We start from the raw sequence: 56,909 nt of genomic DNA, 5'->3' as shown, positions 1-56,909 counted from the left end.
ACCTGGACGTGGAGTGCCTGCGCTTCGCCCTGAGCGGCGCCGAGCCCGTACGCCCCCAGACGCTGGACGCGGTCGCCCGCCGCCTGGCCCCCATCGGCTTCCGCCCCGACATCTGGGCACCCAGTTACGGCCTGGCCGAAGCCACCCTCCTGGTCACCGGCACGCCATGCGGCCGCGGACCCACCGTGGAGCACTTCGACCGCGAGGCCCTGGAGGGCGGCCGCGCCGAGCCCTCCCCCGACGGCGCCGCCCTCGTCGGCTGCGGGCAACCCGTGGGCTGCGACGTCCGTATCGTCGACGCCACCACGTCCTGCCCGCTGCCCGACGGGCACGTCGGTGAGATCTGGGTCCGCGGCGACAGCGTCGCCGACGGCTACCTGGGCGAGACGGAGGCCACCGCCGCGCACTTCGCCGCCCGCACGACCGACGGCCAGGGCCCCTTCCTGCGCACCGGCGACCTCGGCTTCCTCCGACACGGCGAGCTGTACGTCACCGGCCGCGCCAAGGACCTCATCATCGTCAACGGCCGCAACATCCACCCCCAGGACCTGGAACGCCTCAGCGAGTCCGCCGACCCCGCCACCGGCCCCTGCGCCGCCTTCGCCCTGCCCGACGCCTCCGGCACCGAACGCGTCGTCCTGGTCCAGGAGATCCGCCCCCTGCACCTCGACGGCCGCACCCCCGCCGCCCTCGCCGACGTCATCAAACAGCGCCTGGCCCGTGAACTGCGGCTGCACGCCGACGTCGTCATCGTCGGCCCGATGAGCGTGCCCCGCACCACCAGCGGCAAGGTCCAGCGCGCACGCACCCGCGAGGCACTCCGCTCCGCCCGCCTCACACCCCTGCACTCCGACCTGCCCACCCCGGTATGACCGGGCCGCCGCGATGTCACCCGGTGGCGTAGGCCTTCTCCAGTTCGGTGAGGGCCTCGTGCCAGAGCTGCGGCAGCACTTCGGGGTCGGGGGTGGTGCGGTCGCTGGTGAAGCAGACCGTGGCCTGTCCCTCGTACGTGGTCAGGGCCACGGTGAGGGGGTGGCCGAACAGCAGCGGCGGCAGGCTGACGGCCTGGCACACACGGTCACCGTTGACGGCCATCCCCGCGCCGAGCTGGACGTTGGTGGTCAGCAGCGCGGTGCTGCGCGGGCTGAGCAGACAGCGCGTGGCGAAGCCCGCGATACGGGGCAGGGTCCGCAGGGCCGCCCGCTGCTGGGGGACGAGGGCGCCGCGCGGGTCCGTACTCGGGCGCATCAGGTCGAGCCGCCGGCGGGGGTCGGGCTCCGCGCAGTGCAGCTCGGCCCGCAGGGCCACCAGGTGGTTGCCGAGGGTGGCCGGCTCGTGGCCCGGCGGGCGGCTCTCGGCCGGGACGAAGGCGTGGAGCGGCCGGGTGGCGCGGCCCGTCCAGTCCTGGGGCGTCCAGGCGCGCAGGGCACCGGCGGTGACGGCCAGGTAGACCTGGTTGAGGGAGGCGGTGGCCGCGCGGGCGAGCGCGTCGAGCCTGCTGGTGTCGCAGACGGCGAAGTGCAGCGTCCGGGTGCGGTCCGCCGCGTGGCGCGCCGGGGTCCAGCGGGCGGTCGGCCGCAGCAGGGGCGGCAGGGTCCGGGCGGCCCAGCGGGCGGCGGTGACCAGGTCGAGGGTCGGCTCGGCCTCCGGCGGTACGGTCAGCGGGAGGTGGAGGCCGGGGATGACGACGGCGCTCAGTCCCGCGAGCGCGCCGGAGGCGTCCTGCAGGGCGTGGTGGACCCGGGCGGCGAAGGCGTAGCGGTCGGGGGCCCAGCCGGTGACGAGCCATACGCCCCAGTTGTCGGCGCCTTCGGGGAAGGGCGCGTCGAGCAGGGCCCGGGCGATCCGCTCCAGTGGCGCGGGGCCCGGGGGTACGCGCAGTGCGTGGATGTGCCGGTGCAGGTCCTGGTCGTGGGCGGGCTCCCAGACCCGTCGGTTGTCGGCGCAGACGCGGTAGTTCCAGGCGGGGACCCGCCGGACGCCGTCGGCCATCAGGTCCTGGATGGTGGCGAGGCTCGGCGCGGGCCCTTCCAGGATGCCCAGGACGCCCATGTAGCCGCCGTGGTGCGGGACGGCGTGCGCGGCACGGTGCAGGTGCCGGTCGACAGGTGAGGGTGTGGGTACGGGGGTGGGGGGACTGCTGCTCATGGCGGGCGGATCCTGTTCGTCCGGGTGGGTGCGGTGCCGTCCCCGGGTGTGCGACGGGTGTGCAGCGAGGGGACGGCGTCGGCGGCGCGGCCCCGGGCACGGAGCGGGGGCCCGGGGCCGTGCTCAGCGCGCGGCGTCGTCCTGCGCGGCCTGGCGGAGGACGCGGTGCACCCGCTCGGCGAGGTCGGCGAGGGAGCGGACGGTCGCCAGCTCCATGAGCGGCAGTTCGCAGCCGAGGGTGTGCTGCACGGAGACGGCGAGCTCGGCCATCATCAGGGAGTCAAGGCCGAGGGAGGCGATGTCCTTGGCGCCGTCCAGCCGTTCGGGAGAGGTCTGCAGGACGTCGGCCGTGAGCCGGATCAGTGTCTGGGTGAGGACAGCACGGGCCTCGTCGTCGCTCTTGGCGGCGGCGTAGCGCGCGGTGAACTCGTCCGAGGCGTTCTGCTCCTCCCCCGGGGTGCCCGCGCCGGTCAGGGGGGCGAACCGGGCGGCGGACCGCAGGGTGGCCAGGGAGCGCGCCATGCGCGCCCAGTCGAACCGTCCCACCGCCGTCACCTCCGCCCGCCGTCCGAGCAGGTCGTCCAGGGCGGCCAGGGCCCGGTCCGGGGGCAGCGCGCCCGCGCCCAGGCGGTCGAAGGTCCGCGTCATCCCGGCGCGGAAGAGGTAGCCGGTCTCGTCGATGCCGCCCCACGCCACGGCCAGACCCGCGGCCCCGCGGGCACGGCGGGCGCGTACGAGCGCTTCCTGGAAGAGGTTCCCGGCGGCGTAGGGGGCCTGCCGCTGGTTGCCGATGAGGGCGGAGACCGAGGAGTAGGCCACGAAGTGCTCCACCTCGTGCTCGCGGGTCAGCTCGTCGAGGACCAGGGCGCCGTGCATCTTCGCGGCCAGCACGGCGTGGAAGCGCTCGGCGTCCAGCTCGGCCAGGGGGGCGTCGTCGAGGTGCATGACCGCGTGGACGACGCCGCGTACGGGGCGGCCTGCGTCGCGCGCCTGCCGGAAGACGCGGCTCAGCGCCGCGCGGTCGGTGACGTCGGCGGCGTGCACCTGGGCGGTGGCCCCCAGGGCGGCGAGTTCGCGTACCAGACCGGGGGCGTCGGGGGCCTCGATGCCGCGGCGGCTGACCAGCGCCAGGTGGCGGACGCCCCGGGCGGCCAGGTGGCGGGCGGTGGCGGCGCCGAAGCCGCTCGTACCGCCGGTGACGAGGTAGGTGGCGTCGGCGGCCGGGGCGAGGGCGGGCACCGGCCGTTCCAGGGCGGGGGGTTCGGCGAGGGAGACGACGACCTTGCCCAGGTGCCGGGAGTGCTGGAGGGCGCGGAACGCCTCGTGGACCCGGGCGGCCGGGTACGCCTCGTGGGGCAGGGGGCGGTAGACGCCCTGGGTGACGCGCTCGCCGACCTCGCGGAAGGCGTCGGCCAGCGCGGCGGGCGCGTGCACGGTCAGTTGGTTGACGTCCAGGGCGTGGAAGGAGATGTTGCGGCGGAAGGGCCGCAGCAGCAGGGGCTGGTTGGCGTAGATGTCGCGCTTGCCGAGCTCGACGAACCGCCCGCCCGGCCGCAGGGCCTCCAGGCTGCGGGTGATGGCCTCGCCGGACAGGGAGTTGAGGACCACGTCGACGCCCTGTCCGTCACCGACGTCCCGTACCTGTTCGGCGAAGTCGAGCGTGCGGGAGTCGAACACGTGCGGGACGCCGAGCGCGCGCAGCAGGTCCCGCTTCGCGGGCGTCCCCGCGGTGGCGATGACGTGCGCGCCCAGGTGGCGCGCGTACTGGAGCGCGGCCAGGCCCACGCCGCCCGCTCCGCCGTGCACCAGCACCGTTTCCCCGGGGCGCAGGTGTGCCAGGCGGGACAGGGCGTAGTGGACGGTGAGGAAGACGACCGGCAGGGTGGCCGCCTGTTCGTGGCTCATGCCGTCGGGGACGCGCCCCACCGACTCGGGGCGGGCGCGCACGTGGGAGGCCAGGGAGCGCGGGGCGACGGCGTAGACGCGGTCGCCGGGGGTGTAGCCGGTCACGTCGCGTCCGACGGCGACCACCTCGCCGGCGCACTCCAGACCGAGGGCGGGCCCGCCCGGGAGCGGCACCTCCGCGTCCGGGGGCAGCAGGCCGGTGGCCAGCATGACGTCGCGGTAGTTGAGGGCGGCGGCGTGGACGCGTACGAGCAGTTCCCCGGGGGCGCAGGCGGGCGGCGGCCCGGCGGTCCAGGCCGTGCGGCTGCGCAGCCCTTGGCTACGGAGTTCGAGGGTGTAGGGCTCGTCGTCGGCGGCCTGCGGGCCGGGGGCGGGGCGGCGGTCGGTGAGGCGCGCCACGTAGCGGCCCCGCGGGGTCAGCACGACCTCGTCCTCGTCCGGGCCGGTGCGGGGCGGCGCGGCGTGCAGGAACTCGCGTACCAGCCGGTCGGCGTCGGCGGTGGCGTCCGCGCCGCCGTCCAGCGAGACACGGCGGACGGCCAGGCCGGGGCGTTCGTTGGCGAGGGTGCGCGCCGTGCCCCAGACGGCCGCGGCGGCGGGGTCCAGGGGCCGTTCGGGGGCGGGGAGGGCGCCGGTGGGCCGGGTGATCAGCCAGAGGGCCGGGGGGTCGTCCTGGGAGCGCGCGGACAGGGTCCGGGCCACGGTGCGGAGGATCTGTGCCCGCTGGACGGCCTGCCGGGTGAGCGCCGGGGCGTCGTCCCAGGGGGCGGGGGCGTCCAGGATCAGGACGCAGTGGGAGGGTGCGGGGTCACGCAGCGCGTGCTCCGCTTCGCCGGGCCCGGGCACGGTGGCGGTCTCCACGGCGTCGGCTCCGGCGCGGCGCACGGCGGTCGCGAGCGCAGGAATCAGGGGGTTGGCGGTGGGGCCGGTCTCGCTGAGCAGGAGCCATCGGCCGGACAGCGTCGGCGAGACGGGGCCCGAGGCCGCTCCGGCCGCGGGGGCCGGTGGCGTGGCCGCCTGGGGGCGCTGCTGCCGGCGGGCCAGGAGGACGGTGCCGGGGCCGGTAGCCGTCCCTGCGGCCGTGATGTCGGTGAACCCGGCGTCGCCCAGGGTGGAGCGCAGGGTCTCGCCGTCGTGCGGACGCGCGGGCGAGGGGACGTCGAACAGCCCCTGGAACAGCGCGGTGTGGTGCAGGGGGCCGCGGTCCAGGGCCAGCAGCAGCCCGCCGTCGGCGAGCAGCCGCCCGACCCGGCGCGCGGCCGCGGCGGGCGACGCCGCGCGCTGCAGTGCGCCGGAGTCGACGACGAGGTCGTACGGACCGCCCAGGCCGGGCCCGGACGCCGTGCCATGGGGGGCGCCGGGGCCGTCGTGAGCGCCGAGAGAGTCGGACGCACCGGGGCTGCCGGAGTCGTCGGAAGCACCGCGATCAGCAGGGGCGTCGGAGCCGTCGGAGGCGTCGGGATCGAACGTGCGGTACTCGACCGCGTCATGGGCCGCCAGGCGCGCCTGGGCGCGCGGGAGGCTGTCCGCGTCGCGGGCGGCGCAGACGTACTCGGTCTGCTCGGGCGGCAGGACCGGCAGGAGTTCGGCGCTCAGGTCGCCGGTGCCGACCCCGATCTCCAGTACCCGCAGAGGCGTGTCCGCGGCCCGCTCCGTGACGATCCGGGCGAGCAGGTGCCGGGCGCTGCGGCGCAGGCCGGGGCGGAGCGTGCAGGCCTGGAACCGTTCCCACAGGTGCCGGTCGCCGTCCGCGGTGAACAGGTGCCGCGGCTCCTGCCTGCCGCTCAGTACGGCGGCCAACCGCAGTCCGCAGCGGAGGTGGACGGCGAGGAGCGCGGAGAAGCCGGGGAAGTCGCCGAGCAGCGCCCGGGCGCGCTCGTGCGCGTCGGCGGGCGCGCGGAACTGCCAGCCGGGCGCCTCGGCGCCGGTGGTGGCTGCCAGCAGGCCGTGGTCGACGGCGAGTTGGGCGAGCAGCGGCACGTGGGGCGCGTAGCGCTCGGGCATCCCGGCGGCCCGCAGGTCGTCCAGGCCGAAGCGGGTGGCGTCCGGCAGCAGCCGGGTGAACGCGTGCACGCTCCAGTGCGCCGTGGACTCGCGCAGGCGCTCCAGCAGGCGGGGGTGGTCGTCGTCGGTGAGCACGGCGCGTTCGGCGGCGGTCGCCGCCGCCAGCTCCCGGGGGGAGGGCAGGTCCGCGGCGCTCGGGGTGCCGGGGAGGGCCGCGGGGCGCAGGACGACGGAGCAGTGCCGCGCCTCGCGGGCCGCCAGCATGTCCGACCGGCGCAGTCGGCAGCCACTCAGCTCGACGGCGACCTCGCCGGTGCCGTCGGTGATCAGGGCGTCGAACTGGGCCTCGCGGCCGGTGACGTGGACGGACGTGAGGTGGATGTGCCCTTCGGCGGCCGGCGGCCGCCACACGCGGGCGGCGCCGATCGCGGCGGGCAGGTACAGGTGCTGTTCCCCGGCCCGGGCGACGAGGGCCGCGGCGCTCTGCAGGGCGCCGTCCAGGATCACGGGGTGGGCCTCGAAGCCGTCGCTCGGCAGGGTGAGGCGGTAGTCGGCCAGCGCCTCGCCGTCGTCGGCGCGGACGGCGGTGAGGACGCGGAAGGCGGGCCCGTAGTGGAGGCCGACGGTGGCGAAGGAGGAGTACAGGACGTCGGCGTCGGCGTCCGTCGCGGACAGCCGGGAGCGCACGGCCGCCAGGTCCAGGGGGGCGGGTGCCGGACGGAGCAGCCTGCGGACGCGTCCGCGGGCGTGCAGGTGCCAGGACGAGCCCGCGTCCGGCCGGCTGGCGACACGGACGACGCCGTCCTCCGGTGACAGGGTCGTCTGCACCAGGGTGTCACGCGTGTCGCGTCCGCCCGGCAGGGTGAGGGCCTGCACCACGTGCAGGTCGGTGACCTCGGCGGGGGCGGCGAAGTGGCGTCGGCCGGCGGCGTACGCGGCCTCGACAAAGGCCGCGGCCGGTACGACCACGGCGTCGCCGACGCGGTGGTCGGCCAGCCACGGCAGGTGCGCGGGGTCGACGTACTGGTGCCAGGCGGGCTGGGCGATCTGGACGGGCCGGCCGAGGAGCGGGTGGTGGAGGCTCCGGTCGCCGTTGACCCGCTCCCAGTCGTCCGGTCCCCCGGTCCAGCAGCGCTCCCGCTGCCACGGGTAGGGGGGCAGGGTGGTGACGCGTCCGGGGCGGGGGAAGTGGCTGCCGTCGGTGCGCGCGCCCACCGCGACGGCGGCCGCGGCGGCGGCGCGGACCTCGTCGGGTCCGTCCGCCCGGCGGCGGCAGACGGCGATCGCCGCGGGGGCGGGCCCGGTGTCCTGCCGTCGGCGCCTGAGGTAGGGGGTGAGCACGGCGTGCGGCCCGATCTCCAGGAAGACGGCGGGGCCTTCGTCCAGGAGGGCGCCGACCGCCTGGTCGAACAGGACCGGCTCCCGGACGTTGCACCACCAGTAGGACGCGTCGAGCCGCGGGCCGGCGAGCGGGGCGCCGGTGACGGTGGAGACGAACGGGATGCGGTGGTCGCCGCAGGTCAAGGGGGCCAGTGCGGCGAGGAGTTCGTCTTCCAGCGGGTCCATGGCGCGGCTGTGGAAGGCGTAGTCCAGGTCGAGGCGGCGGAAGAAGACGCCGCGCGTCGTCAGCTCCGCGCCGAGTTGGGCCAGCGCCCGCCGCTCCCCGGCGACGGTGCAGTCGCCCGGGCCGTTCACCCCGGCGATCTCCAGCCGGCCGGTGAACGGGGCCAGCTCCTTGGCCAGGTCGGCGGCGCCGAGGCCCACGGCCGCCATCGTGCCGGTGCCCGCGGTGGCGGCCTGGGCGCGGCTGCGTTCGGCGACGACGAGACAGGCGCCGGGCAGGTCGAGCGCGCCCGCGGCGTGGGCGGCGGCGACCTCGCCGATGCTGTGTCCGACGACGGCCTGCGGGCGGATGCCGTACGAGGCGAGGAGCTCGACGAGCCCGACCTGGACGGCGAACAGCAGCGGCTGGGCCACTTCGGTCAGGTGCAGCCTGGACTGCCCCTCCGGGCGGCGCAGTTCCTCGGCCACCGACCAGCCGAGCCGGGCCCGCAGGTGGCCGTCGGCCTCGTCGACCGCCCGGCGGAAGGCGGGCTCGGCGTCGAGCAGCGCGGTGCCCATGCCCGGCCACTGCGAGCCGTTGCCCGAGAAGGCGAACACGGTGCGGCACGGCGTGGGGGCGGTGCCCGCGGCGCCGGTCGCGGTGCGCAGCGTCGACGCCGGGTCGAGGGCGGCCGCGTGCAGGGCGGCGGCGGCCTGGTCGGGGGTGGCGGCGAGCACGGCGGTGGCGTACTCGTGCCGGTCGCGGCGCTCGGTGGCCGTGTAGGCGACGTCGTAGAACTCGTCCTGGGGCGTGTGCTCCAGGTGCTGCGCCAGGTGTTCGGCCGCCTTGGCCACGGCTTCGGGGGTGCGCGCCGAGACGACGACGGGCAGCCGGCCCGTCGTCGGCGGGGCCGTGGCGTGTGCCGGGGCCTCGGGCGGGGGCGCCAGGACGAGGTGGGCGTTGGCCCCGCCGAAGCCGAACGAGTTGACCCCGACCAGCGGGCGGTCCAGCGCGGGCAGGTCCTCCGCCTCGACCACGGGGCGCAGGCCCAGGGCGCCGAAGTCGATGGCGGTGTTCAGCGGTTCGGCGTGGACCGTCGCCGGGATGCGCCGGTGGCGCAGCACCAGCAGCGCCTTGAGCAGCCCCGGCATGCCCGCCGCGCCCTCCAGGTGGCCCAGGTTGCCCTTCACCGAGCCGATGGGCAGGGCGCCGGTCCGGCGGCGGGTGCCCAGGGCGCGGCCGATGGCGGAGCACTCGATCGGGTCCCCCACCGGTGTGCCGGTGCCGTGGGCCTCCAGGTAGCCGAGGTCGTCGGCGTCGATGCCGGCGCGCTCGTACACCCCGGTGAGCAGGGCCTGTTGGGCCTTGCTGCTGGGCAGGACGAGGCCGGGGGTGTTGCCGTCGTTGTTGACGCCGTGCGCGAGGATGAGGCCGTGGATCCGGTCCCCGTCGGCCAGGGCGTCCGCGAGCCGCTTGAGCAGGACGACACCGGCACCCTCCGAGCGGACGAACCCGTCGGCGTCGGCGGAGAAGGGCCGGCAGCGGCCCGTCGGGGAGAGCATGCCGGCGGCGGAGAAGCCGATGAACGGGTGCGGGCTGAGGAGCACTTGGACGCCGCCCGCGAGCGCGACGCGCGCGTGCCCGCGGTGCAGCACCTCGCAGGCCTGGTGCACGGCCGTCAGGGCGGAGGAGCACGCGGTGTCCACGGTCGTGCTCATGCCGTGCCAGTCGAAGGCGTGGGAGAGGCGGTTGGCCAGGTTGCAGCTCGCCAGGCCGGCCATGGTGTGGGGGCCCGCCTTGTCCGCGACGAGCGCCTGCAGCTGCTCGTAGTCGTGGGAGCTGGCGCCGATCACCACGGCGGTGTCGGAACCCGCCAGCGTCCGCCGTGACGCTCCCGCGTCGTCCACGGCCTCGGCCGCGAGCTCCAGGAGCAGCCGCTGCTGGGGGTCCATGGCGGCGGCCTCACGGGGTGAGATCCCGTCGAAGTAGCTGGTGTCGAAGCCCGCGACGTCGTCGAGGAAGCCGCCGGCCGCGGTGTAGCTCCGGGTGGTCCTGCGCCGCGTGGGATCGGTGAACCGCGCGGCCGGGAAGCGCTCGTCGGGCACGGTCGTCACCAGGTCGAGCCGCAGCTCCAGAGCGCCCCACAGGTCGTCGAGGGTGGCGATGGAGCCCGGCAGGCGGCAGGAGGCCCCGACGACGGCGATGGGATCGTTGGCGACCGGACCGGAGGCGGGCATGGGCGTCCTTAGGGTGGGGGCGTACGGGCGGGGCCGGGAGGCACGCTTCAGTAACGGCGGCGAAGTCTTTCGGTTCCGGCTTGTGCCACAAAATGCCCGCACGTCACCTGGTGACGTGACACTCCCCTTATGGGTGACAGTGCGCGGTGGCGGGTTCGTACCCCAGCGCCGCCCGTACGTAGGCCGTGTCGAGCGGCGGCGGGTCCGTCAGGTCCGGCGCCAGGGTGCGGATTCCGGACCGCTCGTAGGAGCGTCGCTGTACGCCGTACCGCAGGAGGAAGCCGGGCAGGTGGGCGGCGGCCAGGGACTCGATCGCGCTCGGGTCGGTGAGGCGCGGGACCTGTTCGAGCCGCAGGCCCGGGTGCCGGCTCTCGACGGCGTCCAGGATGAGGCGGACGGGAGTGTCCACCGGGTGTACCACGTGGAAGGTGTGTGCGCCGGGTCCGTCCGGTGCCCGCGCGGCAAGGCGCAGCATCGCCCGGACCGCGTACTCGACCTGCACGGCGTTGATCGTGCCCCCGGGCACCATGGGCAGCCGTACGCGCCCGGACACTCCCTCGAACAGGGCGGTGCCCGACCTCTCCGACCGCCGCCCCATCTCGGCGAAGGGGTGCTGGGGCAGCCCTTCCGCGGGGTGGCTGTCCGAGACCAGGACGCTGGGCCGCAGGACGGTCACCGGCCGGTCGTGCCGCCCCGCCCAGGCGCGGACGAGCCGCTCGGACTCGAACTTGGTCTGCTCGTACGGCGTTTCGAAGCCGTACGTGTCATCAAGTTCCGTCTCCGCGATGCACCCGTTCCGGCGACGTCCGGCGACGAAGGCGGTACTGACGTACGTGACGCGGCAGCCCCGGCCGGCGTACTCCGCCAGTTCCAGGACGCGTTCCGTTCCGGCCACGTTGGTCTCCCGCAGGGAGCACAGCGGCGCGGACAGGGAGATGTCGGCCGCGCTGTGCCAGATGGCGGTCGTCCGCCCGGCGAGCCGGCTGTACTGCGCGGGCGGCAGCCCCAGGCGCGGCCGTGAGACGTCTCCTGACAGGCAGTGCAGGCGGGACAGCACCGCGTCGGGCAGCGGCCCGCCGGCGAGGTCGGTGAGGCAGGTGACGACACGTCCGCGCAGCTCGGCGGAGGTGCCGCGCCCCAGCGCCGTGACCTCGTGGCCCTCGTCCGCGAGCAGCGCGTACAGCAGGCGGGAGCCCAGAAAGCCGGTGGCCCCGGTGAGCAGAATGGACATGCGCACCACCATGGCACCGACCCGGTTCTTCCCCGGTGCCGCCACGAGGGGTCCGGGCGGTGGCGTCCGGCAATAGCCCCGCCAGGGTGGCGCCCGTCACCCGGACGGAGTGCGCGGCACCCTCCGCCGCGTCCCTGGCGGCCGCCGCATCCCCCAGCCGGTGGCGGCGGGGGCCCGCCTCCCCTTTCCCGCGGGCCGCGACGCGCCTCTTTCTCTTCCTCGCCGGTGGCCGCCCCTCCCCGTCCGCCCGGTGCGCCGAGGTGTCCGGAAGCCGGACCTCCATGGGACGGACACGGTGATTCCGTGCGTGAAAAATACCCCCGGGGGTACTGATGCTACGGTGGGAGGCAGATACCCCCCGGGGTAATTTTTCGGACAGGAAGGAGCAGGCGCGTGTTCTTCGTCGACACCATCGAGCTGGAAGGGCTCGGCAACCGCAGCTACCTGGCCGGCGGTGAGCACACCGCGGTGGCGGTGGACCCGCCGCGCGACATCGACCAGGTGCTCGCGGCGGCCGCCCGGCGCGGCGTGCGGATCTCCCACGTGGCGGAGACCCACGTCCACAACGACTACGTCACCGGCGGCCTCGACCTCGCGCGCGTCACCGGCGCCCGCTACCTGGTACCGGCGGACGCCAAGGTCTCGTTCGCGCGGGTGCCGGTCGCCGACGGCGACACGGTGGAGGTCGACCCCGGGAGCGAGGTGGCGCTCGTCGCGCTGGCGACCCCCGGCCACACCCCCCACCACACCTCCTACGTGCTGAGGGAGGCAGACCGCCCGGTGGCCGTGTTCACCGGAGGCTCCCTGCTGATCGGCACGGTGGGCCGACCGGACCTGGTCGAGCCGCGGCTGACCCGGCAGCTCGCCCGCGCCCAGTACGCCTCCGCCCACCGCCTGGCCGACGACCTGCCCGACGGGACGGCGGTGCTGCCCACCCACGGCTTCGGCAGCTTCTGCTCCTCGGCCGAGGCCGGGGGCGAGCGCACCACCATCGGCCGCGAGAAGGCCGCCAACCCGGCGCTCACCGTCGACGTGGACACGTTCGTCGCCGACCTGCTGGCCGGTCTCGAGGACGTACCGGCCTACTACGCGCACATGGGCCCGGCCAACGCGGCGGGCCCGGGGCCGGTCGACCTGACCCCGCCCGCGCCCGCGGACGCCGCCGAGATCGCCGCGCGCCTCGCGGCCGGTGAGTGGGTGGTCGACCTGCGCAGCCGCGTCGCGTTCGCCGAGGGGCACGTGGCGGGGTCGTTCAACTTCGAGGCCGACGGCAAGCTCGCCACCTATCTGGCCTGGATGATCCCCTGGGGCAAGCCGGTCACCCTGCTCGCCGAGTCGGCCGAGCAGCTCGCCGCGGCCCAGCGCGAGCTCACCCGGGTGGGCATCGACCGGCCGGCCGCCGCCGCGACCGGCGGGCCCGCGGCCTGGCTGCCCGCGGACGGGAAGCCCGCCTCGTTCCCGCGCTCCACGTTCGCCGGGCTCGCCGCGCAGGACGCCGCCGAGGTGGTGGTCCTCGACGTACGCCGCCGCTCCGAGCGCGCCGGGGGCTGGATCGAGGGTTCGGTGCACATACCCGTCCACGAACTCCACGGCCGCCTCGACGAGGTGCCGCCGGGGACGGTGTGGGTGCACTGCGCCGGCGGCATGCGCGCCGCGATCGCCGCCTCCCTGCTGGACGCCGCCGGCCGGGACGTCGTCGCCGTCGACGACGGCTTCGACGCCGCCACCGCCGCCGGCCTGCCGCTGTGCACCGGCTGACCCGCCCGCACACGCCTGTCCGGCCGCCGCGGTGAGCGCCCTGGTCCTGGCCCTCGTCGCCGGGGCCGTCGTCGGCCTCGCCCTCGGCGCGCTGGGCGGCGGCGGCAGCGTCCTCGCCGTGCCCGCCCTGATCTACCTGCTCGGCTTCGGACCGGCCGCGGCCACCACGGCGAGCCTGTTCATCGTGGCCGCCACCTCCGCCACCGCCCTGTACGCCCACGCGCGGGACGGCCAGGTCGCCTGGACGACCGGGGCGCTGTTCGCCGCCGCCGGTGTCGTCCCCGCGTCCGTCACCGGAGCGGCCGCCGGCCGGGTGCCCGAGGCCGTGCTGACCGTCGCGTTCTGCGCGATCGCCGCGCCGGCCGCCGTACGCATGCTGCGCCCGGCCACCGGGCCGTGTACGGCTCGGCAGGGCGGCAGGGGCGGGCGCCGGTCTCGGTGCGGTGACGGGGTTCCTCGGCGTGGGCGGAGGGTTCCTCGCCGTGCCGGCCCTGGTCGGTGTCCTGGGACTCACCATGCGGCGGGCGGTCGGCACCAGCCTGCTCGTCATCACCGTCAATGCCCTCGCCGCCCTGATCGCCCGTGCGGGCGGTGGCGGCGCACTCGACTGGGCGCTGATCGGGCCGTTCACCGGGGCCGCGGTACTGGGCGCCTGGGACGGCAAGCGCCTCGCGGCCAAGGTCCCGAGCCGCCGCCTGCAGCAGGTGTTCGCCGGCGCCCTGCTGGTGGTGGCCGCGTTCATGCTCGTCGACGTGGTCGTATGAGGGGCGCGACCGGCCCCCCGGCACGGACGGCCCCCCGGCACGGACGGCCCCCTCCGGGCGCGGACGGCTGCCGGGGAGGGCCGCCCGGGTCGGCTGCCCGGGAAGGCTGCCAGGGAGGGCTGCCCGGGTCGGCTGCCTGGGGCGGCCGCCGCTCAGGCCAGGGACAGGAAGAGCTTCTCCAGCCGGGCGCGCATCTCGTCCCGGTCACCGGCCTCCCGCCCGCCCTCGGCCATGCAATGCTGCAGCCCCGTCGCGATGATCGCGAAGCCCGCCCGGTCCAGCGCGCGGGACACCGCCGCGAGCTGCGTGATGACGTCCTCGCAGTCCCGGCCCTCCTCGATCATCCTGATGATCCCCGCGATCTGCCCCTGAGCCCGCCGCAGCCGGTTGAGCACCGACTTCAGCTCGTCGGCCGCCAAGTCCAGTTCCACCATCCACCTCCAGAGATACCCCCAGGGGTATCATACCCGGGTGCGGACCCCCGTTCCCGGGACCGCACGGAAGGAACGCCTCGCACATGAGCACCCCCCCCCCCCCCCCCGCCGCCCTCCCGCCCGCCCAGGCCGCCGCCCACCTCGGCGACTACGTCGTCATCGACGTGCGGACGCCGGGCGAGTACGCCTCCGGCCACCTCCCCGGCGCCCTCAACGTCCCCCTCGACCACCTGCACACCGCGCTGCCGGCACTCAAGGCCGCGGCCGCCCGCCGGGCGCTCCTCGTGGTCTGCGCCTCCGGCAACCGCTCCGCCACCGCCTGCGCCGAACTCGCCGCCGCCGACGTCCCCGCCGCCACCCTCACCGGCGGCACCACCGCCTGGGCCGGTGAAGGCCACGCCCTCCAGCACCCGGAGGGATCCGGGAGCGTCTGGCCCATGGAGCGCCAGGTCCGACTGGCCGCCGGTGCCCTCGTCGTCCTCGGCCTCGCCGCCGGCACCCGCTGGCGCCCCGCCCGCCTGCTGGCCGCGGCCGTCGGCGCCGGCCTGGTCTTCTCCGCCGCCACCGACACCTGCGGCATGGCCGCCGCCCTCGCCCGGCTCCCCCACAACCGGCCCCGCGCCGCCGACCTCGAGGCCACTCTGCGCGCCCTGCAGGGCTGACGCGGGCCTGCGGGGCGCCCGGGGCCCGTCCGGCGGGCCGCCCTTGGAGGAACGTCTGAGCGGTCGCGTGCTGTCTGTTCACGAGTGGTGAACGTCAATAAGCTGAGCGGCCTTGCGCGTTCAGGGGAGGTCTCGTGAACGGTCTCCGTACAGTTGTCGTTTGTTTTGTGATCGCGTGTGCCGCCGCGCTGTCGCCGACCGCCGGGGCGGCACCGGCCGCGGCCGGCTCGCCCGCCGCGGCCGCGGCGCCGCGCTGGTCGGCGCTGCCGGTGCCGGCGGCGGCCGCGCCGATGTACCTGTCCGACCTCGCCGCCCGGGGGCCGCGCGAGGCGTGGGCCACCGTGCACGAGAGCGCCGCCGACGGACTGCGGGCGGCGCTGTACCGGTGGGACGGCACGGCGTGGAGCCGGGACACCACCTTCCCCGGCGCCGATGACCCGGGCTGGCTCGGCAAGGTGCAGTTCGTCGGCGAGGAGGTGTGGATCTTCCACAGGACCCCGCAGGGGACGGGCGAGATCCTGCGCCGGTCGGCGGACGGGTGGAGCACCGTGCCGCTGCCGCGGACCCTGAGGACCTATCAGGACTTCGCCGCCGTACCGGGTGCCGCGTGGGTGGTCGGTGAGGACGACACCGGGCTGAAGGTGCTGCACTACGACGGTTCCCGCTGGACCGAGCAGTCCACCCCGGACGGGGTGCTCTACCTGATGGGTGTCACCGCGCGTTCCGCCGACGACGCCTGGGCCTGGACGAGCAGCAGCAACGGGATCTCCGTCCTGCGCTGGGACGGCGAGGCGTGGCGCGACGCGAAGGTGCCGCTGCCGTCGAACGGCAACGTGCACACGATCCTGCTGGAACCGTCCGGCAGGGCCGCGCTCGGCGGCAGCCAGTACACCGACGGGGTGGCCCGCACCTACCTGATGACCTGGAACGGGCGCGCCTGGCGCACCGTCTTCCCGCCCCTGGGCGACACCTACACCGAGGGCATGGTGCGCGGCCCGGACGGCGCGCTGTGGCTGCCGGTGCGCAGCGACCGCGCGTTCCAGTCGAAGTACGCGCGGGTGAGCGGCTCCCGCACCACCTTCTCCTACGGACCGGAGCGTACGAACGCGATCGACGTCAAGCCCAGGGAGCTGACCAGGGCCGGGAGTTCGCTGCTGTCCTTCGGGACCGTCGAGGTCTACGGCTCCCCGCCGAACCTGATGAGCGAGCGGAGAGGAGGCTGACCACATGGCACGACGACCTGGAGCACGACGGCCCGCACCACGGCGGTCCGGCCCACGCCGGCCTGCGGCACGGAGGAGGCCTGCGGCACGAAGACCTGGGGCGCGCCGGCTCCTGGTGGTGGCCCTCGCGGTCGCCCTGGCCGTCCTGACCCCCATGAGCCCGGCCGCGGCGGACACGTCGTCCTGGCAGCACGTCCCGGTCCCGGCCGGGCTGCGTCCGCAGACCGGGCTGAACGAGGCCGTGGCGACGGGGCCGGACCGGGCGTGGGCGGTGGGCGCCGACGCCGTCGGCCGCGAGGCCCCGGGCTTCCCGCTGGTGCTGCGCTGGGACGGGACCGCGTGGCACCGCCAGAGCCTGCCCGGGGTGCGCTGGCAGGGCGACTTGCTGTCCGTCGCCGCGACCTCGCCGAGCGCGGTCTGGGCGGTCGGCCGGGACGCGGCGGGCGGCGCCCGGCTGCTCCGCTTCGACGGCACCGCCTGGTCCGAGAGCCGGCCGCCGGCCGGTGTCGCGCTGACCAGGGTCGTCGCCGGCGGGGGCGAGACCTGGCTGATCGGCACGCGGGACGGCGCGCAGGTGCTGCTGCGCCGGGACGGGCGCGGCTGGCAGGACATGCCGGTGCCGCCGGGTGTCGTGTACGGGCTGCACGTGAAGGCGGCCGACGACGTCTGGGCCGCGGGCTCCGCCAACTCGGCGGCGGCCGTGTCGCACTGGGACGGCAAGGAGTGGCAGCAGACGATCGTGGACGGCTTCCCGCGGGCGGCGGTGGGCAGCGTGCTCGCGGTCTCGCCGACGGAGGTGTGGGCGGGCGGCTCGGCCGGGTTCATCGGCGGTCCGCCGGGCCGGCCGATCCCGCCCCTGCTGGTCCGCTTCGACGGCAAGGAGTGGAGCCGGGTCGCCCTGCCCACCAACTTCGGCGGCGTCACCTCGCTGGCGCCGAACGCCTCCGGCGGCCTCGGCTGGGTCGCGATCGCCAACTCGCTGAAGTGGGGCCCGCCGGGCAGCTCTCCGCCGCTGGTCCCCGGACCGGACTTCGCCGCCTGGAACGGGCAGTCGTTCGCCGAGTACAGCGAACCGGCGGTGGCCGGAGAGGGCGACTCCTCGCTGTTCCGCCTGGCGCCCGTGCCGGGTACGTCGACGGTGTGGTCGGTCGGCCGCGCCGCCGGGCCCGGGGGCACCTTCGCCCCGCGAATTCTGCGGTTCGGCTGAGGCCGCGCGGTCCGGCCGAGGCGACGAACGGGGCTCCGTCCGCAGGGACCGGGGCCCCGTTCCGCGTGGGACGCGCCCGGCGCCGACGGTACCGCGCCTCCGTACGCGGGGGCCCGGAGAACGCGCGGCCGAGCCCTTGTCAGGCTCCCCCGGCGGCGCTTGTCTGGACCAGGGACACCCTGCTGGACAACGCAACGGAAGGAGCGCGCGATGCGCCACGGCGACATCGCCTCCGGCCCGGACACCGTCGGGGTCGCAGTGGTGAACTACAAGATGCCCCGGCTCCACACCAGGGCCGAGGTGCTGGACAACGCGCGGAACATCGCCGGGATGGTGAAGGGCGTCAAGACCGGCCTGCCCGGCCTGGACCTCGTCGTCTTCCCCGAGTACTCCACCCACGGCATCATGTACGACCCGGCCGAGATGCTGGACACCGCCTGCACCGTGCCGGGCGAGGAGACGGACGTCCTCGCCGGGGCCTGCCGTGAGGCGGGGGTCTGGGGGGTCTTCTCGCTGACCGGCGAGCGGCACGAGGACCACCCGCACAAGCCGCCCTACAACACCCTCGTGCTCGTCGACGACCAGGGCCGGATCGCGCAGAAGTACCGGAAGATCTTCCCGTGGTGCCCGATCGAGGGCTGGTACCCCGGGGACGCCACGCGGGTGACCGAGGGCCCCAAGGGCCTGCGGGTCTCCCTGATCGTCTGCGACGACGGCAACTACCCCGAGATCTGGCGCGACTGCGCGATGAAGGGCGCCGAGCTGATCGTGCGCTGCCAGGGCTACATGTACCCGGCCAAGGAGCAGCAGATCCTCATGGCCAAGGCGATGGCCTGGGCGAACAACTGCTATGTGGCCGTCGCCAACGCCACGGGGTTCGACGGCGTCTACTCCTTCTTCGGGCACTCCGCCCTCATCGGCTTCGACGGGCGGACGCTGGGCGAGACCGGCGAGGAGGAGTACGGCGTGCAGTACGCCCAGCTCTCGGTGTCCGCCATCCGCGACGCGCGCGCCCACGACCAGTCGCAGAACCACCTGTTCAAGCTGATGCACCGCGGCTACGCGGGCGTGCACGCCGCGGGCGAGGGCGAACGGGGCGTGGCGGAGTGCCCGTTCGACTTCTACCGGCTCTGGGTCACCGACCCCGCCAAGGCCGCGGAGCAGGCCGAGGCGATCACCCGCGACACGGTGGGCGTCGCCGGCTGCCCCGTGGGCTCGCTGCCCGTACGGCCGCCGGAACAGCGGTGACCTCGCGGGTACGCGGTGGCGTCCCGGCCGGTCAGGGCGCGTCGGCCAGGGCGGCACGCACCGCCGCCTCCGCGTGCAGGCGGGCCGTGGGGAAGACGGCGACGGGGCTGTCCTCGGGGCCGATCAGGAGCTCGATCTCGGTGCAGCCCAGGACGACTCCTTCCGCCCCGGCGTCCACGAGCCGGGCGATGACGTCCCGGTACGCGGCGCGCGAGGCGTCGCGCACCACGCCGCGGCACAACTCCTCGTAGATCACCCGGTGCACGAGCTCCCGGTCCGCGGCGTCCGGGACCAGCACGTCGAGGCCACGGCGCTGGAGGCGGCCGCGGTAGAAGTCCTGCTCCATCGTGAACGCGGTGCCCAGCAGGGCGACCCGCCGGACTCCGGCCGCCCGTACGGCGTCCGCGGTCGCGTCGGCCAGGTGGAGCAGGGGGACGGAGGTGGCCGCCTGCACCTGGTCGGCCACCTTGTGCATCGTGTTGGTGCAGATCAGCAACAGCTCGGCACCCGCGGCCTCCAGGCTCCTCGCGGCGGCGGCGAGCACCCGGCCCGCCTCCTCCCAGCGCCCTTCGGCCTGGAGCCGCTCGATCCCGGCGAAGTCGACCGAGTACACCACGCACCGCGCCGAGTGCAGTCCCCCGAGCTGGTCCCGCGTCAGTTCGTTGACCGACCGGTAGTACTCCGCCGTCGACTCCCAGCTCATCCCGCCGAGCAGTCCTATGGTCCTCATCCCGCGCCCCCCGTCACCGGCTGCGCACGGGCGACCTGCCCGCACATAAGCGGAGCTTTATGCTATCCGGTCACGGATAAGTAGAACTTCTAGGCGGTGAAAGAGGAGTATCTGCCCCGCGCGGCCGGGTGCGGGGTGCTCAGCCCGCCGCGCGCTTGACCAGTTCGGTGATCCGCTCCTCCACGGCCGCGGTCAGCTCGGTCAGCGCGAAGGCCGTCGGCCACATGGCGCCGTCGTCGAGGTGCGCGGCGTCGTTGAAGCCGAGCGTGGCGTAGCGCGCCTTGAACTTCCCCGCGCTCTGGAAGAAGCAGACCACCTTGCCGTCCCTGGCGTACGCGGGCATCCCGTACCAGGTCTTGGGCGTCAGCTCCGGGGCCGCAGCCCGGACGATCGCGTGCACCCGCTCGGCCAGGACCCGGTCCGGCTCCGCCATCTCGGCGACCTTCGCGAGCAGCTCGCTCTCGCCGTCCGCCTTGCCGCGGCGCGCCGCCTTCACCTCCTTGGCGCGCTCCTTCATCGCGGCGCGCTCCTCGGCGGTGAACCCCTCGGCCGGGTCGTCGTGCGCGGCGGCCTCCTTGGAGGCGCTCTTCGTGGAGGTGGTCTTCGTGGCCATGGCGGCTTCCCTTCCTACGGCCCCGGGACGCGCTGTTCCGTTCCTGCGGTCCCGTGGGGCGCTGTCGTTGATCTCATGCTAGGAAGCCGGTCCGTGCGCGGGCTTCTCGAAATCTGATCGCTTCGACAGCCGGGGAGAGCGGTCGGCGCACCACCGCTACAGTGCGACCTGTCATGGATGTCAGGTTCGGGTCCGCGGGGCCGGGGCCGCGCGTCGAGGCACGTGTGAGGACGCGTGCGCAGGCGCGTGCGGCCCGGCCCCGCGGCCGGCGTGCGAGGTGGACGATGCGGATCGGTGAACTGGCTCGGCGCACCGGAGTGAGCGAACGCTCCCTGCGCTACTACGAGAAGCAAGGGCTCCTGGCCGCCGAGCGCACCCCCGGCGGGCACCGCGAGTACGCCGACAGCGCGGTCGACCGGGTCATCCGCATCCAGGAGCTGTTCGCCGCGGGCCTGTGCAGCGCGAAGATCGTGCAGCTGCTGCCGTGCATCCGGGACACCGACGGCGGACCGGCCGCGACGGCGACGCCGTTCCTGGTCGACCAGCTCACCGCGGAGCGGGACCGCATCAACCGTATGATCACGGACCTGGTGCGGTCCCGCGACGTGCTGGACGAGGTGATCGACGCGGCGTCCGGCGGCACGGGTGACACGGGTGACATGGGCGGCGAGGGTGCCGCGGCCTGAACCGGCGCCCCGGCGCCCCGGCGCCCCGGCGCCCGGTGCCGCGCGCGGCCGTGGTGACATCTCGCGGGCCGGCATCCGCGAGGTGAGGGGTCGTCAGAGCAGCGGGGCGCGGGGGCCGTTCGGCGCCTCCAGGCGCCGGTCCACCACCGACCGGGCCACCTCGGCGACCTCGTCCTGGGTGAGCTGCCGGTAGCCGTCCTCGGTGACCAGGCACACGCGCGGGAACAGTCGGCGGCTGAGGTCGGGCCCGCCGGTCGCCGCGTCGTCGTCCGCGGCGTCGTACAGCGCCTGCACGGCGGCCAGGACGATGTCGGCCTCGGACATGCCCGGGTGGTAGAGCTTCTTCAGGGAGCCGCGGGCGTAGACGGAGCCCGAGCCGGTGGCGGCGACGTCGCGCTCCTCGCTGCGGCCGCCCGTCACGTCGTACGAGAAGACGCGGCCCACGCCCTTGTCCACGTCGTACCCGGCGAACAGCGGGACGACGGCGAGGCCCTGCATCGCCATCGGGAGGTTGCCACGGACCAGGGTCGTCAGGCGGTTCGCCTTGCCGAGCAGGGACAGGGCGGTGCCCTCGATCTTCTCGTGGTGTTCGAGCTCCAGCTGGAAGAGCTTGACGAGTTCGACGGCGATGCCCGCGGTGCCCGCGATGGCTATCGCGGAGTGCTCGTCGGCGGGGAAGACCTTGTCGTAGTCGCGGTGCGCGATGACGTTGCCCATCGTGACGCGGCGGTCGCCCGCCACCAGGACGCCGTCCGCGTACGTCGCGGCGACGATGGTGGTGCCGTGCGGGGCCTCGAAACCCTCGTGCGGGGCGGGCAGGGAGCGGTTGCCGGGCAGCAGGCCGGGGGCGTGCGCCGCCAGGAAGTCCACGAAGGACGACGTCTCGGGTGCCAGGAATGCGGCTGGCAGACCGCCCGTGCCGTGCGGACCGGTGTTCATGCGCGTCCCTCCCGTGCCTGCCGACGGACCCGTGCCTGCCGACGGATCTTGTGCCGCACCCTACCCCGCGGCCCCAATGCGGTAACCCCGGCGGGGAGTTGTGCCGCCGCGGGTTCGGTCGCCGGGGCGTCGCCCACGGCCCGGCGGCGGGCGTGGACTGGCGGACCCAGGAGTCGGCGGCCCGCCGCCGTACGGGCGACCGAAGTCTCGCCCCCGGGAGGACCAAGGTCGGGTGCCGGTGCGCCGCCGCGCGACCAAGGTCGCGTGGCCGTGGCCCCGGGACTGTTTGGCGAAATACCGCCATCCAGGCAAGATGCCCGCATGAAGAGCGAGCTTTTCTCCGAGCGCCACCTGGCGCAGCCGGCCACCGTCGCCGGCATGACCGAGCAGAACTCCAAGTCCCTGAAGTACACGGTGGACGGCGAGATGCTGGCCCGGCAGGGCGCGATGATCGCCTACCGCGGCAACCTCCAGTTCGAGCGCAGGAGCCAGGGCGTGGGCGGCATGCTCAAGCGCGCGGTCACCGGTGAGGGCCTGCCGCTGATGACGGTGCGCGGCCAGGGCGAGGCGTGGTTCGCACACGAGGCGCAGAGCTGCTTCATCGTCGACCTGGAGCCGGGGGACGCCCTCACCATCAACGGCCGCAACGTGCTGTGCTTCGACGCGAGCCTGTCGTACGAGATCAAGACCGTGAAGGGCTCGGGCATCTCCGGCGGCGGCCTGTTCAACTCGGTGTTCACCGGCCACGGCAGGCTGGGGCTCATGTGCGAGGGCGAGCCGCTGGTGATCCCGGTGTCCCCGAAGGCGCCGGTGTACGTGGACACCGACGCGGTGGTCGGCTGGACCGCCAACCTGGAGACCTCGCTGCACCGTTCGCAGTCCATCGGCTCGATGCTGCGCGGCGGCTCCGGCGAGGCCGTGCAACTGCTTCTCCAGGGCGAGGGCTTCGTCATCGTGCGGCCGAGCGAGGCCGCGCCGGCGAAGCCGCAGCAGCACTGACCGTGGGCGGCTGCCGCAGCGCCGGGCTGCTGCTCTTCCGCGACGCCGGGCCGGAGGTGGAGGTGCTCATCGGGCACATGGGCGGGCCGTTCTGGGCGCGGCGCGACACCGCTGCCTGGTCGATCCCCAAGGGCGAGCACGGCGACGACGAGGAACCGCTGGCCGCGGCGGTGCGGGAGTTCGAGGAGGAGCTGGGGCTGTCCGCCCCCGAAGGGCCGTACGTTCCGCTGGGCGAGGCGCGCCAGGCGGGCGGCAAGACGGTGACCGCCTGGGCCGTCGGGGCCGACCTCGACCCGGCGGCCGTGGTGCCCGGGACCTTCCGGATGGAGTGGCCGCGCGGCTCGGGCCGCGTACGCGAGTTCCCGGAGCTGGACAAGGTGGCCTGGCTGCCGCCGGACCGCGCGCGCGACAAGCTCGTGGCGGGCCAGCGCGTCTTCCTGGACCGGCTGGCGGCCCACCTCGGCGCCTAGACGGTGCACTGCCCGGCGGGCCGGCGGCCGGGCACTCCCTGGCGGGCCCGAACGGGGCACTCCCCCGGCGGGCCTGAACGGGACACTTCCCCGGCAGTCCGGCACCGGACGGACCGGTGACGCCCGATCATCTGGGCGGTCATGCGGGCGGTCGTCCAAGCCGGTCGTCCGAGCGATCACCCGGGCGGACATCCGGCCTGTCATCCGGGCGGCGGCCCCCCGGCCGCGGCCGACCGTCGGCCCGCAGCCCGCGCTCCGTGCCGCCCGCCCGCGACGCCATCGCGTCACCCTCCACAGCACACGTCCACGGCAGGCGCCTTCGGCTCCGGGGCCCCCGCTGCCGCCGCCCCCGCCGCCGTCCGCGCCAGGCGCGCCCGCAGCATCGGCAGGGCGCACAGCGCGAGGGTGAGCGCGAGGGCTCCGGCGACGACCGCCACCGAGACGCCCGCGGTGGTGCCGAGGTGGTCGTGGACGACGCCGGTGACGGCCGCGCCGAGCGCGACGCCGCTCTGCAGGCCCGCGATCATCCAGGTCATGGCCTCGGTGAGGTGGCGCTCCGGCGTCACGCGCTCGACGATGCTCATGACCACGACCATGGTCGGGGCGAAGAAGACGCCCGCGAGGAACACCACCGCGACCATCCCGCCTACGCCGTCCACGAGCAGGAACGGAAGCGTCGTCAGGGCCGTTCCGCCCACACCGATCAGCAGCAGCCGCGGCAGCGGCACGCTCACGTGCCGGGCGCCGAACAGCAGACCCGAGAGGCCCGAACCGATCGCGTACACGGCGAAGACGAGACCCGCGAGCGGCTTGTCGCCCGCGCGCTCGGCGAAGGCGAGGCCCATGGTGTCGACCATGCCGGGGACCGCGCCGCCGCACAGCAGGACGAGCGCGAGCACGAGGACGGGCGGCGAGAGGATCACCGAGGACCCGCCGCCCGCGCCGGCGCGCGGCCTGACCGGCGGCTCGGTGCTCTTCTGCGGGACGAACAGCGCGACCCCGACGACCAGCAGCAGCCCCGCCGCCATGGGCGCGGCCTGCGGGAACAGCGCGGTGGAGAGCACCACGGCGAGCGCCGGGCCGACGACGTACGTCAGCTCGTCGACGACGGACTCCATGGAGTACGCGGTGTTCAGCCGCGGCGTGCCCCGGTAGATCTCGGTCCAGCGGGCCCTGACCATCGCGCTCATGCTCGGCATCAGGCCGGACAGCAGCGCGAGGAGGAACAGCGTCCACCTGGGCGCGTCGACGGTGGCGCAGAGCAGCAGGCCCGCGAGCCCGAGCACGCTGACGCCCGTGGCGACGGGCAGCACCCGGCTCTGCCCGCGCCGGTCCACCGCCTTGGAGACCTGCGGCCCGAGGAAGGCCATGGAGAAGGTGAAGGTGCCGGCGACCAGCCCGGCCAGCGCGTACTCACCGGTCGTCTCGGACAGCATCGTCAGGATGCCCATGTGGGTCAGGGGCAGGGGGAGACGGGCGACGAGGCCCGCGGAGCTGAAGGCCTTCGTGCCGGGGGCGGAGAAGATCTCGCGGTATGCGTGTGCCATTGCCTGTCCTGTCGTGGGAGCGGCCTCGGCCCGCGCGGGCATGCGTCGGCACCCGGCCGCGCACACCCCGGGGCAACAACCGGGACCATCGTCCCACTTTTTTGCGGCGCCCGCCAGGATCCCCCCTGCCGGGTCCCTGCCATGAGCCGCCCCTGCCGTGTCCCGCCATGAGCCACCCCCGCCGGGTCTCCGCCATGAGCCCTCCCTGCCGGCCTCCCGGCACCGGGTTCCGGGTCCGCCCGGCCCCTGCCGCCGTGTCCGCCTAGGCTTCCCCGCCCGGGGCGACCAGCCCGGTCTCGTACGCGAGGACGACGGCCTGGACGCGGTCGCGGAGGTCCAGCTTCGCCAGGATGCGGCCGACGTGGCTCTTGACCGTGGTCGGGCTGAGGAACAGCCGGGAGGCGAGTTCGGCGTTGCTGAGGCCCGTCGCGAGCAGGCGGAGCACCTCGAGTTCGCGCGGGGTCAGGACGGACAGGTCGCGATGCGGGGCGGCGGTCCGCGGTGCGTCGCGACGGGCGAAGCGCTCGATCAGCCGGCGGGTGATCGCGGGCGCGAGGAGGGCGTCGCCGGTCTGCACCAGGCGCAGGGCGGAGACCAGATGCTCGGGGCTGACGTCCTTGAGCAGGAAGCCGCTGGCGCCGGCGGTGAGCGCCGCGTAGACATAGTGGTCGAGGTCGTACGTGGTGAGGATGACGACCCGCGTGCCCTCGGGGCCGGTGTCGCCGGTGATGCGCCTGGTGGCCTCGATGCCGTCCATCTCCGGCATCCGGATGTCCATGAGGACGACGTCGGGGCGCGTACGGCGGACCGCCGCCACGGCCTCGGCCCCGTCGGCGGCCTCGGCCGCCACCTCGATGCCGTCCGCGGCCAGGATCATCGTGAAACCGGTGCGTACGAGGGCCTGGTCGTCGGCTATCACGGCGCGCAGAGGTGTCCGGTCCGCGCTCATACGGCGCTCCGCGGGATGCGGGCCGCCACCCGGTAGCCGCCGTCCGGCGCCGGTCCGGCCGTCAGCTCGCCCCCGTAGACGGCCAGCCGCTCGCGCAGCCCCATGAGGCCGCGGCCGTTGCCCTCCACCGGCGGGCGGTCCGTGGCGCCGCCGGTGTCCGTGACCTCGATCTCCAGACAGTCACCGGTGGAACCGACGGTGACGGACGCCCGGGCGCCGCGCGCGTGCTTGATCGTGTTGGTCAGCGCCTCCTGTACGACGCGGTACGCCGCGAGGTCCACCCCCGGCGGCAGCGGGTCCGGCGGCAGCGACACCCGGACGCTCACGGGCGTACCGGCGGCGCGCACGCGTGCGGTGAGCGCGTCGAGCTGCGCGAGCCCGGGCTGGGGTTCGAGGCCGTCGGCCCTCTCGTGGTCGGGCGCGGCCAACAGGCCCATCACGTGGCGGAGTTCGGCCATGGCGGCCCGGCCGCCCGCCTCGACGGCCAGCAGCGCCTCCTTCGACTGCTCGGGGGCTCTGTCCATCACTGTGCGGGCCGCGCCGGCCTGGATCACCATCACGCTCACATTGTGGGTCACGACGTCGTGCAGCTCCGCGGCGATGCGGGCGCGCTCCTCCTCGACCGCGCGGCGCGTGGCCTCCTCCTGAGCGGCCTGCAGTGCCGCCACCCGCTCCCGGCTGGTGGCCAGCCGCAGTTGCAGGAAGCGCACGAGGCTGGCCAGCATCCCCGCCACCAGGAGCACGAACCCCGGGCTGGACCACCCGGGAAGCATGGGGTCCGCGTTGCGGAAGGCGACCCCGGACAGCGCGGCGGCGACCACCAGGACGGCGATCGCCGCTGTCCGGTAACGGCTGTGCACGACGGCGCTGTAGGCACCGATGACACAGGCCAGGACGGTGATCCAGGAGGCGGAGGCGCCGATGGCCAGTGCCGCGGCCAGCACCACCGCGAACGACGCCAGCGGATACCGGCGCCGGCCCGCCAGCGGCAGCGTCGACAGGACGACCAGGGCCCAGGGCACGGCGGAGGGCTCTTCCTCCACGGGCCCCTGACCCGGGCCGGGCGGCGGGGGCGGGGCCGGGACCCCGGTCCCGGCGTCCACCGCAGGGGGGTTGCCGTGCACCGGCCCGTCACCGGGGTAGCGCACCGCCACGAACAGGGCGACGGCGGTCAGGACGACCGCCAGCACCACATCGGCGCGCACCGCTCGCCGGGACAGCGGGGCGGGCCTCGCCTCCGGGCGCAAGGCGTCGGCGAGTTGCCGCCTCCGGCCGCGCCGGCCTTCCGTCTCCATCCGTGCATTGTGCTGTGCTCCGCGCCCGGCCCGCGTCCGCCTGCCCGGCCAGGGGCCTCACCCCGGGGGCCTCCTCCTCGGGTAGGACTCCGCGACAGGTCCTCCTCGGGGAGGGCCTGATGGTGGTTCCGCGGCCGATGTGGCCCGGGAGCGGCGCCCCTACGGTCGCAGGACCGCAACGGCACCCGCCTGCCTCGACCGCAAGGACGGACACCTCGTATGCATCACGTGATCGAACTGGAAGGCGTGACGAAGCGTTACGACAGCGGCGGCGCACCGGTGCTCGGACCGCTCACGCTCGGCGTCGCCCAGGGGGAGGCCCTCGCCGTGACGGGCCCTTCCGGCAGCGGCAAGTCCACGCTGCTGAACCTCCTCGCCGGCCTGGACAGGCCGACCCAGGGCGCCGTGACCGTGGCCGGGCGACGGATCGACCGGTTGAGCGAGCACGCCCTCGCCACGTTCCGTCGCGAGCACATCGGCATGGCCTTCCAGTTCTTCCACCTCCTCGACGACCTCACCGTCGCCGACAACATCCGGCTCCCGGCCCAGCTGACCGGGGCCGGCCGGCGCAAGGCCGCGGCCCGCGCGGGTGAGCTCATGGAGATGCTGGGCATCCAGCAGCACGCACACGCCTACCCGGGCCGGCTGTCCGGTGGCGAACGCCAACGGGTCGCGATAGCCCGGGCGTTGGTCAACTGGCCCGCGGTGCTGCTCGCCGACGAGCCCACCGGCGCGCTCGACACCGCCTCGGGCCGCGTCGTCCGCGACCTGCTGACGGACCTGCACCGCGCCGGGCAGACCATCGTGCTGGTGACGCACGACCCGGCTCTGGCGGAGGCGTGCGCGAGCCGCACCCTGCACCTGGTCGACGGCCGCGTCGCTCGCGACTCGTACGCGCGGGCCCTCCGATGAGCCCGTTCGGCACCGGCGCGACGGGCCGGGTCGTGCGCTCCGGCGTGCGCCGGCGGCGGGTGCAGACAGTGGTGATCGCCCTGGCCACGATGATGGCCGTGGCGTCGGCCGTGGTCGCCGGGTCGCTCATGGTCGCCGCGGACGCGCCCTTCGACCACGCCTTCGCGAAGCAGCGGGGCGCGCACATCACCGCCCACTTCGACCCGGCCGAGGCGAGTGCGGCGCGGGTGGCGGAGACCGGGAAGCTGGCCGGTGTCACCGCGAGCGCGGGGCCGTACCCGTCCACGGTGTTCCGCCCGGTGGACCCGGCGGGCTTCCGCATGCCGACGCTGACCCTGGTCGGGCGGTCCGGACCGGACGGCGACGTGGACCGCGTCGAGCTGAAGTCCGGGCGGTGGGCGCGGAAACCGGGCGAGATCGTGCTCGCCACGTCGTTCGAGGGGCCGGGCGTCGGGATCGGCACCACCCTGAGGGCCCCGGGCGCCCCGAGCGCCCCGGACCTCTCGGTCGTCGGCTTCGCCGTGTCGGTCAGCGAGACCGCCGACGCCTGGGCGGCTCCCGCACAGGTCGAGGCGCTGGCGTCGGAGGGCGGCCCGGTCACCCGTCAGATGCTCTACCGCTTCGACTCCGCGCGCACGAAGGAGCAGATCCGCACCGGCCGGAAGGAACTGGCAGCCGCCGTGGGCCCCAAGGCGCTGCTGGGGACCCGGTCCTGGCTGGACACCAAACGCGCCGCCGACCAGGGAGCGGCGGCGACCGTGCCCTTCGTGACGGCCTTAGGCGTGCTCGGCATCGCGATGTCCGTGATCATCGTCAGCAGCGTGATCAGCGGCGCGGTCGGCACCGGCCTGCGCAGGATCGGCATACTCAAGGCCGTCGGCTTCACCCCGCGCGAGGTCGTCCGCGCCCATGTGGCCCAGGCCCTGGTTCCGGCCGGTGCCGGCATCGCCCTGGGGGTCGTCCTGGGGAACGTCCTGGCAGTGCCGCTGCTCTCGGACACCGAGGCGATGTACGGCACCGTCTCGCTGTCGGTGGCCTGGTGGGTGGACGTCACGGTGCCGGCCGCCGCCCTGGTCGTCGTGGGGCTCGCGGCGCTGGTCCCCGCGCTGCGGGCCGGGAGACTGCGCACGGTCGACGCCCTCGCGCTCGGCCGGTCACCGCGCACGGGGCGCGGCCGGTGGGCGCACCGCGTGACGGGGCTGCTGCCGCTGCCGCGGCCGGTGGCCTACGGCCTCGCCGCCCCCTTCACCCACCCGGTCCGCAGCCTCGCCATGCTGCTCGCGGTGGCGTTCGGCACCGTCGCGGCCACCTTCGCCCTGGGCCTGACCTCGTCCCTCACCGCGATCGGCGCCTCGCAGGACCCCGAGAGCCGTGCCGCGGTCACCGTCACGACCACCAAGCCGGTCGACGTCGCTCCCCCTCCCCCTCCGCCCGCGGGGGGCGGCGGGGCGAGCCCCGCGGGCGGCGGTACGGCGAGCCCGTCCCCGCCGAAGGCCGCCGACCCGGCGAGGGTGCGCTCCGCCATCACCGCGCAGGCGGGCACCGCGTCGTACTACGGCAAGACCCGGACCGAGGTCGCCGTGGCCGGGATCTCCGGCTCGGTGCGGGCGAGCCTCTACGAGGGCGACGCGCGCTCCGGCAGCTACGAGATGATCGCCGGGCACTGGATCACCGGCGCGGGACAGGTCGTGGTCCCCACGCGCTTCCTGGAACGGACCAGCGCCACGATCGGTGACACGGTGCGGGTGACCTACGGGAAGGACACCGCGCGCCTGCGGATCGTGGGCGAGTCCTTCGACACCTCGGGCAGCGACCTGGAGATCCACGCCGACATGGCCGCCTTCCCGTCGGCCGAGCCCAGTACCTTCCTCGTCGAGACGGAGTCCGGCGTCTCCGCCGACGAGTACGCCCGGAAGGTCGCCTCCGTCATCCGGCCGCTGGGCGGCGACGCCACGACCGGCGCTCCCTCGGGGCAGGACGGCGTCATCCTCATCATGTCCGCGATGGCGGTGCTGCTCACCCTGATGCTGGTCTCCGTGGCCGGTCTCGGCGTCCTGAACTCCGTGGTCCTCGACACCCGGGAACGCGTCCACGACCTGGGCGTGTGCAAGGCGGTCGGCATGTCGCCACGAGGGGTCATGAGCCTCGTGCTCTCCTCCGTGACCGCGATCGGCGTGCTCGGCGGGCTGATCGGCGTACCGGTGGGGTACGTCCTGCACGGCCTCGTCATGCCGGTGATGGGGCACGCCGCGGGCACCCGTCTGCCGCCGCCGGTCATCGACGTGTACGAGCCTGGCCTGTTGCTCCTGCTGGTCCTCGGCGGGGTCGTGATCGCGGTGCTGGGCGCGCTGCTCCCGGCCGGGTGGGCGGCCAAGGCGCGTACGGCCACGGCGCTGCGCACCGAGTAGCGTCCGCACACCTGAGAGGACGAGCGCCCCCGCACACTGGAGGACGAGTGCCCCCCCCCCCCGCGCTGCTGGGAGAGACGGCTCGCGACGCCGCCTCAGCGCAGGTCGAAGCGCATCAGGACGCGGGGGTGCCCGGCCAGCACCGAGGTGGTGTCGGCGGCGTGGACGAAGCCGGCGCGCTCGAAGTTCTTCCGGAGTCCGGCGTAGGCCATGGTGAGGTCGACCCTGGCGTCGCCGCTGTCCAGGGGATACGCCTCGACCGCCGGCGCGCCGTGGTCGCGGGCGAAGGCGACGGCGCCGGCGATGAGCGCGTGGGAGAGGCCCTTCTTGCGGTGACCGGGACGCACCCGGACGCACCACAGGGACCAGACCGGCAGATCGTCGACGCGCGGGATCGTGCGGCTGCGCGCGAAGGAGGTGTCCGCGCGCGGCGCCACGGCGGCCCAGCCGACCGGCTCGTCCCCGTCATAGGCGAGCACCCCCGGCGCGGTGCCCGCCCCGCACAGTCCGGCCACGTACGCTGCGCGGTCCGGCCCGCGGAGCTGGTTGTTGAGCTTGGCCGGGATCCGGTAGCTGAGGCACCAGCAGACGTTCGCCGTGGGCGACTTGGGGCCGAGCACGGCGCGAACGTCCTCGAAGACCGAGGCCGGGCGGACGTCGATGGTCATGGGGCCACCCTGCCACGGGCCGTGAGGCGACGCCGCACGTCAGAGGCTCGCCCTGTATGACGCGGATCACAGGGTGAAGTCATTATTCAAGTTTGACTAGACTGGCGGAACGGTATACGTTTCCTCGCGTAGTCAAGTTTGACTATGGAGACGACAGGGCGCCGAGCGCGACCACCACGCGCGACCCTTCGACCGACCGACTGACCGACTGACCGACTGACCAGCCAGCCAACCGCGAAGGAAACTGCATGACGCACCTGCCCGACACCGGCTACACCCCGACCGCCGAGGACCGCGCGAGCCTGGACGCCTGGTTCGCCGAGTACGACGCCGCCAGCGGCAAGCGGGACGTGGAGCGCATGGCGGACATGGCGGTGTTCCCGCTCAACCTCGTGAGCGACGACTCCGCGGGCGACGGCCGTTCGGCGCAGTGGGACCGGCGGCAGTTCGTCGAGACCATGACCCACGTGATGGGCGACGGCAGCCAGGACATCACCTTCGAGTCCACCCGGACCCCGGTGTTCCTGTCGGCGTCCATGGCCGTCGTCTTCACCGACTCCGTCATGACGGCGGACGGCCACACCCAGCAACTCCGGTACGCCGACATCCTGCTCAAGCGGAACGGCACCTGGGCGTTCCAGACGATGATCCAGGGCGGCTGGGGAGACAACCTGTAACCAGGGGGACGTACAGCCCAACGGCCACCGCCCATAGCGGCACATAACGCGTGACATAGGATGATCGCCGGTTCCGGGGCGGTCGGCCGGAAGCGTATTCCGGCCACCGCGCCCGTCGGCGCCCGCCGTTCACCGGCGCCCGCCGAACCTCCCACGTCACGAAGGGCAGTTGTGCGCACATCTCGTTGGTCCCGGGCCGTCGCCGTCGGGGCGGGCGTCGTCCTCGTCGTCTCCGCGCACACCGCCTCCGCGGCACCACCGCCCGGCGGGCCGGGCACCACGGCCGAGCCCGACGGGCCGGGCCGCGGTGCCGCGACCTCCGCCCCGGCCAGGAGCGGCAGCGGCTGGACGGCCGAGGACGCCGAGGAGTTCTGGACCTCGCGGCGCATGGAGTCGGCGACACCGCCGCCCTCCGCCGGACCGCCCGCCTCCGCCCCCGCCCCCCGGGCGCTCGCCTCCCGCGCGCCCTCAGCGACGTACTACAAGGGCACCAAGACCGTCGGTGTCCTGTACTACGTCGACAGCGGTATGAAGGCGCACAGTTGCACCGCCAGCGTCGTGCACAGCCCCCAGGGCAACCTCATGCTCACCGCGGGGCACTGCGGGCCCGGCAAGAAGCACGCCTTCGTGCCGCGGTACCGCACGGGCACGCCCGCGGCGTCCCAGCCGTACGGCGTCTGGGCGGTCGACCGGTTCTTCAAGGACCCCCGGCACACGGCCACCGGCCCCGGCTCCGACCTGGACTTCGGCTTCGCGACCGTCAAGCCGGACCGGGCCGGGCGGCAGCTCGAACAGGTCACCGGCGCCAACACCCTGGCCCGCACGCCCGGTTACCGGGTACGGGTGACCGTCATCGGCTACCCGAAGGCCCAGTACGACGCCAAGGACCAGGCGGTCATGTGCCGGGCCGGGACGACCCGGCTGCCCGGCTACCGGCAACTGCGCATGGAGTGCGGCGGCCTGCACGGCGGCACCTCCGGCGGCCCATGGCTGCTGGACTTCGACGAGCGGACCGGTACCGGCCGGGTCGTCGGCACCATCGGCGGCGTGGGCGGCGGCGGCCCCAGCAGCGCCGTCTCGTACGCACCGCTCTTCGACGACGAGGTGTTCAAGCTCTACGACGACGCCGTGCACGACGTCGCCGCCGTCGTGCGGCCACCGCTCCCCTACACGCTCGGCACCGGCGAGACCTGGCAGAACGCCCGGCAGTTGGCCTCCGGCGACTACACCGGCGACGGCACGGCAGACCTGCTGGTGGTGTGGAACAGCGGCGAGGTCACCCTGCACACCGGCGACGGCAAGGGCGGCTTCACCGGCGGGCGGCGCCTGAAGGCGCCCAACGGCACCTGGAAGCACGCCACGACGCTCACCGCCGGCGACGTCACCGGAACCGGCCGTGCCGGTCTGCTGGTGCGCTGGTCCGACGGCGAGGTCACGCTGTACCGCGACGTGTCCGCCGCGGGCCTCGGCAGGGAGACCAGGCTCGCCAAGGCCGGGTCCGTCTGGAAGCACGCCGCCCAGATCACCGCGGGCCGCTTCACCGGCAACGCGCGGGCCGACGACGTGGTGGTCCGCTGGAGCGACGGCGAGGTCACCCTCCACCGCGACGTGGACGGCGGCGGGTTCCCCAAGAAGAAGGAGACCCGGCTGAAGAAGCCCGGCGCGGACTGGAAGCGCGCCACCCTGCTCACGAGCGGGGACTTCACCGGCTCCGGCCGCTGGGACCTCATGGTCCGCTGGTCCGACGGCAGGCGCACGCTCCACCAGGACGTCGGCACCGGCGGCCTCGGTCGGACGATCCGGCTGCCCGGTTCCGACGCCCTGTGGAAGCACGCCGCGGTGATGACGGCGGGCGCCCACACCGCGGGCGGCCGGGCCGACGACCTGATCGTGCGCTGGAGCGACGGCGAGGTCACCCTCTACGCCGACACCACCACCCGGCTCGGCGCCGAGCGCGGCCTCGTCCCGCCGAAGGCCACCTGACGGGGGCCGCCGCCCGCCGGGGACGACCGGACCGACGGCTCCCGTCTCCGAGGTGCGGCCGCCTCCCGGCCGGGGCCGCCGGGGCCCCGTGCCGACGGGGTACCGTCGAAGGAAACGGCGCGCGTACACGACAGGCGGCACGGCCGGTGGAGGGCGCGCGCACGACCGCGGGAGAGTCACCCTGAACGAGCCGACCACCGGGCCGAGCACCGAGCCGACCGTCGAAGCCGCCGGGCCGAGCACCGAGCCGGCCGGCAAGACCACCGGCCCGGCCACCGGCCCGGCCACCGAGCCGGTCGCCCAGCCGGTCACCGACGGCCGCCGCGCCAAGGGCGAGCGCCGTCGCCGGGCGCTGATCGAGGCCACCGTGCGCGTCATCGCGCGCGACGGCGCCGCGGGCGTCACGCACCGCACGGTGGCCCGGGAGGCGGAGCTGCCCACGACCGCCACGACGTACTACTTCAGCAGCATCGACGCGCTCCTGACGGCGGCGCTCACGCAGTGCATGGAGGAGGACTCCGCGCGCATCGAGGCGCTGGTGAACGCGCCGGGCGACGGGGTCGACAAGCGCCGGTCGCTCGCCCTGCTGATGGCGGAGATCCTCAGCCCGCCCGGGCACCTGCTCGCGGAGTTCGAGCTGTTCCTGCTGGCGGCGCGCCGCCCCGAGCAGCGGGCGGCGACCCGGCGCTGGACGGAGGCGCTCGCCGCGTTCGCCCGGCAGTTCACCGACGAGCCGCTGCGCGTGAAGCTCTTCACCCAGGCCTACGACGGGCTGCTGCTCCAGGCCCTCCTGGCCGACAAGCCCCCCACGCCCGACGAGTTCGAGGAACTGCTGCGCGAGCTGCTGCCGGACCCGGACGGGGCCTGAACCCGGCGGGCGCCACAGCCGCGGCCGCGGTGACGCGCGTACGCCGTCCCGGCGGCGCGGCGGCGCTGGCCGTTCCAGGCTCAGCCCGGCCGGGAAGACGGGGGCCGCCGCCGACCACGGCGGCGGCAAGGTACAGGAGGAACGCGTGCGTGTCCTCGCCGGACCCGGCCCGGCCCGGCCGAAGTCGCCGTCCTCGTCGGCAACGACGTACTCGTCCATCGACGCGGCCGCCGACTGGATCGGCCTGCCCACACGTCTCCTCTTCGGCTCACGGGGGCCGCCCCCGCCTCAGCCGGGTGCCGTGCCGGACCTCAGCGGGCGGTACAGCCAGACATAGGCGACCGGCTGCCGCGCGCTTCAGAGGGCGGCGCCCTCGGCGGCCACCGGGGTGAAGCCCGCTGCCCGGAGAGCAGGCCAGGGCGGGGGTGTTGGCCGGGTGCACGCGCAGGAACGCCGCGCGCAGGCCGGTCCCCCGCGCCTCGGCGAACAGGGCACGCACCAGGGTCCGGCCCAGGCCGCGGCCGCGCTCCCGCGGGGCCACGATGATCCGGGCCGGCTCGACCTCGTCCTCCGCCTCGTCCGGCCACAGCTCCCCGTACCCGACGGGCCGACCACCGGCAACGAGCAGGCGGGCCCGCACCCCGCTCCCCCGGCACCAGCCGGCAACGGCGCGGCCGGTCACCGGGTACCGGTACTCCCCGCACCACAGCACGGCCTCGACGACGGACCGCGCCCAGGCAGCCACGGCCGGGGCGTGCTCCGGGGCGAAGGGGACGAGGGTGACGGGGTCCGCGGTCACGTGCCCACTGTCGCCGCGGGGACCCGGCGGAGCCACCGGTTCGCCGGGACGGCGCGCCGTCGTCCGTCGGGGGATGGCGGCCATGGCGTGTCACACGGGACGCGTGCGGCTGCCGCCGACACGCGGACAGGGTGCGGCGGGCCCTGTGCGGCCGCCCCGCGTGGAAAAGTGCCTGTCCGGCCGCCGTTCGGCTGCCCGGTGGCGGTTCGCACGGAGTGCGTGCCTCTGCCGTACCGGTGCCCTGGTATGCGGGCGGCGCGCGCGGGCACCCGTGGCCCGGTGGCCGCCGAGGCGCGCCACGACCGTGTGTGGACCTGGACGAGGAGAACGCCAATGCCTGTAGCCCGATACTGTCTCGTCGCTCTGGACTGCCCCGATCCGCCCGCCCTCGCCGGCTTCTACAAGGCGCTCCTCGGCGGCACCGTGGAGAAGTACGACGACAACTGGTACGACCTGTACACGCCGGACGGCAACCGCGTGGCCTTCCAGCGCGCCCCGGACCACCGCCCGCCGCAGTGGCCGCGCGCCGACGCCAACTCCCAGCAGCTCCACCTGGACCTCACCGTCGAGGACATGGCGGAGGCGGAGAGCGAGGCCCTGGCGCTGGGCGCCATGCCGCTGGACCTGGACGACAAGGACGGGCAGCGCGGGTTCCGCGTGTACGCGGACCCGGCGGGGCACCCCTTCTGCCTCTGCCGGGCCTGACGGACCGGGGCGGGGCTCGCCGGCGGGCCGCCGCCCCCGTTCGACTACAGTGGCCGCGGGCCGTGACTGGCGCTGGGGTGGAGCACCACCGGGGAGCGGCCTGACGCAGATGTCGATGCCGTGCGCCTGGGCGAGTGGTCAACCACGCCTGGAGGCGGCCATGTCCCCCACCACCACGACCGTTCCCGCCCAGCTCATGGACGGCACCGCGCTCGCACGGCGCGTCGCCGAGGAGACCGCGGCCCGCGCGGCCGAGGTCGCCCGGCGCACGGGCAGCGCCCCCTGCCTGGCGACCGTGCTCGTGGGTGAGGACCCCGCGTCGGTCACGTACGTACGGATGAAGCGGAACCGCTGCACCAAGGCCGGGATCGTCTCGCGGCACCTCGCGCTGCCCGCCGCGACCACGACCGAAGAGCTCGTCGGCACCCTGCGCGCGCTCTCCGAGGACCCGACGGTGCACGGCATCCTGCTCCAGCACCCGGTCGGGGACCACATCGACGAGCGGGCGGCGTTCGAGGCCATCGCGCCGGAGAAGGACGTCGACGGCGTCACGCTCAGCTCGTTCGCGGCGATGAGCTTCGGCCGGCCCGGCTTCGTGTCCTGCACCCCGGGCGGGATCATGCGCCTCCTCGACGCGTACGACGTGGACCTCGCCGGGAAGCGCGCCGCCGTGGTCGGCCGCAGCGCGATCCTCGGCAAGCCCGCCGGGATGCTGCTGCTCGCCCGGGACGCCACGGTGACGTACTGCCACTCGCGCACCGCGGACCTGTCGGCGCACGTCCGTGAGGCCGACGTCGTCGTGGCGGCCGTGGGCCGCCCGCGGCTGATCCGCGGCGAGGACGTCAAGCCGGGCGCGGTGGTGATCGACGCCGGGTACAACCCGGGCAACATCGGCGACGTCGACTTCGACGGCGCCCTGCACCGCGCCCGCCTCATCACCCCGGTCCCGGGCGGCGTCGGCCCGATGACGATCGCGGTGCTCCTGGACCAGACCGTGACGGCGGCGGAGCGGCAGCTCGGACCGGCCTGACCGCCGCCGGGCCACGGCCCCTGGGCGGGCGACGCGCCTGTCACCCGCCCAGGGGCCGCCTGCTCAGGCGTCGAGGGCGTCGACGTCCGCGACCACCGTGCCGAACAGGTCCGTGACCGTCGTCAGGGCGGCGGCCTTGAGCGCGGCCGCGGGCAGGACCGCGCCGTCCGGGGCCCGGAGGGCGCGGGTGGCGGTGGCCTCGGCGATGACAGTGGGGCGGTACCCGTGCTGGAAGGCACCCTGCGCGGTGAAGGCCACGCACATGTGCGTCATGAACCCGGCGAGTACGAGGTCCTTGCCCGGCGCGGCACCGAGGCCGCTCAGGGTCTTCTCCAGGTCGGTGGCGTGGAAGGCGTCGGGGAACCGCTTGACGACGACGGGTTCGCCGTCCGCCGGGGCGACCTCGTCGATGATCGCCCCGATGTGGGCGCGGATGTCGTACGGGGTGCCCTCCCCGCCGTCGTTGACGACGTGGACGACCGGGGTGCCCGCGGCGCGGGCGCGCCCCAGCAGCCGGGCGCCCGCCGCGAGGGCTTCGTCGGCGCCCCTCAGGGCCATGACGCCGGTGCGGTACGTGTTCTGGAAGTCGATCATGATCAGGACGGAGTCGGCCAGCCGGGGCGGGCGGCCGTCCAGGCCGATCACGTCGCGCAGGGGCGTGGACGGGTGCGTCGCGGACGAGTGCGTCGCGGTCGGGTGCGGGGTGTTCATTGGGACCTTTCTGGATATGGGCATGACAAAATAGAGGGATGAGCGGGAGAGTCGCCGGGGCTCGGGTGTCAGGCGGTCTCGGTGCGGAAGCGGCGGCGGTAGGCCGCCGGGGTCGTGGTGAGCCGGCGGCGGAACGCCCGGTGCAGGGTCTCCACCGAGCCGAGGCCACTGGTGGCCGCGACCTGGTCGAGGGGCGCGTCGGTGGTCTCCAGGAGGCGCCGGGCGACCTCCAGGCGGGCGGCTTCCACGTAGGCGGCGGGGCTGGTGCCCGTCTCCTGGGCGAAGACGCGGGCGAAGTGCCGCTCGCTCAGGCACATCCGGGCGGCCAGGGCCGCCGCGGACAGGTCGCCGTCGAGGTGGTCGCCGATCCACAGCCGCAGCTCGTCGATGTCGCGGCGGGTGGAGCCTGAGCGGCGCAGCGGCACGGAGAACTGGCTCTGGCCGCCCTGCCGTTTGAGGTAGACGACCAGTTGCCGGGCCACCGCGAGGGCGGCCTGTTCGCCGTGGTCCTCGGCGACCAGGGCGAGGGCCAGGTCCAGGCAGGCGCTGATGCCCGCCCCGGTCCACAGCCTGCCGCGGTCGGCGCGGACGAAGATGGGGTCCGGGTCGACCGTGACGTCCGGGTGGTCGGCCGCGAGCTGGGCGGCGGTCGACCAGTGGGTGGTCGCCGTCCTCCCGTCGAGCAGCCCCGCCGCGGCCAGCACGTGCGCGCCCACGCAGACCGACGCCACCCGGCGGGCGTGCGGGGCGGTCGCCTTCACCCAGGCCACCACGTCGGGGTCGACGCGGGCCACGGGCCCCTCGGCGGTCATGTCGACCGCGCCGGGCACCAGCAGGGTGTCCACCTGGTCGCCGACGTCGTCGAACGCCACGTCGGTGAGCAGCCGTACGCCCGCCGAGGTCCGGACCGCTCCGACGGCGGGCCCGGCGAGCCGGACCTCGTAGCCGGCGCGGCCCGCGCTCTCGCGGCCGGCCAGCGCGAACACCTCGGCGGGGCCGGTGACGTCGAGGAGGTCGACATCGGGGAAGACCGCGATGACGACCCGGTGCGGAAGGGGCATGCCCCTATGCTCACCGCGGCCCCGGGTGGCCGCAATGACGATTCCCTGTCACATCCGGACACGGGGCGCGGGGCCCGGCGGGGCCGCCGCCTTCTCGTCCGCGTCGGCGAGCCAGAAGTACAGCGGGGGCAGGGCGAGTTCGAGGACCGTCAGGGCCAGCTGGAACCACTGGGGCGGGCCGTGCACGGCGAGGGAGAGCAGTCGGCCGGCGCCCCCGAGCAGGAAGATCCCGGCGAGCCCGCGCACCCACCGCGCGGGGACCGGCCGCTGCCGGGCCACCCACAGCCAGGCCAGGCCGTAGCCGAGGAAGACCGCGTTGTAGAACCGCTCGCGGCTGTCGACCGTGGCCCCGGCCGCGCCCTCCCCCGGCACCGAGGCGGTGCCGAGCACGAGGTGGTACGCGCCGATCGCCACGCACGCGTACCCCATGAGCAGCACCAGTGACGTCAGGACCCTGACCTTGGCCATGCGACCGCACCCCCAGCCGTTGTTGGTCACTCGCAGCCGTGAGCGGCAACTCGCAGCCGTCAGCGGCGACGCGCAGCCGTCAGCAACAACTCGTAGCCACCAGCGGCGACTCGCAGCCGTCAGCAGACACCCGTAGCCAGCCGCTAGTAGACACTCGTCTACTAGCGGGACGCTAGGAGGGCCGCGCAGGTGTGTCAAGTACGGTGTGCGGGTGACGACGCGCCAGCGGCTCGACCCCGCCGAGCGTCGCGAGCGCCTGCTCGAGGTCGGGGCGCGGATGTTCGCGGCGCGGCCCTACGACGACGTACGCATGGAGGACGTCGCCGAGCGGGCCGGTGTCTCGCGCGCCCTGCTGTACCGCTACTTCCCCGGCAAGCGCGACCTGTTCGCCGGGGTGTACCGGCAGGCCGCGGACCAACTCCTGGCGGCCACCCGGCTCGAACCGGGCGCGCCCCTGGAACAGCAGCTCGCCGCCGGGCTCGACGCGCACCTCGACTACTTCGAGGCCCACCGGAACACGGTCCTGGCGGCCAACCGCACCCTCGCCGGCGACCCGGTCATCCAGGCCGTCATCTCCGACGAGCTGGCCGAGCTGCGCGCCCGCCTGCTCGACGCCGGGGAATTCGACGGCACGGCGCGGGAGTTGGTGTCGGCGGCGCTGATGAGCTGGCTGGTGTTCGTGCGCACGCTGTGCGTGGACTGGCTGACGCACCGGGCGTACGCGCGCGAGCACCTGCGGGAGGTGTGCGTGGGGGCGTGCCTCGGCGCGCTGCGCGCCGCCGCGGGGTCCGGCCGGGCGGACTGACACCGGCCGGGCCCGCGCGGCCCGGTCCCCGGGTCAGTCCGTCGACGACGCCCTGCGCAGTGCCGTCAGGCAGGTGGTGATGGCCTGCTGGAGCTCTTCGAGGCGCTGGACCATGTCGTCCTCGTAGATGTCGCCGAAGTCGGCGGCGTCGTCGAGGGTCAGCTCCTCGAAGACCTTCGTGGCCTTCTGGAGGCTGCTGTAGAACTTCGTCCTGCGCTCCTGCACGCGCAGTTCGGGGTCCGCCTCGACGGTCTCGGCGACCAGGGTCCTGACGGTGTCGTACGCCTCCGCCGCCCACTCGCCGGCCTCTTCGGCGTCGTCCAGCTCGTCGATCAGGGACAGGTGCCGCTCGGCCTCCATGCGCAGCGCGGCGGGGGCGTCGATGGTCTGTCCGGCGGGGGTCCTGACCTGGCCCTCCTCCGCGACCTTGCGGACGTACTCGATGCGGTCGGCGGCCCTGGCCTCGCCCGCGACGGCCTTCTTCAGGTCGTCGGTACGGGCGATGTCCCGGGCCAGCTCCGTCTGCAGGGCCGGGTCCTCCTTGAGCCGGTCGAGCAGCGCGTACCGGGCGGCCTGGGCGGTGGAGGGGTCGGCGAGGATCGCGGCGCGCAGCGCGGTGGGGTTCTCGGCGACCTCCAGGGCCTTGGTGGGGCGGATGCCCTCGGCCTCGGCGGCGGCGGTGATCGCGGTGCCGCGCGCGGAGGTGGCGCTGGAGCGCGGCACGTAGTAGGTGAGCCACACGTCGGCGTCCGGCAGCTCGACCTCCTGGCCCGGCGCGAGCTCCTCGAAGTGCGGCACGAGCCCGTCGTCGGCGGCCCGGTCCCAGGCCTTGTAGTAGCGCATGACGCGCTCCGCGGAGCACCCGGCCAGCTCGCCGAACTCCTTCGCGGACACCTTCGGCGTCTCCGCCGCCGACTGCCCGCCCGGGCGCACGCTGCGCGCCACCTTCAGCCCGAACGCCCACCCGCCGGTGCGCGCGTACACCCCGAACTCGCGGGCGTCGCGCGCCACGAGCTCCCGCGCGGCCTCGTGCGCGGTCTCCTGTGCGTCATCGCGTACGTCCTGGGGCGCGTCGGCGGCGGGGGCGGCCGCTTCCGACGGGTCAGCCGGGGCGGACGGGGCGATCACTGCGGTCACGGATTACTCTCCGGGTACGTCGTGTGCGAAAAAGAAACAGAACGTACACCCTATAGCGACCCATTGCCCCTGATTGACCCGGCCGAGCCGCCCGTACGGCTCGCCGACCCGCCCCGTACCGCCCGTACGGCCCGTCACGGGGAGTACGGCCCCCGTCACCCGCGAACGGGTGGCACGGTCGCCGCCGTACGCGGGCCGGCGACGGTGTCAGCGGCGCCCGCGCAGGCGGGTGAGGAGCGAGCGGGCCTGTGCGCGCTTGCGCGGGTCGGACGCGGCCCGGCGCGCGGAGCTGATGGTCCGTCGGCCCTGCGGCGTACGGCTGTAAGCCTTGAGGCGTGCGATGAGTCCGGCCATGGGTTCCTCCCCGGGACCCCGCCGACGGGGCGGCGGGCGTTGTCAGGATCGCTGTTCGCCTACCCCCAGCCGTTCCCCTGATGCCATCGACCCGCGGGCCACTGCGCTCGCCGTCTCCCGAGAGCGGCGGCCGCGTGCCCCTCGGGCCCGGGGCCTAGGACCGAGGGCCGACGCGGGTCTCGCCTCCCGGCCGTGGCCCGGGGCGATCACGGTGCGTGAGACTTGGCGGCATGGACACCGCACAGACAGACGCCTATCTGCGCCGCATCGGCGCCGAGCGGCCCGCGTCGCCCACCTCGGCGGCGCTGCGCGCGCTGCACCTCGCCCATCTGCGGAGCGTGCCGTTCGAGAACCTCTCGATCCACGACGGCGAGGAGGTCGACCTCACCGAGGAGGACCTCGTCGCGAAGGTCGTCGAGCGCCGCCGGGGCGGGTTCTGCTTCGAGCTCAACGGCGCCTTCGCCGCCCTGCTCGCCGCCCTCGGCTACGACGTCGGGCTGCTCCCGGCCCGCGTGTACCAGGAGGACCGGGTCGGCATCCCGTACGACCACATGGCGCTGCGGGTGCGCACCGCCGACGGCGGCGACTGGCTCGCCGACATCGGCTTCGGCACGCACAGCCACTTCCCGCTGGACTTCACGGAGCGCGGCGACCAGGCCGACCCGGGCGGCACGTTCCGGATCGCCGAGGCGCCCGGCGGCGACCTCGACGTCCTGCGGGACGGGCGGCCGCAGTACCTGCTGGAGACGCGGCCGCGGGCGCTCGCCGACTTCGCCGCCGGGGCCTGGTACCACCGCACCTCGCCGAAGTCCCACTTCACCCGGTCGCTGGTGTGCACGGTGCTCACCGGCACCGGGCGGGTCACGCTCAGCGGCGACAGGCTCACGGTCACCACCGGCGACGAGAAGCACGTGACCGAACTCGCCTCGGACGCCGAGGTCCTCGACGCGTACGCCCGCCACTTCGGCATCGTGCTCGACCGGGTGCCGCGGCTCGCGGAGCCGGCGCGGGTCGGGGGGCGCTGAGGGCCCGGCCGCCGGTCAGCCGCCCGTGGGGTGTCCCGCCCATACCGCGGGCGTCCGGTCCGCCCACGGGCTCGCCCGTTCGAGCTGTCCGGCGAGGCGGAAGAGGCGGTCCTCACGCCCGTGGCCGGCGGCGAACTGCATGCCGATCGGCAGCCCCGTCCCGGGATCGGCCGTCAGCGGCACGGACATGGCGGGCATGCCCGTCACGTTGAACACCGCGGTGAACGGCGAGCGGTCGAGGAGGCGGTCGGTCCAGCCGAGGCCGTCCAGCGCCGCCGCGCCCTCGGCCAGGGTCCCCAGCGGCGGCGGCAGGTCCGGCAGGGTCGGGCTGAGCAGCACGTCGTACGTGTCGAAGGCCCGGGCCAGGGCGCGCGTGACCTGGTTCCGCAGGCCGAGGGCGGCGACGAGCTGGGGGCCGCTGACCCGCTGCCCGTCGCGGTGGGCGGCCAGGGTCACCGGTTCGAGGGTCGAGGCGTCGACGGGCCGGCCGAGGGCGGCGGCCAGCGCGTCGACCGTGGCCGCGATGTTCGCCGTCGACAGCCGGGCGTGGGCCAGGACGAACTCCTCCCAGTCGGCCCCGAGGGGGACCTTCGCCTCCGCCACCCGGTGCCCGAGGGAGTCGAGCAGGTCCACGGTGCGGGCGAGGGCGTCGGCCACCGGCGCGGCGGTGCGCCGCCCGCCCCACGCCTGGGCCAGGACGCCGACGCGCAGCGGGCCCGGGGGGCGGGTGACCTCCTCCGCGTACGGGCGGGACGGCTCGGGGGCGGTGTAGGGGTCGCCCGGCTCGGGGCCGCGCGTCAGGTCGAGCAGCACCGCGCTGTCGCGCACCGTGCGGCTGACGGCGCCGTGCACGGCCAGGCCGTGGAAGACCTCGTCGGCGTCGGGGCCCATGGAGATCCGGCCGCGGGTGGGCTTGAGCCCGAAGGTGCCGGTGCAGGCGGCGGGGATGCGGAGCGACCCGGCGGCGTCGGTGCCGTGGGCGACGGGGACGACCCCGGCGGCCACGGCCGCGGCCGCGCCCCCGCTGGACCCGCCCGCGCTCCGCTCCGGGTCCCACGGGTTGCGGGTGGCGCCGTACAGCACGGGTTCCGTCGTGATGTCGTACGCCAGCTCCGGTGTCGCGGTCCGGCCGAACGTCACCAGGCCCGCGCGGCGGAAGCGCCGCATCAGGAAGGAGTCGGCGGCGGCGACGAGGCCGGCCGCGAGACGGCTGCCCAGCTCGGTGCGCCGGCCGGCCATGGTGACGCCGATGTCCTTGATGAGGAAGGGCACTCCCGCCAGCGGCGCGCTGCCGGGGCGGGGCCGGTCGTCGGTCGGCCACGTCTCCACCACGGCTCCGAGCCGGTCGACCGCCCGCGCGGCCGCGTGGGCCGCCGCCTCCAGTTCGGCCGGCGCCACCTCGCCCGCGGTGACCAGCTCCGCGAGCCCGACCGCGTCGTGGCGCACGTACTCGGCACTTCTCACTGTCCCTCCCAGCACTCGAACGATACTGACGAGTCTCTGGCGATACCGATCGGTATCGCCAGAGACTGGCTGGTACCGTAGCAGGGAGGCAAGGGACCGCCGACCGGATGTGACGGAGCAGTCATGGCATCGACCGCCGCAAGGCCGAGCAGGGTGGCGAAGCTGCCGCCCCGCGAGCGCATCCTCGACGCGGCGGAGGAGCTCTTCCGCAGCGAGGGCATCCGGCGGGTGGGCGTGCAGGCGATCGCCGAGCGGGCCGAGACCACCAAGATGGCCATCTACCGGCACTTCGAGACCAAGGACGCCCTGGTCGCGGAGTGGCTGCGGATCGTCGCCGCCGAGTACCAGGCCGCCTTCGACCGGGTCGAGGCCGCGTACCCCGACCGGCCCCGGGAGCAGATCCTCGGGCTCGCCCGCTTCATCGCCGAGGGGCTGCCGGACGTGTCGTACCGGGGCTGCCCGTTCATCAACTCCCTCGCCGAGCTGCCGGACCGCTCCCACCCCGCGCGGCGGGTCATCGAGGAGCATAAGGCCCGGCAGACCCGCAGGCTGGTCGCCATGTGCGCCGCGGCCGGTCTCACCGACCCCGGACAGGCCGCCGCAGAGATCACGTTCGTCCTCGAAGGCGCGCAGGTCAGCACGCAGAACGGCAGCATCGACCGGACCGGGGAGCGGCTGCTGAGGATCGTCGAGGGGATCGTGGACCGGCACCGCTCCCCCGGCGACGGCGGGACCGGCGGCGCGGACGCCCGCTGACCGCGCCGCGCCCCAGCACGCCCCCGCCCCCGTGTCCAGACGGCGGCACCGCGGACGGCCCGGCACGGGCGGTGATCTTCGTCGCGGCCGACGGGCGCGCCCGCGCCTAGGCTGCCGCCCGTGGACAGACACATTGGTTTCGAGCGGCTGCACAACTTCCGTGACCTGGGCGGCTATCGGGCCGCGGACGGCCGTACGGTGCGGTGGGGCCGGGTGTACCGGTCGGACTCGCTGGGCAAGCTGCGGGACGCCGACTGGGAGCGCTTCCTCGGCCTCGGCGTCCGCACGGTCATCGACCTGCGCTACCCCTGGGAGATCGAGGGCAGGGGCCGGGTGCCGGAGCACGCGTCGTTCGGCTACCACAACCTGAGCGTCGAGCACCGCCCCTACGACCAGGCGGCGTTGGGCCCCGACGTGCAGGCCGGGCCCTATCTCGCCGAGCGCTATCTGGAGGTCGCCGAGGACGGCGTGCGGGAGCTGCGCCGGGCACTGGAGGTGATCGCCGACGCCGGGGCGGGGCCCGTGGTGTTCCACTGCGCGTCCGGCAAGGACCGCACCGGGCTGCTCGCCGCGCTGGTCCTGAGCCTGTGCGGGGTCGCCGAGGCGGACATCGTCGAGGACTTCGCCCTCACCGGCCTGGCCAGTGAGCGGCTCCTCGCCGACTGGCGGGCCGCCCACCCGGGCCGCGAGCCGGTCTGGCCGGACTACGGGCGCGCGCCCGCGAAGGTGATGCGGCTCTTCCTCGCCCGGATCGCCGAGCGGTACGGCTCCCTGCCCGGGTACGCCGCCGAACTCCTGGGCGTGGACGAGGAGCTGGCCGCCGCGCTGCGGGCCGCGCTCCTGGAGGAGCCGGCCGGGGCGGGGGCCTGACCCGGGCCCCTCCGCGGCGCGGCAGGCCCAGCGGTGAGGCCCCGGTGCCGCGTCGGCCCGCCCCGCGGGGAAGCCTCGCGCGGCGGAGCGCCTACAGCGAGGCCTTGATGCGGCGCGGCGCGTCCGCCAGGCGGCTGACCAGGGACACCACGCCCGGAGGCTGGCGGCTGACGTCCCGGTCGGCGCTGAGCACGTAGTAGATCTGCTCGAGCGACGGCGGGCCGACCGCGACGGTCCGCAGGGCCGCCTGGCCCGGCGTGGCCTGCCCCGTGCGGACCAGGTAGGCGGCCGTCATGGAGCCGGTGCGCCCCACGCCCGCGCCGCAGTGCACGAAGACCGGTCCCTCGGCCTCGGCGACGACGCGCAGGAACCGGTCGACCTGCGCGCTGTCGGGCGTCTGCCCGTCGCGGACCGGCATCCGTACGACGTCGAGGCCCGCGCGCCCGGGCCGTGCCAGCTCCGCCGCGCCCAGATCCTCGGCCCGCAGGTCCACGACGGTGCGGATGCCGTGCGCGGCGAGCGCGCGGTACCCCGCCCCGGTCGGCGCGGAGCCGCGCCAGAGGCGGTCGTCGACCTGCTGGAAGTGCCGGACGCCGGTCAACTCCCGCTCGGCTCCGACGCGTTCCCCCGCCCAGGCGGACACGGCGAGGACGCCCAGGGACGCGGTGAGCCAGAAGGCGGTGTAGCCGAGCACGCACAGGCCGACGAGCTTCGCGGTGCGGCGGGGGGCGGGCCGGTGGAGCCCCAGTCTGCCGCCCGCGCCCGCGCACGCGGCGATCGCGGTGGCGGCCGCCGAGGTGAGGACGGCGACGGTACGGGCGGAGGCGTCACGGACAGACGGGGCACGGGACAACAGGCGGTCACCACCACAGGCGCGCGGTGCCGCACGCCGGACTTCGGCAGGGGACGGTACACGGATGCCGTCCAGGCTACCGGCGCCGCACCGGCCCGGCGACCCGGTCCACGGCCCTCACGCGCCCCAGACGTACGCTCAACTCACGGCGTGCACAGGCCGGTTGGCCACCCCGGCAGCGGGCCGCTCACCGGGCGGCCTGTTCCACCTGGCCCTGGCCGAGGACCTGCGCGCTGGTGCGGTGCGCCGTGGCGTCGGCGAGGCAGCCGTGGAGCCGCATCACGTCGTGCTCGGAGAGGGCCGGGCGGATCACCCCGGCCCAGACGTCGCCGTCCAGGCGGGCCAGCGGGGCGTGGACGTTCAGGGCCGCCGTGGAGCGGCGGCAGCTCTCCCACAGGGCGCGGGCGGCCAGGGCCCGGGCGTGCGCGTCGTCGGTGCCGTGCACCCGCACCCGGTAGACGACGGTGGTCGCGGCGGCGCCGGTGGCCTTGCCGGGCCGGGTCTGCGTGGCGTCGGACAGCGTCTCCACGAAGAGCGCGAGCAGCAGCCCGGCGACCACGACGGCACCGCCCACCACGACACCGCGCAGCACCCGGGGCCGGGGCACGGCCTCGACGTCCTCCAGCTCCGGTGTCCGGCCCCGCGGTCCGGGCGGCGCGGGAGCGGCGAGGCGGGCGAGCCGTCCGGCGAGCCGGCGCTCGGCGCCGGGCCGGACGGTGGCCGCCGAGATCTTCTGCACGACCCAGGCGACGCCCGACAGCAGGGCCCCGGCCGCCATCAGGACCGGCACGAAGACGTAGGTGCGGTGGGTGCCGTCACAGGAGCCGGGCTCCAGCCAGCGGAACCGTACGCCCTCCTCGGCGCGGGACTCCTGGAGGCGCCGCCACACCTCCTCGGTGCGCCGGCCGGAGTCGGCGAGCTGCCGCTCCAGGCGGCTGAGGCGGCTCAGCAGCACCGTGCCCACCAGGAGGCCCTCGATGACCAGCAGGAGCATGCCGCAGATGAGGGCCCGCTGCCACTCCCAACGCGTGAGGTAGACGACGCTGTAGGTGGCCGCGGCGGCGGCGGTCAGACCGCCGAAGAGGTAACTCGCGTACTTCATGACGCCATGCCCTCCGTGTGGTCGGCGCCGTGCGCGCGCGGGCCCGGCGGTTCGCCGACGGCCGCCATCCGCACGGCTTCCACGGCCCCGGTGGAGCCGTCGACGGTCAGCCGGGTCCCGGCGGGGAAGCGCTCCAGGGCGTCGGGGACGCCGACGGCCGTCGGCACCTGGTACTCCCGCGCGAGCACCGCGAGGTGGGACAGGACGCTGCCGGTCTCGGCGACCAGGCCGGTGAGCCCGGGAAGCAGCGGGGCGAGCGCCGGGTCCAGGGCCCGGACGACGAGGACCGCGAACCGGGGGCGCTCCCCAGCGCCGTGCCAGGCCGTGCCGGAGCCGAAGCCGCCGCCCGCGCCCTGGCCGCCGGTGGCCGCCCGGCGCCGGCCCGGCTCGGCCACCGGGCGGCCGTCCGCGAGGCGGAACGCGGCGGGCAGTTCGGAGCGCTGCGGCCGCGGCAGCCGCTCGGGCAGGTCGGCGGGCAGGCCCGCGCCGTCGCCCGCGGCGGTCAGCTCGGCCCAGCGCAGCAGGGCCACGCGGCCCGGGTCGTCGAGGAGGTCCACGGCGGTCAGGCGGCGGGCCATCTCCCGCACCATGCCCGCCTGCATCTCCTGCACCCAGCGGACACGCAGCCGCAGCCCCTCCCGCGCGGGCAGCACGGCCGTGCCGCGCGGCGCCCCGGTCCAGCCGGTGCGCTCCGGCAGCGGCGGGCGGTCGCCCAGCGTGGGCGGCAGGAGCGACAGGAGGACGGGGTGGCGGGCGATGAGCCGGGCGTCGTCGGGCTCGCCCGCGCGCGCCTCGGACAGCACCGCGAGCGCCTCGCCCACGGCCGTGGCGCCCGACCCCGGGCCGAGCAGGGCGCCGGCGAGCGACTCCTGGGCGTGCAGCGCGGACAGCGCCGTACGCCCCCAGGAGACGGCGGCGAGCAGTTGGCCGCTCAGCATCTCGGCGGGGGCGGGCAGTTCGCCCAGGTACCGGTCGACGTCGGCCGTCAGGTCCAGCGCGAGCATCGGCAGGGTGGTGCGGACCCGGCCCATCCGCCAGGCGGCCGCGGCCCGGCGCGCCGCGGGCGCCGGGTTGAGGAACCCCAGCAGGCGGTGGGCCGGCGGGGCCGCGCCGAGCAGCCTCAAATCCGCGGCGGCGCGGCCGTCGACGGTGGTCACCGGCGGCAGCCGGCGCAGGCGGCGGCGCGGGGCCGCGCCCGCGACGTCCAGGGCCACCGCGAGGCCGTGCGCCATGGGCACCAGCCACAGGTCCTCCTCCAGCGGCTGCAGGACGCCGGGGAAGGTCTCGGCGACCGGCCCCGGGCCGAGCAGCCGGGCGCGGCGCGGCGGGCGCGCGGGCATCGCGGTGATGGGGCGGGTCTGGAACAGCCACAGCCGGCCGTCGGCGCCGAAGGCGAACTCGATGTCCTGCGGGCCGCCGAACTCCCGCTCGGCGTCGCGCGCGAGGCGCAGCAGCCGCAGCAGGCGGGCGCGGTCGAGGAGCCGCGCGTCGCGGGGTTCGTCCGGCTCGGTGTCGAGCAGCCGGCCGTGCCGGGTGAGGTGGTAGCGCACGCCCTGCACGCTGCCGTTCACCAGCCGGTCGGGGCCGCCGTCGACGGCGCTGACGACGACCCGGTCGCGGCGCCCGGTCATCGGGTCGGCGCCGAACAGCACGCCGCCGAAGGCCGCGCGCACCATGGGTTGCACGAGTACCGCCATGCCGCCGGGCGGGGCGCCGTCCGCGCCCGGCCGCGGGGTGCGCCGCGCCGAGTGCAGCACCCGCCGTACGGCGTCCGTGAAGTCGCCCCAGCCGCGTACGTCGAGCACGGTCTCGAAGAGCCCGGCGAGGGAGGAGTCGGCCGCGTCCTCGTACGCCGAGGAGGAGCGCACGACCAGGGGGCGCGCCCCGTCCTGGCTCAACGCCCGCCAGGCGCGGCGCAGTTCGCTCCCGCCGCGGGCACCGACGGGCCCGCCCTCGGCGGCACCGGTCCCCTCGGCGCCGGTGTCGGCTGCCCGGCCGGCGGGCACCAGCACGAAGCCCGGCAGCACGGGCAGCCCCGCCCTGGCCGCCCGGGCCAGGTGGGCGGCCTTCGCCCCCGCGGTGCGGGGGTCGCGGGCGCGTCGCGCGTCCAGCCCCACCACGTCGAGCCGGTCCGTGTCGAGCCGGTCCGTGTCGGCCCCGGTCATGACCTGCCTCCTTCGCCCGACAGCACCTCGCGGGCCCGGGAATCGTCCAGCCCTTGGCACGGACGCGTGTCCGGGCCCCGAAGTTGAGTTCACGGCCGCGTGAATCACGCCAAACCGCCCGGTGACCAGGGCGGGCGCGGCCGTGACCGCGCCGGGGCGCTGGCGGCGCGGCGGGCGGCCTGAGGAAGATGGGCCCCACCCGATGCCAGAAGGAGAAGACGTGACCAGCAGCAGCAGGCAGTTCGACGAGCTCGGCCAGATATACGAGGAGTCGTCGGACATGGCGTTCCGGCAGCGCCTGGAGTTCCCCACCGTGCTCGGCCACCTCGGCGACCTCGCGCACCTGGACGTCCTCGACTTCGGCTGCGGCAGCGGCGTGTACACCCGGCTGCTCGCGCGCAGGGGCGCGCGGCGGGTCGTGGGCCTCGACGCGTCCGAGGGCATGGTCGACCACTGCCGCCGCCGCGAGGAGGACGACCGCCTGGGCGTCGAGTACGTCACGGGGCCGCTCCCGGACCACCTGCACGGCGCCTTCGACGTCGTGCTCGGCGTGTACGTGCTGCCGCACGCCACCACGTACGAGGAGCTGGTCGGGATGTGCCGGGACGTGGCGGCGGCGCTGCGCCCCGGCGGGCGGTTCCTGACGCTGCCCATCCACCCCGAGCTGCACCCGGACCCGGAGCACTACTACGAGCGCTACGGCTTCCGCCTGGAGGTGGGCGAGCGGCACGACGGGGCGCCGGTGGGCTTCTCGTTCACCGTCGGGGAGCACAGCGCCGCGTTCACCGCGCGCTACTGGACCGCCGCCTCGCTGGAGAGGGCCCTGGCCGAGGCGGGGTTCGGCGCGCCGCGGTGGGAGGCGCACCGGCTGGCCGACGGGGCCGGGCCCGGCGACGACTTCTGGGCGCCGTACCTGGCGCACCCGCACGCCGCGATCCTGGACGCGCGCAAGGAGCGGGAGCCCGCCGCCGGGGCCTGACCCCGGCCGGGGCGGCGGCCCGCATACGCCGGCGGCCCGGTGACCGAAGAGGTCACCGGGCCGCCGGGCCGTGCGCCGGGCCGGGGGCGTGCCCCCGGCCGGGGTGGGTCAGCGCGTGTGCTGCAGTTCGCGCTCCGGGTCGGAGTACGGGGCGCCGCCGGTCTGGGCGAGCCGCTTGTAGAGCTTCTCGCCCTCCACGTCGACGTTCGGCAGGATCGCGTTGAGCCAGCGCGGCAGCCACCAGGCGGACTTGCCGAGCAGGGCCAGGACGGCCGGGACGATCGCCATGCGGACGACGAAGGCGTCGAACAGGACGGCGGCGGCGAGGCCGAAGCCCATCATCTTGATCATGTCGTCGTCCTCCATGATGAAGCCGGAGAAGACGCTGATCATGATGATCGCGGCGGCGGCGACGACGCGTCCGCCGTGGGTGAAGCCGGTGACGATGGCCTCGCCCGGGCGCTCGCCGTGGACGTACGCCTCGCGCATCCGCGTCACGAGGAACACCTCGTAGTCCATGGCCAGGCCGAACACCACACCGATCATGAAGATCGGCATCATGCTCATGATCGGGCCGGGCTGGTCGACGCCGAAGAGGTCGGCGAGGTGGCCCTGCTGGAAGACCGCGACCACCGCGCCGAGCGCCGCGAGCACCGAGAGCAGGAAGCCGAGCGCCGCCTTCAGCGGGACCAGGATCGAGCGGAACACCAGCATCAGGAGCAGGAAGGCCAGGCCGACGACGAGCGCCAGGTACGGGATGAGCGCGTCGTCGAGGGTCTGCGAGAAGTCGATGGTCATGGCGGTCGCGCCGGTGATCAGGACTTCGGAGCCGGTCTTGGCCTCGACGGCGCTGATGTCCGAGCGGATCTTCTTGACCAGCTTCTCGGTGTCGGCGTCGCTCGGGCCGGTCTTGGGCACGGCGGTCATCGTCGCCGTGTTGTCGGCCTTGTTGGGCGCGGCCGGGGTGACGGTGACGATGCCGTCGAACTTCTTCAGCGCGTCGCCGACCTCCTTGGCGGCGGCGCCCGCGCCCTTGTCCTTGTCGACGACGACCGTCAGCGGGCCGTTGAAGCCCTTGCCGAAGGAGTCCGACAGCATGTCGTACGCCTTGCGCTGCGTGGTCTCGGTCGCGTACGTGCCCTCGTCGGGCAGGCCGAGTTCCAGCTTGGCGGCCGGGGAGGCCACGGCGCCGAGGCCGACGACGGCGAAGAGCAGCACGATGAGCGGGCGGCGCAGCACGAAGCGGGCCCAGCGGGTGCCGAGCTTCGGCTTGGCGTTCGGGTCGGTGAACGGGACGCCGAGGGGCTTCTTGCGGTCCTTGCGGCGCAGCACGCGGCGGGGCGCGATGCCGAGCAGCGCCGGGATGAGGGTGAGCGCGATCAGTACGGCGATCACGACCGTGCCGGCCGCGGCGAGGCCCATCTTCGTGAGGATCGGGATGTTCACGACGGCGAGGCCGGAGAGGGCGACGACGACGGTGAGGCCGGCGAAGACCACCGCGGAGCCCGCGGTGCCGACGGCGCGGCCCGCCGCGTCCTCCGGCAGGCGGCCCTCGGCCCGTTCGGCCCGGTAGCGGGAGACGATGAACAGGGCGTAGTCGATGCCGACCGCGAGGCCGATCATCATGGCCAGCGTCGACGTGGTGCTGGACAGCTCCAGGGTGCTGCCGAGCGCGGTGATGGAGGAGATGCCGATGCCGACGCCGATGAGCGCGGTGAGGATCGGCATGCCCGCCGCGATCAGCGAGGCGAAGGTGATGATCAGGACCACCGCGGAAACCGCGATGCCGATCATCTCGGCGCTGCCGCCCATGGACTGCTCGGTCGGCACGGCGTCACCGCCGGCCTCGATGGTCAGGCCGTCCTTGCGGGCGTCCTTGAGGATGTCGACCAGGGCGTCCTTGTTCTTGTCCGTCAGCTCGGAGCCGGTGACCTTGTACGACACCGTGGCGTAGACGGTGGTGCCGTCCTTGCTGACCGCGTCCGCCTTGTACGGGTCGTCGACCTTGGAGACCTTCGGGCCCTTGCCCAGGCGGTCGACGAGCTTCTCGACCTTCGCCTTGTTCTCGCCGCCGGTGATCTTCTCACCGCCGGGGGCGCGGACCACGACGCGGGCCGTGGCCCCGTCGGCGCTGGTCTGCGGGAACCGTTCGTCCAGCAGGTCGAAGGCCTTCTGCGACTCCGTGCCGGGCATGGAAAACGTATCGGCGGGCGGTGCGGGAGCCGACGATGCCGCGACGCCCGCGCCGATGAAGAGCAGCACCCATATCAGTGCCATCCACCAGCGCCGTCTGAAGGCGAGACGGCCTAGTTTGTAGAGGAACGTAGCCACGGCGAACGAGACTCCCGTCGGGTTTGGCAAGCAAGGCCGACCTCCGGCGGCACCGCGCCGCGCGACAGGAGGGGTCGGCAGGATCCCCTCCATCGTGACGGCAGCAACGAGTCCGGAAGTCAGACTGCGGGCCGGAGTCCTGGCCCACGTCCGTCGTAGTCGGAAGTCGGCCGAGTCATCCTCGGGTAGGAGACGGCCCCGGTACATGTAGATCTCATGTACCAGCGGTGTGACCTGCGTCTCTTGTGGATCAACCCTCGGCCCATATCGGTCATTTCACCAGCCTCTCCGCTTTTCGGGAGGGGTGGTGTTTGAGACACCAGCGCGGTGGCGGGGCGGGTGTGCCGAGGGGTCGGCCCCCGCGCCCGCCGTCGCGGCACCCCCGCCCACGGCGGACCGGAACCGTCCGTTTCACGCTCCCGCCAGGGACTGCTCCGCGTTCCCTTCAGGGGCTGCGTCACGCCCCTCAGCGGCCGTGGACGTCCCGGACCGCCTTCAGTGCTTCTTCAGCACCTCGATCACACTCGCGAAGCTGTCCGCGCCGTGGCCGGCGGCACTGGTGCGCTCCATGGCCGCCTTGAGCAGCTCCGGCAGCGCGTTGTCGACGCCGCGGTCGGCCGCCGCGTGGATGAGGTGGCCGATGGCCGCGATCTGCACGTCGACGGTCGCGTCGTCGCCCGGGTAGCGGCCGTCGTCCACCTGGGCCGCGTAGCGCGTGATGAACCCGCTGACGGCGCCGCCGAGCCAGCGCACGGCCAGCCGCCCGAAGTCCGCCGCCTTCGCGCCGTCCGCGCCGACCAGCGCGGTGCCGTGCAGCCAGCCCCCGAAGGACGCCCACATCAGACCGAGCAGGGCCACGTCGTACAGCGAGGCGAGGCCCGCGTCCTCCCCGAGGTACAGCGGGTCGCCGAGCGCCTCCAGCGCGGACGCGCGGGCGTCGAAGGCCTCCCGCGCACCGCTGTAGAGGAACATCATCTCCGGGCTGCCGACACCGGGCGGCGTGGTCATGACCGCGCCGTCCAGGTACGCGATGCCGCGGTCGGCGGCCCAGGCGGCGAAGTCCCGGGCCTGCTCGGGCGATCCGGTGGTGAGGTTGACCAGGGTGCGGCCCGCGAGCGTCGCCGCCACGGGGTCGACGACCTCGTGCAGCGCGTCGTAGTCCAGGACGCAGGCGACGACCAAATCGGCGGCGGCCACCGCCTCTTCGGGGGTCGCCGCCACACGGGCGCCGCGCGCGGCCGACGCCTCGGCCTTGTGCGCGGTGCGGTTCCACACCGTGGTCGCGTGGCCGCGCTCCAGGAAGGCGGCGGCGAGGGCCGCGCCCATGTTGCCGAGGCCGAGGACGGTGACAGGGGTGCGACGTTCAGCGTTCATCGTGTGCTTGCTCCTCGTGCGTCCACCGGACGCGTTCGTTCTCGTCGTACGGGGTGGGCCCGGCCGCGCGTGGCCGGTGCGGCCGGTGCGGCGGGTGATCGGTGATCGTGTTCGTAGTCGCGCGTCGCCGTACGTCCGCCGGGTGCGGCCGGTGCGGCGGGGTCCGCGGTGATCACGTACGAGAACCCTCGCAGCGGGCCGGGGCGCGGGACAGTGACACCGGTGCCGCCGGTCACCAAATTCCCGCCACGGCGCGGGGCGGCCGTATCCTCCCCGGATGAGCGCTGGTTCCGTCGCGGTGGTCGTCACCGAGGAGATCGGGGTCCCCTCCTGGGACCTGTACGAACTGAGCATCCCGTGCACGGTGTTCGGCAAGCCGCAGCCGGACCTCGCCGAGCCCTGGTACGACCTGCGGCTGTGCGGCACCGGGACCGCGGGGCAGGACGCCGCCCACCCGTTCGCGTTCCAGGTGCGCACGCCCTACGGCCTCGACGACCTCGTCGGGGCGGACACCGTCATCGTGCCCTCCGTGCCCGACGCCTGCGTCGAGGAGGGCGCCCCCATGCCGCAGGGCCTGACCGACGCGCTGCGCCGGGCGCACGCGGCGGGCGCACGCGTGGTCTCGCTGTGCAACGGCGCCTTCGCGCTGGCCGAGGCGGGCCTGCTCGACGGCCGGCGCGCCACCGCGCACTGGCAGCACACCGGGCAACTCGCCGCCCGCTACCCGAAGGTGGAGGTCGACGACTCGGTCCTGTACGTCGACGAGGGGGACGTGCTGACCAGCGCCGGCCTGACGGCGGGGCTCGACCTGTGCCTGCACCTGGTCCGCCGCGACCTGGGCGCGCACGTGGCCAACCAGCTCGCGCGCCGCATGGTGGTGCCCGCCCACCGGCCCGGCGGACAGGCCCAGTTCATCGACCTCTCGGTGCCCGAGGCCGACGACGCGAGCCTGAGCCCGGTCCTGGAGTGGGCGCGGCAGCGCCTCGACCGGCCGCTCACGGTCGACGACCTGGCGCGCCGCGCCGCGATGAGCCCGCGCACGCTCTACCGGCGGCTCCAGGCCGCCACCGGTACGACGCCGCTGCGGTGGCTCCTCAACCAGCGCCTCGCGCGCGCCCAGAGCCTGCTCGAGGCCACCGACCTGCCGGTGGAGAAGGTCGGCGAACTCAGCGGCCTCGGCACGGCGAACAACCTGCGCCACCACTTCCTCAAGCACGTGGGGGTCTCGCCCAGCGACTACCGGCGGGCGTTCTCCCGGGCGGGCCAGGAGGTGCCGCGCGGCGCGTGACCCGCCGCGCCGTCCGCGCCGCCGACGGCTTCGGGAAAGTCGCTCCGGCGGCGGCCGGAACAGGCCCGTGGCGGCCCGCCGCGGGGCCTGGCGGGGCTCCGGAGAGGGTCCGCGTACGCCGCCGCCAGGGTGTCCGCGAACGCCCCGCACCGGCCCGTACACGAGGTCGCCAAACCCGCCCTGACCTGGGCTTTCGTGCTCTTCGGCGGTACTGTCACGGCACATCGTGAAAGGGGTCGGGATGGACCGGGACGCACGCGTGGTCGAGCGGAACATACGCAGTGTCGAGGACGTGCTGGAGCTGATGGACCGGCTGTTCGCGCCGGACGCGGACCGCTGGACGGCGGACGCGGGCGACTGGTGGGACGGGTTCTACACCGACCGGTCGAGGCCGGTGCCGTTCTTCGTGGCGAAGCCCGACGAGCACCTGGCCGGATACCTCCAGGACGGCCGCCTGCGCCCCGGCCGCGCCCTGGACCTCGGCTGCGGTCCGGGCCGCAACGCGCTCCACCTGGCCGCGCACGGCTTCGCGGTGGACGCCGTCGACCTGTCCCCGGCCGCCCTCGCGTGGGCCGCCGAACGGGCCCGCGAGGCCGGTGCCGACATCCGGTTCCACCACGGCGACGCCTTCGCGCTCGGCCCGGACGCGCTGCCCGGGCCCTACGACCTCGTCGTCGACTCGGGCTGCTTCCACCACCTGCCGCCGCACCGGCGCGTCAGCTACCTCGCGCTGCTCGACCGCCTGCTCGCTCCCGGCGGCCACCTCGTCCTGGCCTGCTTCGCCGCGGGCGGCATGGGCTCGGAGCTGTCCGACACGGAGTTCTACCGGCAGGGCGGCCCGCACGGCGGTCTCGCGTACACGGCCGAGTCGCTGCGCCGGATCTTCACCGGTCTCACCGAGGTCGAGCTGCGCCGCATGCGCGCCGAGCCGCCGGACTCCCCGCACTTCGGCGAGTCCTTCCTGTGGGCGGGGCTGTTCCGCAGGGAGGCCTGAGCGGCCCACGCGGACGGGCCGGGCCGGGCCGCTCCGGCGGGGGCCTGAGCGGCCCCGGAACGGGGCGGCACTGCACCGTTCGGCGGGCTCCGGCCCCGGCCCCGGGGCGGAGCACGCCCCCCGGGAGCTGCGCCGAAGGATGCAGGACCACGTCGGCCGGGCGCACGACGCGTCCGGCCCGGCGCCCGGAAAGAGTGGAGGGCGACCAGTGACGTGATCCCGCTCCCGCGCGGTGGCGGGCGACGGAAGGAGCCCGTCATGAACGGGTACGTGCCGCAGGACGCCCCGGGCGGCGGGCCGCGCCCGCCTGGGGCACGGCCGGGCCGCGGCGGACGGGCGCCGTCCCGTCCGCCGTCCGGGCGCCGGCGTGCCGGGTGGGCCGCCGCCGGGTGCGCCGCGGTCGTGGGGGGGGGGGGGGGCGCGGCCCGCCCCCGCGGCCCCCCCCCCCCCCCCCCCCCCCCGCGGCGGGGCCCCACGCCCGGGCGGGCGCGGACACCACCCCCCCAACCCACCCCCCCCCCCCCCGCGCC

General features: G+C 75.1%; 46 protein-coding genes, 1 pseudogene and 1 riboswitch (1 of these 48 running past the window's edge). Of the genes and pseudogenes, 24 read left to right on the top strand and 23 right to left on the bottom strand.

The window, feature by feature from the left end:
- On the top strand, window positions 1-872 hold the 3' portion of the coding sequence (locus tag QK440_RS09880; protein ID WP_282792638.1) for a fatty acyl-AMP ligase. It extends 871 nt beyond the left edge of the window; the window shows 872 of its 1,743 coding nt (coding positions 872-1,743); its start codon lies off the left edge, out of view; its stop codon occupies window positions 870-872.
- 16 nt (window positions 873-888) lie between these two features.
- Here QK440_RS09880 and QK440_RS09875 read toward each other — a convergent pair whose 3' ends face one another.
- The 3 genes from QK440_RS09875 to QK440_RS09865 form a co-directional block, all read right to left on the bottom strand.
- A complete protein-coding gene (locus tag QK440_RS09875; protein WP_282792637.1) occupies window positions 889-2,148 on the bottom strand; it encodes a WS/DGAT domain-containing protein in 1,260 nt (419 codons plus the stop codon).
- 123 nt (window positions 2,149-2,271) lie between these two features.
- On the bottom strand, window positions 2,272-9,837 hold the full coding sequence (locus tag QK440_RS09870) for a type I polyketide synthase (RefSeq protein WP_282792636.1): 7,566 nt from the start codon (window positions 9,835-9,837) through the stop codon (window positions 2,272-2,274).
- Between the two features lie 127 nt (window positions 9,838-9,964).
- The gene (locus QK440_RS09865; RefSeq protein ID WP_282792635.1) at window positions 9,965-11,068 is read right to left on the bottom strand and encodes an SDR family oxidoreductase; all 1,104 of its coding nucleotides are present in this window, start codon (window positions 11,066-11,068) and stop codon (window positions 9,965-9,967) included.
- A gap of 393 nt (window positions 11,069-11,461) precedes the next feature.
- On the opposite strand from QK440_RS09865, the gene QK440_RS09860 reads away from it, so the two are divergent.
- Window positions 11,462-12,826, top strand: a complete 1,365-nt coding sequence (locus tag QK440_RS09860) for an MBL fold metallo-hydrolase (RefSeq protein WP_282792634.1) — start codon at window positions 11,462-11,464, stop codon at window positions 12,824-12,826.
- Between the two features lie 31 nt (window positions 12,827-12,857).
- A pseudogene (locus tag QK440_RS09855) lies at window positions 12,858-13,590 on the top strand (sulfite exporter TauE/SafE family protein).
- Window positions 13,591-13,742: 152 nt separating this feature from the next.
- On the opposite strand, the gene QK440_RS09850 reads toward QK440_RS09855, so the two are convergent.
- Entirely contained in the window at window positions 13,743-14,021 is a 279-nt protein-coding gene (locus QK440_RS09850) for a metal-sensitive transcriptional regulator (protein ID WP_282792669.1), read from the bottom strand.
- 86 nt (window positions 14,022-14,107) lie between these two features.
- Here QK440_RS09850 and QK440_RS09845 point away from each other — a divergent pair, with 86 nt between their 5' ends.
- The 4 genes from QK440_RS09845 (at window position 14,108) to QK440_RS09830 (ending at window position 18,364) form a co-directional block, all read left to right on the top strand.
- Window positions 14,108-14,686: a rhodanese-like domain-containing protein gene (locus QK440_RS09845; RefSeq protein ID WP_282792633.1), complete on the top strand. Its 579-nt coding sequence runs from the start codon at window positions 14,108-14,110 to the stop codon at window positions 14,684-14,686.
- Between the two features lie 134 nt (window positions 14,687-14,820).
- Window positions 14,821-15,909, top strand: coding sequence for a hypothetical protein (locus tag QK440_RS09840; protein ID WP_282792632.1), 1,089 nt, complete (start codon window positions 14,821-14,823; stop codon window positions 15,907-15,909).
- Window positions 15,910-16,027: 118 nt separating this feature from the next.
- Window positions 16,028-17,116, top strand: coding sequence for a hypothetical protein (locus QK440_RS09835; RefSeq protein WP_282792631.1), 1,089 nt, complete (start codon window positions 16,028-16,030; stop codon window positions 17,114-17,116).
- 210 nt (window positions 17,117-17,326) lie between these two features.
- The gene (locus tag QK440_RS09830; RefSeq protein WP_282792630.1) at window positions 17,327-18,364 is read left to right on the top strand and encodes an aliphatic amidase; all 1,038 of its coding nucleotides are present in this window, start codon (window positions 17,327-17,329) and stop codon (window positions 18,362-18,364) included.
- A 31-nt stretch (window positions 18,365-18,395) separates the two neighbouring features.
- Here QK440_RS09830 and QK440_RS09825 read toward each other — a convergent pair whose 3' ends face one another.
- Complete coding sequence (locus tag QK440_RS09825) at window positions 18,396-19,094, bottom strand: aspartate/glutamate racemase family protein (RefSeq protein ID WP_282792629.1); 699 nt, start codon at window positions 19,092-19,094, stop codon at window positions 18,396-18,398.
- 139 nt (window positions 19,095-19,233) lie between these two features.
- Window positions 19,234-19,611: a DUF1801 domain-containing protein gene (locus tag QK440_RS09820; protein ID WP_282792668.1), complete on the bottom strand. Its 378-nt coding sequence runs from the start codon at window positions 19,609-19,611 to the stop codon at window positions 19,234-19,236.
- A 380-nt stretch (window positions 19,612-19,991) separates the two neighbouring features.
- Here QK440_RS09820 and QK440_RS09815 point away from each other — a divergent pair, with 380 nt between their 5' ends.
- Window positions 19,992-20,393 carry a MerR family transcriptional regulator gene (locus QK440_RS09815; RefSeq protein WP_282792628.1) on the top strand — a complete coding sequence of 134 codons (402 nt, stop codon included), beginning with the start codon at window positions 19,992-19,994 and terminating at the stop codon, window positions 20,391-20,393.
- A gap of 93 nt (window positions 20,394-20,486) precedes the next feature.
- On the opposite strand, the gene prcB is transcribed toward QK440_RS09815, so the two are convergent.
- Window positions 20,487-21,332, bottom strand: a complete 846-nt coding sequence (gene prcB / locus QK440_RS09810; RefSeq protein ID WP_282792627.1) for a proteasome subunit beta — start codon at window positions 21,330-21,332, stop codon at window positions 20,487-20,489.
- Window positions 21,333-21,653: 321 nt separating this feature from the next.
- Between prcB and QK440_RS09805 the strand changes: the two genes are divergently transcribed.
- Complete coding sequence (locus QK440_RS09805; RefSeq protein ID WP_282792626.1) at window positions 21,654-22,331, top strand: AIM24 family protein; 678 nt, start codon at window positions 21,654-21,656, stop codon at window positions 22,329-22,331.
- Between the two features lie 2 nt (window positions 22,332-22,333).
- Window positions 22,334-22,801, top strand: coding sequence for an NUDIX domain-containing protein (locus tag QK440_RS09800; RefSeq protein ID WP_282792625.1), 468 nt, complete (start codon window positions 22,334-22,336; stop codon window positions 22,799-22,801).
- A 284-nt stretch (window positions 22,802-23,085) separates the two neighbouring features.
- On the opposite strand, the gene QK440_RS09795 is transcribed toward QK440_RS09800, so the two are convergent.
- The 3 genes from QK440_RS09795 to QK440_RS09785 all read right to left on the bottom strand — a co-directional run bounded on the left by QK440_RS09795 (window position 23,086) and on the right by QK440_RS09785 (window position 26,592).
- Window positions 23,086-24,348 carry an MFS transporter gene (locus QK440_RS09795; protein WP_282792624.1) on the bottom strand — a complete coding sequence of 421 codons (1,263 nt, stop codon included), beginning with the start codon at window positions 24,346-24,348 and terminating at the stop codon, window positions 23,086-23,088.
- Between the two features lie 262 nt (window positions 24,349-24,610).
- Window positions 24,611-25,297 carry a response regulator transcription factor gene (locus tag QK440_RS09790; protein ID WP_282792623.1) on the bottom strand — a complete coding sequence of 229 codons (687 nt, stop codon included), beginning with the start codon at window positions 25,295-25,297 and terminating at the stop codon, window positions 24,611-24,613.
- Window positions 25,294-26,592 (bottom strand): sensor histidine kinase, encoded by a 1,299-nt coding sequence (locus QK440_RS09785; protein ID WP_282792622.1) that lies wholly within the window; start codon window positions 26,590-26,592, stop codon window positions 25,294-25,296. The genes QK440_RS09790 and QK440_RS09785 overlap by 4 nt, the downstream gene beginning before the upstream one ends.
- A 219-nt stretch (window positions 26,593-26,811) precedes the next feature.
- On the opposite strand from QK440_RS09785, the gene QK440_RS09780 reads away from it, so the two are divergent.
- Both QK440_RS09780 and QK440_RS09775 read left to right on the top strand, forming a co-directional pair.
- Window positions 26,812-27,504, top strand: a complete 693-nt coding sequence (locus QK440_RS09780; protein ID WP_282792621.1) for an ABC transporter ATP-binding protein — start codon at window positions 26,812-26,814, stop codon at window positions 27,502-27,504.
- Window positions 27,501-29,912: an ABC transporter permease gene (locus QK440_RS09775; RefSeq protein WP_282792620.1), complete on the top strand. Its 2,412-nt coding sequence runs from the start codon at window positions 27,501-27,503 to the stop codon at window positions 29,910-29,912. The genes QK440_RS09780 and QK440_RS09775 overlap by 4 nt, the downstream gene beginning before the upstream one ends.
- A 95-nt stretch (window positions 29,913-30,007) precedes the next feature.
- Here QK440_RS09775 and QK440_RS09770 read toward each other — a convergent pair whose 3' ends face one another.
- Window positions 30,008-30,580, bottom strand: a complete 573-nt coding sequence (locus tag QK440_RS09770; RefSeq protein ID WP_282792619.1) for a GNAT family N-acetyltransferase — start codon at window positions 30,578-30,580, stop codon at window positions 30,008-30,010.
- Window positions 30,581-30,828: 248 nt separating this feature from the next.
- Between QK440_RS09770 and QK440_RS09765 the strand changes: the two genes are divergently transcribed.
- From QK440_RS09765 to QK440_RS09755, 3 genes are all read left to right on the top strand, one after another.
- Window positions 30,829-31,257 (top strand): nuclear transport factor 2 family protein, encoded by a 429-nt coding sequence (locus QK440_RS09765; protein WP_282792618.1) that lies wholly within the window; start codon window positions 30,829-30,831, stop codon window positions 31,255-31,257.
- Between the two features lie 171 nt (window positions 31,258-31,428).
- Window positions 31,429-33,240 carry an FG-GAP-like repeat-containing protein gene (locus QK440_RS09760; protein ID WP_282792617.1) on the top strand — a complete coding sequence of 604 codons (1,812 nt, stop codon included), beginning with the start codon at window positions 31,429-31,431 and terminating at the stop codon, window positions 33,238-33,240.
- An 88-nt stretch (window positions 33,241-33,328) separates the two neighbouring features.
- Window positions 33,329-34,108 (top strand): TetR family transcriptional regulator, encoded by a 780-nt coding sequence (locus QK440_RS09755; RefSeq protein ID WP_282792616.1) that lies wholly within the window; start codon window positions 33,329-33,331, stop codon window positions 34,106-34,108.
- A 268-nt stretch (window positions 34,109-34,376) separates the two neighbouring features.
- Here QK440_RS09755 and QK440_RS09750 read toward each other — a convergent pair whose 3' ends face one another.
- Window positions 34,377-34,907 carry a GNAT family N-acetyltransferase gene (locus QK440_RS09750; protein WP_282792615.1) on the bottom strand — a complete coding sequence of 177 codons (531 nt, stop codon included), beginning with the start codon at window positions 34,905-34,907 and terminating at the stop codon, window positions 34,377-34,379.
- 333 nt (window positions 34,908-35,240) lie between these two features.
- Between QK440_RS09750 and QK440_RS09745 the strand changes: the two genes are divergently transcribed.
- Together QK440_RS09745 and QK440_RS09740 are read left to right on the top strand one after the other, a co-directional pair.
- Window positions 35,241-35,612, top strand: a complete 372-nt coding sequence (locus QK440_RS09745; RefSeq protein WP_282792614.1) for a VOC family protein — start codon at window positions 35,241-35,243, stop codon at window positions 35,610-35,612.
- Window positions 35,613-35,664: 52 nt separating this feature from the next.
- Window positions 35,665-35,751, top strand: a riboswitch (ZMP/ZTP riboswitch).
- A 21-nt stretch (window positions 35,752-35,772) separates the two neighbouring features.
- On the top strand, window positions 35,773-36,642 hold the full coding sequence (locus tag QK440_RS09740; RefSeq protein ID WP_282792613.1) for a bifunctional 5,10-methylenetetrahydrofolate dehydrogenase/5,10-methenyltetrahydrofolate cyclohydrolase: 870 nt from the start codon (window positions 35,773-35,775) through the stop codon (window positions 36,640-36,642).
- Window positions 36,643-36,705: 63 nt separating this feature from the next.
- Here the strand turns inward: QK440_RS09740 and QK440_RS09735 are convergent, their stop codons facing one another.
- From QK440_RS09735 to QK440_RS09725, 3 genes are all read right to left on the bottom strand, one after another.
- On the bottom strand, window positions 36,706-37,353 hold the full coding sequence (locus tag QK440_RS09735; protein ID WP_282792612.1) for a cysteine hydrolase family protein: 648 nt from the start codon (window positions 37,351-37,353) through the stop codon (window positions 36,706-36,708).
- A gap of 68 nt (window positions 37,354-37,421) precedes the next feature.
- Window positions 37,422-38,414 (bottom strand): DJ-1/PfpI family protein, encoded by a 993-nt coding sequence (locus tag QK440_RS09730; protein WP_282792611.1) that lies wholly within the window; start codon window positions 38,412-38,414, stop codon window positions 37,422-37,424.
- A gap of 48 nt (window positions 38,415-38,462) precedes the next feature.
- A complete protein-coding gene (locus tag QK440_RS09725; RefSeq protein ID WP_282792610.1) occupies window positions 38,463-38,882 on the bottom strand; it encodes a DUF4345 domain-containing protein in 420 nt (139 codons plus the stop codon).
- 211 nt (window positions 38,883-39,093) lie between these two features.
- Here QK440_RS09725 and QK440_RS09720 point away from each other — a divergent pair, with 211 nt between their 5' ends.
- Window positions 39,094-39,687, top strand: a complete 594-nt coding sequence (locus QK440_RS09720) for a TetR/AcrR family transcriptional regulator (protein WP_282792609.1) — start codon at window positions 39,094-39,096, stop codon at window positions 39,685-39,687.
- A 33-nt stretch (window positions 39,688-39,720) separates the two neighbouring features.
- Here QK440_RS09720 and QK440_RS09715 read toward each other — a convergent pair whose 3' ends face one another.
- Both QK440_RS09715 and QK440_RS09710 read right to left on the bottom strand, forming a co-directional pair.
- Complete coding sequence (locus tag QK440_RS09715) at window positions 39,721-40,698, bottom strand: hypothetical protein (RefSeq protein ID WP_282792667.1); 978 nt, start codon at window positions 40,696-40,698, stop codon at window positions 39,721-39,723.
- Window positions 40,699-41,031: 333 nt separating this feature from the next.
- Window positions 41,032-41,178 carry a hypothetical protein gene (locus QK440_RS09710; protein WP_282792608.1) on the bottom strand — a complete coding sequence of 49 codons (147 nt, stop codon included), beginning with the start codon at window positions 41,176-41,178 and terminating at the stop codon, window positions 41,032-41,034.
- A gap of 230 nt (window positions 41,179-41,408) precedes the next feature.
- Here QK440_RS09710 and QK440_RS09705 point away from each other — a divergent pair, with 230 nt between their 5' ends.
- Window positions 41,409-42,203, top strand: a complete 795-nt coding sequence (locus QK440_RS09705) for an arylamine N-acetyltransferase (protein WP_282792607.1) — start codon at window positions 41,409-41,411, stop codon at window positions 42,201-42,203.
- A gap of 15 nt (window positions 42,204-42,218) precedes the next feature.
- Here the strand turns inward: QK440_RS09705 and QK440_RS09700 are convergent, their stop codons facing one another.
- Entirely contained in the window at window positions 42,219-43,667 is a 1,449-nt protein-coding gene (locus QK440_RS09700; RefSeq protein ID WP_282792606.1) for an amidase, read from the bottom strand.
- A 123-nt stretch (window positions 43,668-43,790) separates the two neighbouring features.
- Between QK440_RS09700 and QK440_RS09695 the strand changes: the two genes are divergently transcribed.
- Together QK440_RS09695 and QK440_RS09690 are read left to right on the top strand one after the other, a co-directional pair.
- Entirely contained in the window at window positions 43,791-44,423 is a 633-nt protein-coding gene (locus QK440_RS09695) for a TetR/AcrR family transcriptional regulator (protein WP_282792605.1), read from the top strand.
- Window positions 44,424-44,543: 120 nt separating this feature from the next.
- Entirely contained in the window at window positions 44,544-45,293 is a 750-nt protein-coding gene (locus tag QK440_RS09690) for a tyrosine-protein phosphatase (protein ID WP_282792604.1), read from the top strand.
- 91 nt (window positions 45,294-45,384) lie between these two features.
- Here QK440_RS09690 and QK440_RS09685 read toward each other — a convergent pair whose 3' ends face one another.
- From QK440_RS09685 to QK440_RS09675, 3 genes are all read right to left on the bottom strand, one after another.
- Window positions 45,385-46,146 carry a dual specificity protein phosphatase family protein gene (locus tag QK440_RS09685; RefSeq protein ID WP_282792603.1) on the bottom strand — a complete coding sequence of 254 codons (762 nt, stop codon included), beginning with the start codon at window positions 46,144-46,146 and terminating at the stop codon, window positions 45,385-45,387.
- A gap of 187 nt (window positions 46,147-46,333) precedes the next feature.
- Window positions 46,334-47,248, bottom strand: coding sequence for a hypothetical protein (locus QK440_RS09680; RefSeq protein WP_282792602.1), 915 nt, complete (start codon window positions 47,246-47,248; stop codon window positions 46,334-46,336).
- Window positions 47,245-49,413 carry a PEP/pyruvate-binding domain-containing protein gene (locus QK440_RS09675; RefSeq protein ID WP_282792601.1) on the bottom strand — a complete coding sequence of 723 codons (2,169 nt, stop codon included), beginning with the start codon at window positions 49,411-49,413 and terminating at the stop codon, window positions 47,245-47,247. The genes QK440_RS09680 and QK440_RS09675 overlap by 4 nt, the downstream gene beginning before the upstream one ends.
- Window positions 49,414-49,633: 220 nt before the next feature.
- Between QK440_RS09675 and QK440_RS09670 the strand changes: the two genes are divergently transcribed.
- A complete protein-coding gene (locus QK440_RS09670; RefSeq protein WP_282792600.1) occupies window positions 49,634-50,392 on the top strand; it encodes a class I SAM-dependent methyltransferase in 759 nt (252 codons plus the stop codon).
- A gap of 108 nt (window positions 50,393-50,500) precedes the next feature.
- Here the strand turns inward: QK440_RS09670 and QK440_RS09665 are convergent, their stop codons facing one another.
- Entirely contained in the window at window positions 50,501-52,723 is a 2,223-nt protein-coding gene (locus tag QK440_RS09665; RefSeq protein WP_282792599.1) for an MMPL family transporter, read from the bottom strand.
- A gap of 495 nt (window positions 52,724-53,218) precedes the next feature.
- Entirely contained in the window at window positions 53,219-54,097 is an 879-nt protein-coding gene (locus QK440_RS09660; RefSeq protein WP_282792598.1) for an NAD(P)-binding domain-containing protein, read from the bottom strand.
- Window positions 54,098-54,374: 277 nt separating this feature from the next.
- Here QK440_RS09660 and QK440_RS09655 point away from each other — a divergent pair, with 277 nt between their 5' ends.
- Window positions 54,375-55,385 carry a helix-turn-helix domain-containing protein gene (locus QK440_RS09655; RefSeq protein ID WP_282792597.1) on the top strand — a complete coding sequence of 337 codons (1,011 nt, stop codon included), beginning with the start codon at window positions 54,375-54,377 and terminating at the stop codon, window positions 55,383-55,385.
- 241 nt (window positions 55,386-55,626) lie between these two features.
- Complete coding sequence (locus QK440_RS09650; protein WP_282792596.1) at window positions 55,627-56,379, top strand: class I SAM-dependent methyltransferase; 753 nt, start codon at window positions 55,627-55,629, stop codon at window positions 56,377-56,379.
- Window positions 56,380-56,909: the final 530 nt, after the last annotated feature.

It is taken from the genome of Streptomyces sp. CC224B, assembly GCF_030010595.1.
Classification (GTDB): Bacteria; Actinomycetota; Actinomycetes; order Streptomycetales; family Streptomycetaceae; genus Streptomyces; species Streptomyces longispororuber.
The sequence above is the reverse complement of the archived record's forward strand: the minus strand, read 5'-3'. Positions and strand labels throughout refer to the sequence as shown.

What these genes read in the sequence shown, in the direction of transcription:
- QK440_RS09785 (WP_282792622.1), bottom strand. Translation starts at nt 26,592, where the DNA reads ATGGAGACGGAAGGCCGGCGCGGCCGGAGGCGGCAACTCGCCGACGCC.
- QK440_RS09650 (WP_282792596.1), top strand. Translation starts at nt 55,627, where the DNA reads ATGGACCGGGACGCACGCGTGGTCGAGCGGAACATACGCAGTGTCGAG.
- QK440_RS09765 (WP_282792618.1), top strand. Translation starts at nt 30,829, where the DNA reads ATGACGCACCTGCCCGACACCGGCTACACCCCGACCGCCGAGGACCGC.
- QK440_RS09790 (WP_282792623.1), bottom strand. Translation starts at nt 25,297, where the DNA reads ATGAGCGCGGACCGGACACCTCTGCGCGCCGTGATAGCCGACGACCAG.
- QK440_RS09795 (WP_282792624.1), bottom strand. Translation starts at nt 24,348, where the DNA reads ATGGCACACGCATACCGCGAGATCTTCTCCGCCCCCGGCACGAAGGCC.
- QK440_RS09775 (WP_282792620.1), top strand. Translation starts at nt 27,501, where the DNA reads ATGAGCCCGTTCGGCACCGGCGCGACGGGCCGGGTCGTGCGCTCCGGC.
- QK440_RS09830 (WP_282792630.1), top strand. Translation starts at nt 17,327, where the DNA reads ATGCGCCACGGCGACATCGCCTCCGGCCCGGACACCGTCGGGGTCGCA.
- QK440_RS09815 (WP_282792628.1), top strand. Translation starts at nt 19,992, where the DNA reads ATGCGGATCGGTGAACTGGCTCGGCGCACCGGAGTGAGCGAACGCTCC.
- QK440_RS09705 (WP_282792607.1), top strand. Translation starts at nt 41,409, where the DNA reads ATGGACACCGCACAGACAGACGCCTATCTGCGCCGCATCGGCGCCGAG.
- QK440_RS09845 (WP_282792633.1), top strand. Translation starts at nt 14,108, where the DNA reads ATGAGCACCCCCCCCCCCCCCCCCGCCGCCCTCCCGCCCGCCCAGGCC.
- QK440_RS09680 (WP_282792602.1), bottom strand. Translation starts at nt 47,248, where the DNA reads ATGAAGTACGCGAGTTACCTCTTCGGCGGTCTGACCGCCGCCGCCGCG.
- QK440_RS09730 (WP_282792611.1), bottom strand. Translation starts at nt 38,414, where the DNA reads ATGCCCCTTCCGCACCGGGTCGTCATCGCGGTCTTCCCCGATGTCGAC.
- prcB (WP_282792627.1), bottom strand. Translation starts at nt 21,332, where the DNA reads ATGAACACCGGTCCGCACGGCACGGGCGGTCTGCCAGCCGCATTCCTG.
- QK440_RS09875 (WP_282792637.1), bottom strand. Translation starts at nt 2,148, where the DNA reads ATGAGCAGCAGTCCCCCCACCCCCGTACCCACACCCTCACCTGTCGAC.
- QK440_RS09735 (WP_282792612.1), bottom strand. Translation starts at nt 37,353, where the DNA reads ATGAACACCCCGCACCCGACCGCGACGCACTCGTCCGCGACGCACCCG.
- QK440_RS09780 (WP_282792621.1), top strand. Translation starts at nt 26,812, where the DNA reads ATGCATCACGTGATCGAACTGGAAGGCGTGACGAAGCGTTACGACAGC.
- QK440_RS09825 (WP_282792629.1), bottom strand. Translation starts at nt 19,094, where the DNA reads ATGAGGACCATAGGACTGCTCGGCGGGATGAGCTGGGAGTCGACGGCG.
- QK440_RS09725 (WP_282792610.1), bottom strand. Translation starts at nt 38,882, where the DNA reads ATGGCCAAGGTCAGGGTCCTGACGTCACTGGTGCTGCTCATGGGGTAC.
- QK440_RS09740 (WP_282792613.1), top strand. Translation starts at nt 35,773, where the DNA reads ATGTCCCCCACCACCACGACCGTTCCCGCCCAGCTCATGGACGGCACC.
- QK440_RS09865 (WP_282792635.1), bottom strand. Translation starts at nt 11,068, where the DNA reads ATGTCCATTCTGCTCACCGGGGCCACCGGCTTTCTGGGCTCCCGCCTG.
- QK440_RS09820 (WP_282792668.1), bottom strand. Translation starts at nt 19,611, where the DNA reads ATGAAGGAGCGCGCCAAGGAGGTGAAGGCGGCGCGCCGCGGCAAGGCG.
- QK440_RS09710 (WP_282792608.1), bottom strand. Translation starts at nt 41,178, where the DNA reads ATGGCCGGACTCATCGCACGCCTCAAGGCTTACAGCCGTACGCCGCAG.
- QK440_RS09745 (WP_282792614.1), top strand. Translation starts at nt 35,241, where the DNA reads ATGCCTGTAGCCCGATACTGTCTCGTCGCTCTGGACTGCCCCGATCCG.
- QK440_RS09805 (WP_282792626.1), top strand. Translation starts at nt 21,654, where the DNA reads ATGAAGAGCGAGCTTTTCTCCGAGCGCCACCTGGCGCAGCCGGCCACC.
- QK440_RS09770 (WP_282792619.1), bottom strand. Translation starts at nt 30,580, where the DNA reads ATGACCATCGACGTCCGCCCGGCCTCGGTCTTCGAGGACGTTCGCGCC.
- QK440_RS09655 (WP_282792597.1), top strand. Translation starts at nt 54,375, where the DNA reads ATGAGCGCTGGTTCCGTCGCGGTGGTCGTCACCGAGGAGATCGGGGTC.
- QK440_RS09695 (WP_282792605.1), top strand. Translation starts at nt 43,791, where the DNA reads ATGGCATCGACCGCCGCAAGGCCGAGCAGGGTGGCGAAGCTGCCGCCC.
- QK440_RS09870 (WP_282792636.1), bottom strand. Translation starts at nt 9,837, where the DNA reads ATGCCCGCCTCCGGTCCGGTCGCCAACGATCCCATCGCCGTCGTCGGG.
- QK440_RS09660 (WP_282792598.1), bottom strand. Translation starts at nt 54,097, where the DNA reads ATGAACGCTGAACGTCGCACCCCTGTCACCGTCCTCGGCCTCGGCAAC.
- QK440_RS09675 (WP_282792601.1), bottom strand. Translation starts at nt 49,413, where the DNA reads ATGACCGGGGCCGACACGGACCGGCTCGACACGGACCGGCTCGACGTG.